Annotated in this window: 55 protein-coding genes, 1 pseudogene and 1 riboswitch (2 of these 57 cut by a window edge); of the genes and pseudogenes, 33 read left to right on the forward strand and 23 right to left on the reverse strand. The window is 62.9% G+C overall.

The window, feature by feature from the left end:
• Positions 1-955, reverse strand: partial view of a glycerol-3-phosphate dehydrogenase/oxidase gene (locus V2B23_RS19670; protein WP_430951876.1) — the 5' portion only. The gene continues 788 nt to the left of window position 1, outside the view; only the first 955 of its 1,743 coding nucleotides appear in the window; it begins with the start codon at positions 953-955; the stop codon falls past the left edge of the window.
• Positions 956-1,044: 89 nt separating this feature from the next.
• On the opposite strand from V2B23_RS19670, the gene glpK reads away from it, so the two are divergent.
• The 6 genes from glpK to V2B23_RS19700 all read left to right on the forward strand — a co-directional run bounded on the left by glpK (position 1,045) and on the right by V2B23_RS19700 (position 6,580).
• Positions 1,045-2,535 carry a glycerol kinase GlpK gene (gene glpK, locus V2B23_RS19675; protein ID WP_430951877.1) on the forward strand — a complete coding sequence of 497 codons (1,491 nt, stop codon included), beginning with the start codon at positions 1,045-1,047 and terminating at the stop codon, positions 2,533-2,535.
• Between the two features lie 153 nt (positions 2,536-2,688).
• Positions 2,689-3,576, forward strand: coding sequence for a phosphate/phosphite/phosphonate ABC transporter substrate-binding protein (gene phnD / locus V2B23_RS19680; protein ID WP_430951878.1), 888 nt, complete (start codon positions 2,689-2,691; stop codon positions 3,574-3,576).
• Positions 3,573-4,373, forward strand: coding sequence for a phosphonate ABC transporter ATP-binding protein (gene phnC, locus V2B23_RS19685; protein ID WP_430951879.1), 801 nt, complete (start codon positions 3,573-3,575; stop codon positions 4,371-4,373). The genes phnD and phnC overlap by 4 nt, the downstream gene beginning before the upstream one ends.
• Positions 4,351-5,184, forward strand: coding sequence for a phosphonate ABC transporter, permease protein PhnE (gene phnE, locus V2B23_RS19690; RefSeq protein WP_430951880.1), 834 nt, complete (start codon positions 4,351-4,353; stop codon positions 5,182-5,184). The genes phnC and phnE overlap by 23 nt, the downstream gene beginning before the upstream one ends.
• 8 nt (positions 5,185-5,192) lie before the next feature.
• Entirely contained in the window at positions 5,193-5,963 is a 771-nt protein-coding gene (locus tag V2B23_RS19695; protein ID WP_430951881.1) for a tyrosine-protein phosphatase, read from the forward strand.
• Positions 5,964-5,974: 11 nt separating this feature from the next.
• A complete protein-coding gene (locus tag V2B23_RS19700; RefSeq protein WP_430951882.1) occupies positions 5,975-6,580 on the forward strand; it encodes a TetR/AcrR family transcriptional regulator in 606 nt (201 codons plus the stop codon).
• On the opposite strand, the gene V2B23_RS19705 is transcribed toward V2B23_RS19700, so the two are convergent.
• Entirely contained in the window at positions 6,565-7,758 is a 1,194-nt protein-coding gene (locus V2B23_RS19705) for a PLP-dependent aminotransferase family protein (RefSeq protein WP_430951883.1), read from the reverse strand. The genes V2B23_RS19700 and V2B23_RS19705 overlap by 16 nt on opposite strands.
• Positions 7,759-7,942: 184 nt before the next feature.
• On the reverse strand, positions 7,943-9,346 hold the full coding sequence (locus V2B23_RS19710) for an NAD(P)H-quinone dehydrogenase (RefSeq protein ID WP_430951884.1): 1,404 nt from the start codon (positions 9,344-9,346) through the stop codon (positions 7,943-7,945).
• Between the two features lie 178 nt (positions 9,347-9,524).
• On the opposite strand from V2B23_RS19710, the gene V2B23_RS19715 reads away from it, so the two are divergent.
• Positions 9,525-9,995 (forward strand): gamma-glutamylcyclotransferase, encoded by a 471-nt coding sequence (locus V2B23_RS19715; protein WP_033231261.1) that lies wholly within the window; start codon positions 9,525-9,527, stop codon positions 9,993-9,995.
• A gap of 28 nt (positions 9,996-10,023) precedes the next feature.
• Here V2B23_RS19715 and V2B23_RS19720 read toward each other — a convergent pair whose 3' ends face one another.
• From V2B23_RS19720 to V2B23_RS19735, 4 genes are read right to left on the reverse strand one after another with little or no spacing between them, the layout of a single operon-like run.
• Complete coding sequence (locus V2B23_RS19720; RefSeq protein ID WP_430951885.1) at positions 10,024-11,100, reverse strand: hypothetical protein; 1,077 nt, start codon at positions 11,098-11,100, stop codon at positions 10,024-10,026.
• Between the two features lie 54 nt (positions 11,101-11,154).
• Complete coding sequence (locus V2B23_RS19725) at positions 11,155-12,303, reverse strand: M20 family metallopeptidase (RefSeq protein WP_430951886.1); 1,149 nt, start codon at positions 12,301-12,303, stop codon at positions 11,155-11,157.
• Entirely contained in the window at positions 12,300-13,460 is a 1,161-nt protein-coding gene (locus V2B23_RS19730) for a M20 family metallopeptidase (protein ID WP_430951887.1), read from the reverse strand. Before V2B23_RS19730 ends, V2B23_RS19725 begins: the two co-directional genes overlap by 4 nt.
• A gap of 12 nt (positions 13,461-13,472) precedes the next feature.
• Complete coding sequence (locus V2B23_RS19735) at positions 13,473-14,171, reverse strand: enoyl-CoA hydratase-related protein (RefSeq protein WP_430951888.1); 699 nt, start codon at positions 14,169-14,171, stop codon at positions 13,473-13,475.
• A gap of 67 nt (positions 14,172-14,238) precedes the next feature.
• Here V2B23_RS19735 and V2B23_RS19740 point away from each other — a divergent pair, with 67 nt between their 5' ends.
• On the forward strand, positions 14,239-15,024 hold the full coding sequence (locus V2B23_RS19740) for a purine-nucleoside phosphorylase (protein ID WP_430951889.1): 786 nt from the start codon (positions 14,239-14,241) through the stop codon (positions 15,022-15,024).
• Positions 15,021-16,610: a phospho-sugar mutase gene (locus V2B23_RS19745; RefSeq protein ID WP_430951890.1), complete on the forward strand. Its 1,590-nt coding sequence runs from the start codon at positions 15,021-15,023 to the stop codon at positions 16,608-16,610. The genes V2B23_RS19740 and V2B23_RS19745 overlap by 4 nt, the downstream gene beginning before the upstream one ends.
• 1 nt (position 16,611) lies before the next feature.
• Here the strand turns inward: V2B23_RS19745 and upp are convergent, their stop codons facing one another.
• Positions 16,612-17,235 carry a uracil phosphoribosyltransferase gene (upp, locus tag V2B23_RS19750; protein WP_033231521.1) on the reverse strand — a complete coding sequence of 208 codons (624 nt, stop codon included), beginning with the start codon at positions 17,233-17,235 and terminating at the stop codon, positions 16,612-16,614.
• Positions 17,236-17,317: 82 nt separating this feature from the next.
• Between upp and V2B23_RS19755 the strand changes: the two genes are divergently transcribed.
• Genes V2B23_RS19755 through V2B23_RS19775 form a run of 5 tightly spaced genes read left to right on the forward strand, consistent with a single transcriptional unit; the run spans position 17,318 to position 20,540 of the window.
• On the forward strand, positions 17,318-17,632 hold the full coding sequence (locus V2B23_RS19755) for a type VII secretion target (RefSeq protein WP_430951891.1): 315 nt from the start codon (positions 17,318-17,320) through the stop codon (positions 17,630-17,632).
• A complete protein-coding gene (locus V2B23_RS19760) occupies positions 17,629-18,600 on the forward strand; it encodes a C40 family peptidase (RefSeq protein WP_430951892.1) in 972 nt (323 codons plus the stop codon). Before V2B23_RS19755 ends, V2B23_RS19760 begins: the two co-directional genes overlap by 4 nt.
• Positions 18,601-18,613: 13 nt before the next feature.
• A complete protein-coding gene (locus V2B23_RS19765; RefSeq protein WP_430951893.1) occupies positions 18,614-18,958 on the forward strand; it encodes a hypothetical protein in 345 nt (114 codons plus the stop codon).
• Positions 18,955-19,254 (forward strand): YbaB/EbfC family nucleoid-associated protein, encoded by a 300-nt coding sequence (locus tag V2B23_RS19770; protein ID WP_033231269.1) that lies wholly within the window; start codon positions 18,955-18,957, stop codon positions 19,252-19,254. Before V2B23_RS19765 ends, V2B23_RS19770 begins: the two co-directional genes overlap by 4 nt.
• Before the next feature lie 47 nt (positions 19,255-19,301).
• On the forward strand, positions 19,302-20,540 hold the full coding sequence (locus V2B23_RS19775) for a primosomal protein (protein WP_092801410.1): 1,239 nt from the start codon (positions 19,302-19,304) through the stop codon (positions 20,538-20,540).
• Between the two features lie 13 nt (positions 20,541-20,553).
• On the opposite strand, the gene V2B23_RS19780 is transcribed toward V2B23_RS19775, so the two are convergent.
• From V2B23_RS19780 to V2B23_RS19790, 3 genes are read right to left on the reverse strand one after another with little or no spacing between them, the layout of a single operon-like run.
• The gene (locus tag V2B23_RS19780; RefSeq protein ID WP_430951894.1) at positions 20,554-21,636 is read right to left on the reverse strand and encodes an adenosine deaminase; all 1,083 of its coding nucleotides are present in this window, start codon (positions 21,634-21,636) and stop codon (positions 20,554-20,556) included.
• Between the two features lie 10 nt (positions 21,637-21,646).
• On the reverse strand, positions 21,647-22,942 hold the full coding sequence (locus V2B23_RS19785) for a thymidine phosphorylase (protein WP_430951895.1): 1,296 nt from the start codon (positions 22,940-22,942) through the stop codon (positions 21,647-21,649).
• The gene (locus V2B23_RS19790; RefSeq protein ID WP_430951896.1) at positions 22,935-23,339 is read right to left on the reverse strand and encodes a cytidine deaminase; all 405 of its coding nucleotides are present in this window, start codon (positions 23,337-23,339) and stop codon (positions 22,935-22,937) included. Before V2B23_RS19790 ends, V2B23_RS19785 begins: the two co-directional genes overlap by 8 nt.
• Positions 23,340-23,591: 252 nt before the next feature.
• Here V2B23_RS19790 and sdhC point away from each other — a divergent pair, with 252 nt between their 5' ends.
• The 4 genes from sdhC to V2B23_RS19810 are packed head-to-tail and all read left to right on the forward strand — an operon-like array spanning position 23,592 to position 26,987.
• On the forward strand, positions 23,592-23,996 hold the full coding sequence (gene sdhC, locus V2B23_RS19795; RefSeq protein WP_169637068.1) for a succinate dehydrogenase, cytochrome b556 subunit: 405 nt from the start codon (positions 23,592-23,594) through the stop codon (positions 23,994-23,996).
• Position 23,997: 1 nt separating this feature from the next.
• Positions 23,998-24,453, forward strand: a complete 456-nt coding sequence (locus tag V2B23_RS19800) for a succinate dehydrogenase hydrophobic membrane anchor subunit (RefSeq protein ID WP_033231274.1) — start codon at positions 23,998-24,000, stop codon at positions 24,451-24,453.
• Positions 24,454-24,468: 15 nt separating this feature from the next.
• The gene (sdhA, locus tag V2B23_RS19805) at positions 24,469-26,220 is read left to right on the forward strand and encodes a succinate dehydrogenase flavoprotein subunit (protein ID WP_033231275.1); all 1,752 of its coding nucleotides are present in this window, start codon (positions 24,469-24,471) and stop codon (positions 26,218-26,220) included.
• Positions 26,220-26,987: a succinate dehydrogenase iron-sulfur subunit gene (locus V2B23_RS19810; protein WP_033231276.1), complete on the forward strand. Its 768-nt coding sequence runs from the start codon at positions 26,220-26,222 to the stop codon at positions 26,985-26,987. Before sdhA ends, V2B23_RS19810 begins: the two co-directional genes overlap by 1 nt.
• 216 nt (positions 26,988-27,203) lie before the next feature.
• Here the strand turns inward: V2B23_RS19810 and V2B23_RS19815 are convergent.
• Positions 27,204-27,294, reverse strand: a pseudogene (locus V2B23_RS19815) (winged helix-turn-helix transcriptional regulator); the annotation flags it as partial.
• A 92-nt stretch (positions 27,295-27,386) separates the two neighbouring features.
• Between V2B23_RS19815 and iolC the strand changes: the two are divergent.
• From iolC to V2B23_RS19845, 6 genes are read left to right on the forward strand one after another with little or no spacing between them, the layout of a single operon-like run.
• On the forward strand, positions 27,387-28,391 hold the full coding sequence (gene iolC / locus V2B23_RS19820; RefSeq protein WP_430951897.1) for a 5-dehydro-2-deoxygluconokinase: 1,005 nt from the start codon (positions 27,387-27,389) through the stop codon (positions 28,389-28,391).
• Positions 28,384-29,283, forward strand: a complete 900-nt coding sequence (locus tag V2B23_RS19825; protein WP_430951898.1) for a Cgl0159 family (beta/alpha)8-fold protein — start codon at positions 28,384-28,386, stop codon at positions 29,281-29,283. Before iolC ends, V2B23_RS19825 begins: the two co-directional genes overlap by 8 nt.
• Before the next feature lie 21 nt (positions 29,284-29,304).
• Positions 29,305-30,177, forward strand: coding sequence for a 5-deoxy-glucuronate isomerase (gene iolB / locus V2B23_RS19830; protein WP_430951899.1), 873 nt, complete (start codon positions 29,305-29,307; stop codon positions 30,175-30,177).
• Positions 30,178-30,191: 14 nt separating this feature from the next.
• Entirely contained in the window at positions 30,192-32,147 is a 1,956-nt protein-coding gene (gene iolD, locus V2B23_RS19835) for a 3D-(3,5/4)-trihydroxycyclohexane-1,2-dione acylhydrolase (decyclizing) (RefSeq protein WP_430951900.1), read from the forward strand.
• Positions 32,148-32,184: 37 nt separating this feature from the next.
• Positions 32,185-33,090 carry a sugar phosphate isomerase/epimerase family protein gene (locus V2B23_RS19840; protein WP_430951901.1) on the forward strand — a complete coding sequence of 302 codons (906 nt, stop codon included), beginning with the start codon at positions 32,185-32,187 and terminating at the stop codon, positions 33,088-33,090.
• A 26-nt stretch (positions 33,091-33,116) separates the two neighbouring features.
• Positions 33,117-34,157 (forward strand): Gfo/Idh/MocA family protein, encoded by a 1,041-nt coding sequence (locus V2B23_RS19845; protein WP_430951902.1) that lies wholly within the window; start codon positions 33,117-33,119, stop codon positions 34,155-34,157.
• 101 nt (positions 34,158-34,258) lie between these two features.
• Here the strand turns inward: V2B23_RS19845 and V2B23_RS19850 are convergent, their stop codons facing one another.
• The gene (locus tag V2B23_RS19850; RefSeq protein WP_430951903.1) at positions 34,259-34,882 is read right to left on the reverse strand and encodes a dihydrofolate reductase family protein; all 624 of its coding nucleotides are present in this window, start codon (positions 34,880-34,882) and stop codon (positions 34,259-34,261) included.
• Positions 34,883-34,941: 59 nt separating this feature from the next.
• Here V2B23_RS19850 and V2B23_RS19855 point away from each other — a divergent pair, with 59 nt between their 5' ends.
• A complete protein-coding gene (locus V2B23_RS19855; protein ID WP_430951904.1) occupies positions 34,942-36,237 on the forward strand; it encodes a serine hydrolase in 1,296 nt (431 codons plus the stop codon).
• 33 nt (positions 36,238-36,270) lie between these two features.
• On the opposite strand, the gene V2B23_RS19860 is transcribed toward V2B23_RS19855, so the two are convergent.
• Complete coding sequence (locus V2B23_RS19860) at positions 36,271-38,166, reverse strand: alkyl/aryl-sulfatase (protein ID WP_430951905.1); 1,896 nt, start codon at positions 38,164-38,166, stop codon at positions 36,271-36,273.
• Between the two features lie 204 nt (positions 38,167-38,370).
• On the opposite strand from V2B23_RS19860, the gene V2B23_RS19865 reads away from it, so the two are divergent.
• From V2B23_RS19865 to V2B23_RS19880, 4 genes are read left to right on the forward strand one after another with little or no spacing between them, the layout of a single operon-like run.
• Positions 38,371-38,808 (forward strand): DUF6069 family protein, encoded by a 438-nt coding sequence (locus V2B23_RS19865; RefSeq protein WP_430951906.1) that lies wholly within the window; start codon positions 38,371-38,373, stop codon positions 38,806-38,808.
• Positions 38,809-38,861: 53 nt separating this feature from the next.
• Positions 38,862-40,058 carry an NAD-dependent epimerase/dehydratase family protein gene (locus V2B23_RS19870; RefSeq protein ID WP_430951907.1) on the forward strand — a complete coding sequence of 399 codons (1,197 nt, stop codon included), beginning with the start codon at positions 38,862-38,864 and terminating at the stop codon, positions 40,056-40,058.
• A complete protein-coding gene (locus V2B23_RS19875; protein ID WP_430951908.1) occupies positions 40,001-41,980 on the forward strand; it encodes a hypothetical protein in 1,980 nt (659 codons plus the stop codon). The genes V2B23_RS19870 and V2B23_RS19875 overlap by 58 nt, the downstream gene beginning before the upstream one ends.
• On the forward strand, positions 41,977-43,809 hold the full coding sequence (locus V2B23_RS19880) for a glycosyltransferase (protein ID WP_430951909.1): 1,833 nt from the start codon (positions 41,977-41,979) through the stop codon (positions 43,807-43,809). Before V2B23_RS19875 ends, V2B23_RS19880 begins: the two co-directional genes overlap by 4 nt.
• Here the strand turns inward: V2B23_RS19880 and yhjD are convergent.
• The 7 genes from yhjD to V2B23_RS19915 all read right to left on the reverse strand — a co-directional run bounded on the left by yhjD (position 43,806) and on the right by V2B23_RS19915 (position 50,449).
• Positions 43,806-44,843 carry an inner membrane protein YhjD gene (gene yhjD / locus V2B23_RS19885; protein WP_430951910.1) on the reverse strand — a complete coding sequence of 346 codons (1,038 nt, stop codon included), beginning with the start codon at positions 44,841-44,843 and terminating at the stop codon, positions 43,806-43,808. The two genes, V2B23_RS19880 and yhjD, sit on opposite strands and share 4 nt — an antisense overlap.
• A 60-nt stretch (positions 44,844-44,903) precedes the next feature.
• Complete coding sequence (gene trpS, locus V2B23_RS19890) at positions 44,904-45,938, reverse strand: tryptophan--tRNA ligase (RefSeq protein ID WP_045070708.1); 1,035 nt, start codon at positions 45,936-45,938, stop codon at positions 44,904-44,906.
• A gap of 26 nt (positions 45,939-45,964) precedes the next feature.
• Complete coding sequence (locus V2B23_RS19895; RefSeq protein ID WP_430951911.1) at positions 45,965-46,459, reverse strand: barstar family protein; 495 nt, start codon at positions 46,457-46,459, stop codon at positions 45,965-45,967.
• Entirely contained in the window at positions 46,459-46,974 is a 516-nt protein-coding gene (locus V2B23_RS19900) for a ribonuclease domain-containing protein (RefSeq protein ID WP_430951912.1), read from the reverse strand. Before V2B23_RS19900 ends, V2B23_RS19895 begins: the two co-directional genes overlap by 1 nt.
• A 27-nt stretch (positions 46,975-47,001) precedes the next feature.
• Complete coding sequence (locus V2B23_RS19905) at positions 47,002-47,847, reverse strand: exodeoxyribonuclease III (protein ID WP_430951913.1); 846 nt, start codon at positions 47,845-47,847, stop codon at positions 47,002-47,004.
• Positions 47,848-47,872: 25 nt separating this feature from the next.
• Complete coding sequence (locus V2B23_RS19910) at positions 47,873-49,012, reverse strand: MFS transporter (RefSeq protein ID WP_430951971.1); 1,140 nt, start codon at positions 49,010-49,012, stop codon at positions 47,873-47,875.
• 213 nt (positions 49,013-49,225) lie between these two features.
• Positions 49,226-50,449 (reverse strand): NADP-dependent isocitrate dehydrogenase, encoded by a 1,224-nt coding sequence (locus tag V2B23_RS19915; RefSeq protein ID WP_092801454.1) that lies wholly within the window; start codon positions 50,447-50,449, stop codon positions 49,226-49,228.
• A gap of 306 nt (positions 50,450-50,755) precedes the next feature.
• Positions 50,756-50,900: riboswitch (SAM riboswitch) on the forward strand.
• Between the two features lie 143 nt (positions 50,901-51,043).
• Here V2B23_RS19915 and V2B23_RS19920 point away from each other — a divergent pair.
• On the forward strand, positions 51,044-52,339 hold the full coding sequence (locus tag V2B23_RS19920; protein WP_430951914.1) for a bifunctional o-acetylhomoserine/o-acetylserine sulfhydrylase: 1,296 nt from the start codon (positions 51,044-51,046) through the stop codon (positions 52,337-52,339).
• A complete protein-coding gene (gene metX, locus V2B23_RS19925; protein ID WP_430951915.1) occupies positions 52,336-53,475 on the forward strand; it encodes a homoserine O-acetyltransferase MetX in 1,140 nt (379 codons plus the stop codon). Before V2B23_RS19920 ends, metX begins: the two co-directional genes overlap by 4 nt.
• Before the next feature lie 4 nt (positions 53,476-53,479).
• Here metX and V2B23_RS19930 read toward each other — a convergent pair whose 3' ends face one another.
• Positions 53,480-54,472 (reverse strand): RCC1 domain-containing protein, encoded by a 993-nt coding sequence (locus V2B23_RS19930; protein WP_430951916.1) that lies wholly within the window; start codon positions 54,470-54,472, stop codon positions 53,480-53,482.
• 190 nt (positions 54,473-54,662) lie between these two features.
• Here V2B23_RS19930 and V2B23_RS19935 point away from each other — a divergent pair, with 190 nt between their 5' ends.
• Both V2B23_RS19935 and V2B23_RS19940 read left to right on the forward strand, forming a co-directional pair.
• Positions 54,663-56,495 (forward strand): DEAD/DEAH box helicase, encoded by a 1,833-nt coding sequence (locus tag V2B23_RS19935; RefSeq protein ID WP_430951917.1) that lies wholly within the window; start codon positions 54,663-54,665, stop codon positions 56,493-56,495.
• Positions 56,495-57,067 carry a hypothetical protein gene (locus tag V2B23_RS19940; protein ID WP_430951918.1) on the forward strand — a complete coding sequence of 191 codons (573 nt, stop codon included), beginning with the start codon at positions 56,495-56,497 and terminating at the stop codon, positions 57,065-57,067. Before V2B23_RS19935 ends, V2B23_RS19940 begins: the two co-directional genes overlap by 1 nt.
• A 26-nt stretch (positions 57,068-57,093) precedes the next feature.
• Here V2B23_RS19940 and V2B23_RS19945 read toward each other — a convergent pair whose 3' ends face one another.
• A protein-coding gene (locus V2B23_RS19945) for a DUF3017 domain-containing protein (protein WP_430951919.1) crosses the window boundary here: on the reverse strand, positions 57,094-57,361 show its 3' portion. It continues 17 nt past the right edge of the window; only the last 268 of its 285 coding nucleotides appear in the window; the start codon falls outside the window, past its right edge; its stop codon occupies positions 57,094-57,096.

Here is a 57,361-nt window from a genome sequence, read left to right on the forward strand (position 1 = left end):
AATCGATATCGGCCTTGGTTGCGGCCGGGTGCGCGAGGTCGAGATTCCAGTCCGTGTCCGTGGTTCCGATGATCCAGTGATTTCCCCACGGGATCACGAACAGTACTGATTTTTCGGTGCGCAGAATGATCGCCGCTTCACTGACGATGCGGTCACGGGGAACAACGATGTGCACGCCCTTCGACGCCCGGACCCGGAAGCGGCCACGCTGACGCGACAGTGCCTGGATCTCGTCGGTCCACACGCCCGTCGCGTTGATGACGACGTGTCCCTTGACCTCGGCGGTCCGTCCGTCTTCGCAGTCACGAACACGTACACCCGACACTCGATCTGCTTCGCGCAGGAAGCCGACAACCTGCGTCGACGTCCGGACCACAGCGCCGTAATGCGCCGCCGTCCGCGCAACGGTCATAGTGTGACGGGCGTCGTCGACCACTGTGTCGTAGTACTGGATTCCGCCGGTCAGCGAACTGCGCTTGAGGCTCGGCGACATGCGCAGCGCTCCGGCACGCGTGAGATGCTTCTGCGAGGGCACCGATTTGGCCCCACCCATCCGGTCGTACAGGAAGATTCCCGCCGCCATGTACGGGCGTTCCCAGACGCGGTGAGCCAGCGGGAACAGAAACTTGAGGGGCTTGACCAGGTGCGGTGCCAATGTCGTCAGAGACAGCTCGCGTTCGCGTAATGCCTCACGGACCAGCCCGAATTCAAGCTGTTCCAAGTAGCGCAAACCGCCGTGGAACATCTTCGACGATCGGGACGACGTGCCCGACGCATAGTCACGAGCCTCGATCAACGCGACTTTGAGTCCACGCGTCGCGGCGTCGAGCGCTGTGCCGACACCCACGACGCCGCCACCGACGACGATGACGTCGAACTGCTCGCTCTGAAGCTGCTCCCAGGCAGCTTCTCGCTGCTGTGGGCCGAGAAACTGCACACCCTGCTGCTTACTCAACCCGTATCTCCTGTAAGTCGACGACGAATTCGCATCCAGGCTAGTAGCTTCATGCTCATACTGCGACAGCGCACGAACCAAGGAGACATGTGAACCAGTACATCGCCGCCATCGACCAAGGCACCACGTCGAGCCGATGCATGATCTTCGACCACGACGGCGCTGTTGTCAGCGTTGCCCAGAAGGAACACGAACAGATCTTCCCGCAATCCGGCTGGGTCGAACACGACCCGGTGGCGCTGTGGATGAACACTCGCGAAGTGGTGGCAGGCGCACTCGCCAAAGCCGACCTCACCCGGGCGGACATCGCGGCCGTCGGAATCACGAATCAACGTGAGACAACGGTGGTCTGGGAGCGAAAGACCGGAAAACCCGTCTACAACGCCATTGTCTGGCAGGACACGCGCACTGATCAGCTGTGCCAGGAACTCGGCGGTGACGCCGGGCCGGAAAAGTACCGCGCACAGACCGGGTTGCCGTTGTCGACGTATTTCTCGGGCCCGAAAATCCGATGGATTCTCGACAATGTCGACGGGGCACGCGCCAAGGCCGAAGCCGGCGAATTGTGCTTCGGCACCATCGACACGTGGATTTTGTGGCACCTCACCGAGGGGCAGCACGTGACAGATGTCACCAATGCGTCACGCACAATGCTGATGGATCTGGAGACATTGCAGTGGGACGAGTCCATCTGCGCGGATTTCGGGATTCCGATGTCGATGCTTCCGGAAATCCGCAGCTCATCCGAGATCTACGGTAAGGGTCGCCCGCGGGGCAACCTGGCCGGTGTTCCGGTCGCGGGCATTCTCGGAGACCAGCAGGCAGCCACCTTCGGTCAGGCCTGCCTGTCGGTGGGAGAAGCAAAAAACACCTACGGCACCGGCAACTTCCTTCTCCTCAACACCGGCACTACTCCGGTCCACAGCAAGCACGGCCTCCTGACTACGCTCTGCTACAAACTGGGCGACGCCCCGGCGGTTTATGCCCTGGAAGGTTCTGTTGCCGTATCGGGATCACTGGTCCAGTGGCTCCGCGACAACCTCGGGATCATTCAGAACGCCAAGGACATCGAGGCCCTCGCGGCAACCGTCGACGACAACGGCGGCGCCTACATCGTTCCCGCCTTCTCCGGTCTCTTCGCACCGCGCTGGCGTCCCGATGCTCGCGGAGTCATCGTGGGACTCACGCGCTTCGTGAACAAGGGCCATCTGGCCCGGGCTGCGCTCGAAGCTACCGCGTATCAAACCCGTGAGGTCATCGACGCCATGCGCGCCGATTCCGGCGTCGAACTCTCCGCCCTCAAAGTGGACGGCGGCATGGTTGTCAACGAGACCCTGATGCAGTTCCAGTCCGACATTCTCGGAGTGCCGGTGATCCGTCCCGTTGTCAACGAGACAACCGCGTTGGGCGCTGCCTACGCTGCCGGTTTGGCCGTCGGCTATTGGTCCGATACCGACGACATTCGCCGCAACTGGGCCGTCGGCAAGACGTGGGAACCCGACATGGAAGAGTCCGAGCGCGCCCGCCTGTACGCGGAATGGAACAAGGCCGTCGAACGGACATACAACTGGTCCGATTAGTAGGTTTCGGTGGGGTGCCGTGCACCCCACCGAAAGCCGCTCCAACTGTTCACCTGCGCGCAATTACGAGTACAGCGTTCTCGTAATTCCGATACAGACACCGATGGTTTCGTAACAGGCGTCAAACTCCCCCGCCTTTTCGGAAGGTCCATCATGCGTGCTCGAGTCGGTATCGCCGTCGCGTTGACTGCCGTCGCTTCTCTCGCCCTGTCCTCGTGCTCCACCGAATCCGAAGCCTCGTCTGCGGATTCGAATCAGATCATTTTCGCCACGCCTCCCGGCACCGATGACGTCAAAGAGCTCGCCATCATGAACGATGTCGCCGACATGGTGGGAACCGCGACCGGCAAAACCGTCAAACACGAGTCACCGGCGGACTACCTCGGCGTCGTCGAGGCGGTTCGGAACGGATTTGTCGACGTCGCCGTCCTCAGCCCTTTCTCGGCCGCCCTCGCATTCAAGACAGGAAGCGTCGAACCCATCCTCGCCTGGAACGGGGCACCAGATCCGGCGTCGTACTGTATAACCAAGTCCGACAGCACAATTCAATCCGTTGCCGACATCAAGGGACATCAGGTCGCCTTTGTCGATCCGGGATCGACCACTGGCTACTTCATGCCGAAGGCAATGATGGCCGAGGCCGGGCTCACCGACGGAACCGACTACAAGAGCACCTTTGCCGGCGGACACGACTCTGCAGTTCTCGCACTGATGAACGGGAACGTCGACGTTGCCTGCACCGCCCGCCAGCTCTACACGTCGTTCATCGCCGGTGGCATGTTCACAGCCGACGACGTCCGAATCGTCGGCCAAACCGCACCCATCCCGGTTGGCGTATCCATCGTCGCCCGCACCGGCCTCGATTCCGAGACTCGTGACGCAATCAAGGACAAGCTCCCAGCGATGCTCGCCGCAAATCCCGAAGCATCGAAGATCCTCGGCGTTGGCGGCACGTACACCGCCGATCCCGACTTCTCGGTGTACGAACCGTTGGTCACGATCGCGGAAGCTGCCGGAGTCGATCTGGACAACATCCGATGACAGCGCCGGCAATTCGCCCGCCGCGCTCGTCCCTGGTTCTGCCGCCGGTGGTCACCGGACGCAACATTCGAGTCACGTTCGGCGACAACATCGCCCTCGACGGCGTCGACCTCACTGTTCGCCCCGGTGAAGTGGTCGGTTTGCTCGGACACTCGGGATCCGGCAAATCGACATTGATGAAGACACTGACCCGCCTCACCGACTTCACCGCAGACGAATTGAGCGTTGCCGGCCGAGATGTCGCGAGGCAGAGCGGTTCCGACTTGCGTTCTCTGCGTTCGGATGTCGGCTACGTCTTTCAGCACTTCAATCTGGTACCGCGACTGAGCGCCCTGACCAACGTCTTGACCGGCGGTCTGTACGACGCCGGTGCGGTCAACCTTATCGGTGGATTCGGACGCACCCAACGCATCGAAGCTCTCGAACTGTTGCGCCGAGTCGGACTGGAAGGCAAAGCATCTCAGCAGAGTCGGACGCTCAGCGGCGGTGAGCAGCAACGGGTAGCGATCGCGCGAACCCTGATGCAGCACCCGAAACTGATCCTCGCCGACGAACCCGTCGCATCCCTCGATCCACGCCTCGCCGGAACCATCCTCACCTTACTGAGGGAGATTGCCCGCGAACGTCAGGTTCCGGTGATCGTGAGCCTTCACGTTGTCGGCCTGGCCAGAAAGTACACCGATCGTGTCATCGGCCTGCGGGACGGACGCATCGTATTCAACAGCCGTGCAGAAGAACTCAATGAAGAGGCGGTGAGCACGATCTATGGTGAACATGCAGACATCGTCGAACAGTAAGCGCGAACAGACGCACGCTCTATCGAAGGAAGCCGAGCGTCTCGCCAAACCGTGGCGTCTGCCTTCCCCACGCAGCGGGGTCGGCCTGATCGTCATCGCCGTGGTCCTCGCGTGGTCGTTTGCCGGTGCAGACGCCGACCCTGCGCGCCTGGTTTCCGGCGTACCCAACATGGTCGATTTTGTCTCGCGACTGTTCCCGCCGACTTTCGACAAGTTCGACGTCATCGTCACCCTGCTGATCGAAACGCTCCAGATGGCAATTGTCGGAACGCTGGTGGGCGCGGTGCTGTCGCTCATCCTCAGTTTCGGCGCGGCGTCGAACATCGCCCCGAAGTGGCTCTACGGCATCTCCCGGGCGATCCTGAACGTCTTGCGCTCGATCCCCGAACTCATCTACGCCCTGATGTTCGTATCCGCTGTGGGTCTCGGCCCGTTTGCCGGTGTGCTTGCCATCGTGGTGGGTTCCCTCGGCTCGATCAGCAAGATCTACGCCGAAGCAATGGAATCGGTCGATCAAGGTCCACTCGATGCCCTGAGTTCCGCAGGAGCCGACAAACGCCAGATCATCACCTACGGAGTTCTGCCGCAGGCAGCACCCCTACTGGTCAGCTACACCCTGCTCCTCTTCGAGGGAAATGTCCGCGGTGCAACCATTCTCGGTCTCGTCGGTGCCGGCGGTATCGGTTTGGAACTCACCACGGCCATGCGCATGTACGACTACGGGCACCTGAGCACTATCATCCTGAGCATCATCGTGCTCGTCACCGTCATCGACCGAATCAGCGCGATGATCCGCGCTCGACTGAGCTGAGAATAACCATGACCGACGTACTCTCGTCCCCCGAACTGCTCGACCCAGTGAACCTGCGCGATCTTGCCGCGGTGGCAGTGGCAAGCGGACACATTCGCGAATCTGTCGCCTTCCGCAGCGATGACGTCTCACACCTGTCGGTGGAATACGCCGATTCACTGTGGAACAAGGGAATCCGCACAGTGATCGATCTACGGTCCCCTGGCGAGGCGGCCTACACCGGGCGTGGCCCACTCGCTGCCCACGCTATCGCCTATCACCACATTCCACTCGTGGCCGAGGTCGCCACTCCCGCCGCTATGAGTCAGGCACTACCGCAGGTAACCACTCCAGATCACGTCGGCCAGTGGTATGCGGACCTTCTGGAATCCGCGGCACCTCAACTCGCGACAGGTCTGACCGTCCTCGCTCTGAGCCCCGGCGGAACCATATTCCACTGCGCCGCAGGCAAGGACCGCACGGGTGTGTTTGCCGCCGCACTGCTCAGTGCAGTCGGCGCGGAAGCCGGCGCCATCGCCGACGACTACGCTCGCACCTCGGCTGAGCTACCCCGCCTACATGCGAGGGTCCAGATGATCATGGGCGGCTTCCTGCCGTTCGACTTCGATGCGAACAGCATGCCCAGTGGCGCCATGATGGGCGCCGAGCGTGCCTCAATGACCGTCATGCAGCAGACGCTCGTGCGGCACCACGGCGACGTTCTGGCGCCGCTGCGTGCGGCCGGACTCAGCCAGGAAACGGTCGAGCTCTTGCGTACGAAAATGCTTGCAGCACGGTGACACTCGAGAACGTGACTGCGCCGGAAACGCCGCGCGGGCCCGGCCGCCCCCGCGACACCGCCGTCGAAGAAGCAGTCCTTACCGCCACCATCGAATTGTTGACGGAATGCCCCAGCGCAGACGACGTGACGATCGCTGCCATCACCACTCGGTCCGGCATTTCGCGCGCTGCGATCTATCGACGATGGTCGAGCCGCGAGGAACTCCTGGCGGCAGCGCTCGACAGCGTCCGATCCGAGGTGAAGACAACCTTCACCGGCGATCTCCGCGCCGACCTTGCCGAATCCTTTGCCGTCGGCATGGTCGACGTGACCGGCGCGTCCGGTGACCTGGTTCGTAAACGCATCGTTCTCGGATTGCAGAACGACAAGGTCCGCGAAGCCAGCTGGCAGCAACACGTCTCGCGGCGCCGTGTCCACCTGGCGGAAGCAGTGTCCGCGGCACAGGCAGCTGGCACCCTGGATCCCTCGGTGGACACCGATGTCCTGATCGACCTGATCGTGGGAATGTCCTACTACCAGTTTGTCGTCCGCGGACCGTCCACCGCCGACGGGGCCGACGATCGAGTCCGTGCCGCAATCGAATTGCTGTGGCGCGGAGTTCAACCCCGAGACTGAGCGGAAGCATCACGGAAGGCGTCGCACAGTTTCTGTGCGGCGTCCTCCAATACCGTTTCCGGATACGTCGCAAAACACAGTCGGGCCGAGCGGCTCAGATCTGCGTCGACGCCGAATGCGGCACCGGGCACAAAGGCAACACCGTGCTCGACGGCAACGTCGAGAACCGCGGCGGTGTCTACGGGTTCAAGGCTCTCCATCCAACAGAACATGCCGCCGCGCACGGGCGAGAATCGAGCGCTGTCGCCGAAGCCGACCTGCAATGCACTGACCAGCGCCTTCGCGCGGCTGCCGTAGGACGCCCGGAGCATGTTCAGATGAGCGTCGAACCACGCGGTGTCCGAGAACAAGTCGGCCGCAATCTGTTGAGTGAGAGACGACCCACACAGATCCGCACCCTGTTTGATCAACTCGACGGCTTCGCACACCCGCCGGTCACCGTGCAGCCAGCCGACACGCAGGGCAGGTGCCAGCACCTTGGAGGCGCTGGACAGCCGAATCACCCTGTCCGACAATGCTGCAACCGGAAGCGGCGGCGGCCCGTCGAAGTACAGTTCACCGTACGGATCGTCCTCGAGAATCCAGAAGCCGTACGCATCGGCAAGTTTCGCCAGATGCGCGCGGCGTTCGAGTGAGAGAACGGACCCGCGCGGATTGTGAAAGTTGCTCACGGTATGAACAACTTTCGGACGCAGTCCACCCGCAAGCTTCTCTTCGAGCGCCCTGGTATCCATGCCGTCCGCGTCGACGGGCACGGGAACCAGGTTTGCCTGCGCAGTCCGAAAGACCTGCAGCGCACCGGTATACGCCGGATCTTCCACAACAACGATGTCACCGGCGTCGAGCAACGCCTGAGCCAGCAAACTCAGGCCCTGTTGGGAACCGTGCGTGATCACCACGTCGGACGATTCGAGGATGCGGCCGATCTTGACGGATTCGCGGGCCGCAATTACCTCACGAAGGTGTCGCAACCCCGAGGTCTCACCGTATTGAACGGACGACGCCTCACCGAGAGCAGAAGCAGCTGCCTGCGAAATACGCTCTCGCGGAATGAAATTCGGATCCGGCAGGCCACCGGCCAAACTGATCACGTCAGGGCGAGCAGTCAAGGTGAGCAGGTCACGGATTGCAGAACTACGGAGCCCACCCATACGGGCAGACAGCGCGGCGTGTTTCATAGAAACTCCCAGGCACGCAAAAGAAGGATCAGAGGGAAAACACCCTGAGCCGCCGAGGGGTCTACGGGGGCGGGGAGAGCGCCGTGGTACCGGTCCATGATTCGACCGGTACCACGACTATCCCACCATCACGCCAATATGTGAAATCAAGTTCTCAGATTTCGGGAAACCACATGACGGAAAATCAGTCGAGGTCGTCGTGACGCATGAGCTGACGCGCCGCCTCGGTGATCGAACCGGTCAGCGACGGGTAGACGGAGAAGGTCTGGGCGAGGTCATTGACGCTCAGGTTGTTCTGCACGGCCATCGCGAGCGGCAGGATCAACTCGGACCCGTTGGGCGCGACCACAACTCCGCCGATCACCACACCGGTTGCGGGACGGCAGAAGATCTTCACGAAGCCACGACGCAGTCCGGACATCTTGGCGCGCGGGTTGGTGTTGAGCGGCAACATAACGGTGCGGGCCGGAACTTCACCGTTGTCGATTGCAGCCTGCGTCACACCCACCGTCGCGATCTCAGGACGTGTGAACACCGCCGACGCCACCGTCTTCAACTTGATGGGGCTCACGCCTTCACCGAGTGCGTGGTACATCGCGATACGGCCCTGCATGGCGGCCACGGATGCGAGCGGGAGCAGGCCGGTGCAGTCGCCGGCGGCGTAGATACCCGACACCGGGGTGCGGGAGACGCGGTCGACGCGCAGGTAGCCGCCCTTATCGAGCTCGATGCCCACCCTCTCGAGTCCGAGTCCGTCGGTGTTGGGAACCGAGCCGACGGTCATGAGGGCATGGCTGCCCTCGACCGTGCGGCCGTCGGAAAGCTTGACGATGATTCCGTCCTCCGTGCGCTCGACGGCGTCGGCGCGCGCATGCTTGACCAGGATCACGCCGCGCTCGGCCAGCGCGTCTTCGAGTACGAGTGCCGCGTCGGCATCCTCGCCCGGGAGCACACGGTCACGGCTGGACACCAGCGTCACCTTGACGCCCATCTCGGTGTACGCGGACACGAACTCGGCACCGGTCACACCGGAACCGACAACAACGAGGTGCGAGGGCAGCTCTTCCAAGTCGTAGAGCTGACGCCACGTCATGATGCGCTCACCGTCCGGCTCGGCGCCCGGGATGATGCGGGGGCTGGCGCCGGTAGCGATGAGGACGACGTCGGCAGCGATGGTGCGCTGTTCACCGTCTGCGAGGGTCGCCCGCACCTGGTGAGTTGCCAATCCGAGTTCCTGGTCGGTCAGTTCTGCGGTACCGGAGAGGACCTCGACGCCAACCGTCTGCAGCCGAGCGCGAATGTCCGAGGACTGGGACAGTGCGAGTGCCTTCACACGGGCGTGAATCTTGGGGAGCGATACCGACGCCTGCTCGGGGTCGAGCGTGATTCCCAGATCGGACGCGCGACGCATGTCGGTGCGGATGCCGGTCGAGGCGATGAACGTCTTCGACGGCACACAGTCGAACAGGACACACGCGCCGCCGACGCCGTCCGAATCGACCAGGGTGACGGTTGCGCCGTGCTGGGCAGCAACCAGCGCTGCCTCATATCCGGCAGGTCCGCCGCCGATGATCACGATCCGGGTCATGTGTCCTCCAAGTCCTCAGGCGACCGGCAGGGGTCTCCCGCCAGTCCATACACCTCATGTACAGCACGCGTTGGTCACGCTATTGCAGCGATCGAGGTCGCGCAGTGCTTGTACCAGATTACTAGCGTCCGGTGGTCCGCTTCGCGTCACCCTCACACCACCGTTTAGGCTTGCGCCCGTGTCGATTTATGCTGCGTACGGTTCCAACATGCACCCCGAGCAGATGCTGTTGCGCTGCCCACACTCCCCCATGTCGGGAACTGGATGGTTGCGTGGCTGGCGCCTGACCTTCAGTGGCGAAGACCTCGGCTGGGAAGGCGCTCTCGCCACCGTGGTGGAGGACCCGGATTCCAGCGTTTTCGTAGTCCTCTACGACGTACCGGAAGAGGACGAGGTGAGCCTCGACCGCTGGGAAGGTGCCGAACTCGGACTGCACCGCAAGATCCGGGTACGTGTCGACACCACCGACGGCGCCGTTCTGGCCTGGCTGTATGTCATGGACGCCTACGAGGGCGGCCTTCCGTCCGCTCGCTACATCGGTGTGATGGCCGACGCAGCCGAGATCGCTGGCGCTCCGGCGGACTACGTCCGGGAACTGCGGACGCGGAACAGCCGGAACGTCGGACCCGGAAACGGTTTGACCGACTAGGTTTCACCGACTAGAGCAGTGTGACCGACTACAGCAGCAGGAAATAGGCCAGCACCGCGAGCGCGATGATCGCCGCTACGGTGACAACTGCGATCACGATCCGCTTGGAGCCGGACTTGCCGGCCTCGGTCTCCACCGCTGCCGCACCTTCTGCCTCCGCAGTGGCCACCTGCGACGCTTCGGCCGACCCGGCAGCCCGCGGGACGTTCTCGAATACCTCGGTGACGTCATGTGACGGCGGCAGCCCGATCGGCACGATCTTGTGCGACGTCGAGGTGAAACCGGCAGCAAGAATTGCCGCACCGAGCGCTGCCGACTGTTCCGGCCCCGGTCCGAGTTCACAACGGACATTAAGCTTTTCGGCGACGCCAACGGCAATGGCCGTCATTGCGGCCTTGTCGCCCGCCATGTCACCGTCTCCGGTCACGACAACGGCGTCGAGGTTTTCCGGCATCCATCCGAAGGCACCGAGCGCCGTTGCGATTCGTGAACTCGGCGAGCTGCCGTCCCCGGCAAATCCGAACGCGCGGCCCGCGGCAACACCCGAACGCACCAGAGTGACAGCGGCTCCGGTGTCGTCGACGTGATAGATCCCGATGAGCGTTCCGGCCAGCGCAGCGATTTCCGATTCGAACCACGCCGACACCGCTTCGGCGTCCGATACCAAGGTGACCCGTTCGAGGCCGGCGTAGACCAGTGAATCGCGCAGGATCGCTGCCGTCGAGGAATCCCAACGTGACGGATACGTCGCCACGATGTCGGGCGCTCCACCGTCCTTGCCCCCACGATCGGGCAGCGGCTCGCATTCCTGTAGCAGGCAGCGGATAGACGTTGCCACCAAATCTTCAGCGCGATAACGGGTATCAGCTGTTCCGGCAACACCGCTCGGATCGCCGACGCGGGCGACAAAACCCGTCCAGCTTTCCGTGAACTCGCGGCCGCCACCCATCGCCGACTCGCCGCCGAGCACGGTGGTGCCGTCCTTGCGTTGATTGAGAACCGTATCCCGAACGATCACCACCGGATCGGCCGAACCTGGATCGTTCGACGCCACCACTGCCGTCGACACCACTGTGCCGATTCGCACTCCCACACCTATGGACATGCCCGTACCTTCACTCGAACTTACGAAAAACGGTGCCCCCGACGGGAACCGGCACTAACCGAGAACGAGGCTTGTGAGAACCTTCACGCCCACACCGAGCGCGCGCTCGTCGAGATCGAATGTGGGTTGATGGATATCGAGTTGTTCGCCTTCGCCGGACCACACGCCCAACCTGGCCATTGCGCCAGGGACGGTCTCGAGGTACCACGAAAAGTCTTCTCCACCACCGGATTGTGGCGTGTCTGCCAATGCGTCCTGTCCCAGGCTGGCAATGGCGTCCTCGAACATACGCGTCGAGACCTCGTCATTGACGACGGGCGGGACACCGCGGCGATAGTTCAGTTGATAGCGGACACCTGTCGGTGCGAGCAGTCCGTGCACGATCTCCTCCACAAGAGGTTCGAGCAGTTCCCACGTTTCGTGATCGCCCGTTCGGACGGTGCCCGTCATCATGCCGGTCTGCGGGATCGCGTTGGGCGCCTGGCCGGCACTGACCGCGCCCCACACCATGACGGTGCCGGTGCGCGGATCGATACGGCGGCTGAGCATTCCGGGCAAACCGGTGACAACAGTTCCGAGCGCATAGATGAGATCAGTTGTCAGGTGCGGCCGTGACGTATGGCCCCCCGGCGAATCCAGTACCACTTCGACGGTGTCGGCCGCAGACGTGATCGCACCGAGTCTCACACCGACCTGACCCGCCTCCAGACGCGGATCACAATGCAGAGCAAAGATTCTCGAAACACCGTCGAGCGCACCGGCCGCGATGACGTCGAGCGCACCGCCCGGCATCACTTCTTCGGCAGGCTGGAAGATCAACCGAACTCCGACCGGAAGTTCCGGCAACGACGCCAAGGCCACACCCACGCCCAACAGGATCGTGGTGTGCGCGTCGTGCCCACAAGCGTGGGAAACACCAGGGACCGTAGACGAGTACGTCGCACCCGTCGCCTCCTGCATCGGCAGTGCATCCATGTCGGCGCGCAGGGCAATGCGGGGTCCGTCCGGCCCGATGTCGCACGTCAACCCTGTGCCGCCGGGAAGCACCTTCGGTGAAAGTCCAGCCTCGATGAGCCGCGTCGCGACAAATTCCGTTGTCGCGTACTCATGACGCGCCAGTTCGGGGTTGGCGTGGATGTGCCGTCGCCACGCGACCAGATCGTCGGCATGCGCGTGAATCCAAGTATCGATTGCCGCGTTCACCGGCGATCTACTCCTTCCAACAGACGGGCGCGTTCCGAAGGATCGGACGCTACCCGGACAGCAGTGCGAGCCAAGGCTATTGCGCCGTCGACAACGGCACGATCAGCGGATTCCGTGACACACGCCGCAGCGAACTCCGGCTGATGTGTCACTGCCCCAGCTGAATCCAAACCGATCACAGGATGAATTCCAGGAATCACGTTGGTGACATTACCCATGTCTGTACTGCCCAGCGGACGAGAACGCTCCCATTCGGGTGCCAACGGCACCCGGCCCAGATCCAGGATCTGTTCGCGGTACACGTCAGCGAGCCACGGATCAGGCGTCAGTTCCGTGTAGGTCGGCGACACGGTGCGGATCTCGTGAGTGCAGCCGGTGCCCAGAGCGCCGGCCGCAAAACAGGCATTTGCCCGTTCCGACAGATTGGCCAACGACGAGGCGGTCTCCGCCCGCAAGTAATACAACAGCTCCGAACGCGCCGGGACGATGTTCGGGGCGGTTCCACCGTCACTGACGATGCCGTGAATCTGCTGACCGGGGAGCAGGTGCTGGCGCAACAATCCCACTGCCACCTGAGCCAGGGTTGCCGCGTCGGCCGCATTGAGTCCGAACTCCGGTGCGGCGGACGCGTGAGCCTCTCGGCCGTGATAACTGACGGCGATATCGGCCAAGGCCAGCGATGTCGCACCGATGATGTCGATCGGGCCGGGGTGAACCATCATCGCAGCGCCGACGCCGTCGAACGCGCCGCGCTCGAGCATCAGCACTTTGCCACCACCGGTTTCCTCGGCCGGAGTTCCGATGACCCGAACAGTAATTCCGAGTTGATCCGCCACCGACGCCAAGGCGATACCGGCGCCCACCGCCGCCGCGGCGATGATGTTGTGTCCGCAGGCGTGGCCGATGTCCGGAAGGGCGTCGTACTCGGCGCAGATCGCGATGACCAGTTCTCCACTGCCGTACGTCGCATCGAATGCCGTAGGCAGATCGACCACACCGCGAGTGATCGCGAATCCGTGCTGCTCCAACAGTTCGGACACCTTGGCGCTGCTGCGAAATTCCTCGAATGCAAGCTCCGGATCACCGTGAATCGAATGCGACAGCGCAATCAGATCGGTCTCTACAGACCTGACTACGCCGTCGACTTCATGATTCACCGAATCATTGTCTCACCCGAACGAGAAGTTGCTCTTGTCAGTCACCCGTCCAAGATCAACCAACAGGTCTCGATGAATCCCGGCCTTGATTCCGGCCAGGTTCGGTCCGTGTGTCGCGGTGAGCGCAGCGGCCTTGGCCACGGCGGTCGCGAGCACCGAATCACCCTCGACAGTTTCCTGGACAATTCCGGCAGACAGTGCGTCGGCACCGCCGAATCGGCGCCCGGTGGTCATTGCCTCCACGGCCGTCTGCTTGGGAAGTCTGCTGTTCAGCAGGGCCGACATGCCAACGGTGAACGGCATGTTCAGGCTCACCTCGGGCAAGCAGTAGAAGCCGCGGTCGGCGCGCATGATCTGGAAGTCGTGCGACGTCGCGAGCATGGCGCCCGCTCCGAAGGCGTGGCCACCGATCGCGGCAACCGTCGCCATCGGGAAGGTCAGCAAGCGGGTGTAGAGCGTGTGTACTTTGTCGAGGTACCCGGGAAGACCGTCGATGTTGGCGAAGATCCACGTCGTGTCCAGGCCGTTCGTATAGAACTTGCCCGTCGCCGTGGTGACCAAGGCAGCCGGACCCTCGTGGGCTTCGACCTCGTCGAGTGCGCTGTGCACCGAGTCGATCCAATCAGGGGTGAAACGGTTCTCGTTGTCCGTCTCACCCTCGTTTCCGAGGTACAGAATGAATACGTCGCCGTCGCGTTCGAGATAAGGCATGAAGGGCAGCGTAATGCCCGGTAGGTCATCCGACGAAGCGACCCGACTCGTCAGTAAGGTAACGCACATGGGAACGATCGCCGAAGCCGCCGCTGCCGCTCTGTCCGCCATGACCGGAAGCGCGCCGCCGTCCGTCGCCGTGGTCCTCGGTTCGGGCTGGACCGACGCTGCCGACCAGTTCGGCGAGCCCACTGCCGAGGTGTCGATGGCCGACCTTCCTGGCTTCGCTCCGCCGTCGGCTCTCGGCCACGCCGGAACGATCCGAACCGTCACCGTCGGCGGTACCCAGGTTCTGTTGCTTCTCGGACGCACCCACGCGTACGAAGGTCATGAACTCAGCTCAGTGGTCCATCCCGTTCGCACCGCCATCGCAGCGGGCGCGGACACCGTCATCCTCACCAACGCCGCCGGCGGTATCCGCGAGGACTACACAGTCGGTCAACCGGTCCTGATCAGTGACCACCTCAACCTGACGGCCCGCTCGCCGTTGGTAGGCGCGGAATTTGTCGACCTCGTCGACGCCTACTCCCCCGAACTCCGAGCACTTGCCCGCTCCATCGACCCCGAACTCACCGAAGGCGTGTACGCCGGACTACCCGGCCCCCACTACGAAACGCCTGCCGAAATCCGGATGCTGCGCACCCTCGGCGCCGACCTCGTGGGTATGTCGACGGTCCACGAAACCATCGCGGCTCGCGCTCTGGGCGCACGGGTATTGGGTATCTCGATGGTCACCAATCTTGCTGCGGGCATCACCGGCGCGCCACTCGATCATCAGGAAGTACTCGCGGCAGGCAAGGCGTCCGCGACCCGAGTGGGAACGCTACTGCGCCAACTGGTCCGCGAACTGTGAACCGTGCGGCGCAGGAATGGATCAACTCCGATCCCGACCCGGCCACCAGGCGAGAACTCGAATCCCTCTCGGAACATGAACTGGCCGAACGTTTTTCCGCACCACTGACATTCGGCACAGCGGGGTTGCGCGGACCCGTGCGTGGCGGCCCCAACGGGATGAACGTGGCTGTTGTCATTCGCACTACCGCCGGACTCGCAGCGTGGCTGAACACGCACGGTCACAGCGGTACTCGCATCGTTGTCGGCCGCGACGCCCGCCACGGTTCCGAAGCATTTGCCACAGCCGGCGCCGAGGTCCTGGCCGCCGCCGGTTTCGCGGTGACTTTTCTCCCCCGCCCCCTGCCGACACCGGTGCTGGCATTTGCCGTTCGGGCACTCGGCGCCAGTGCCGGTATCCAGATCACCGCATCGCACAACCCCGCCGCGGACAACGGCTACAAGGTGTACCTCGATGGTGGATCCCAACTGGTCTCACCGGCTGATCGCGAGATAGAAAGTGCGATCGCGAAGCTCGGCGGCGCGTCGAGCATCGCCAGAACTCCGGTGACGGCGGTGGGCAACTCCGTGATCGAAAACTACGTACGACGCGCCGCGACGCTTCCGCACGGTCGAGCCCGCAACATTCGCATCGCACTGACACCGCTGCACGGCGTCGGCGGGGACACCGCACTGGCAGCGTTGGACGCTGCCGGGTTCACCGATGTCCACGTTGTCGCCGAGCAATTCGATCCCGATCCCGATTTCCCGACTGTCGCATTCCCCAATCCGGAAGAACCGGGTGCCACCGACGCACTTCTCGAGCTGGCCGACACGGTCAACGCTGATCTCGCGATCGCTCTCGATCCGGATGCCGACCGCTGCGCCGTCGGCATCCGCGACGGCGACGAGTGGCGGATGCTCCGCGGAGACGAGACCGGCGTGTTGCTCGCCGACCACGTACTCACCACGGCTCCGCCGAATTCCCTCGTAGCGACCACGATCGTGTCGTCTACTCTGCTCTCGAAACTGGCTCCCACTCGCAGCGCCCGATTCGCCTGCACTCTCACCGGATTCAAGTGGCTGACCCGCGCCGGCGACGGTCTTGCCTACGCCTACGAAGAGGCGATCGGCCACTGCGTCGACCCCGGCGCCGTCCGAGACAAAGACGGAATCTCCGCCGCCGTTCTGGTGGCCGATCTGGTTGCCACTCTTGCCGAGACCGGCCGAACAGTGCTGGATGTGCTCGACGATTACGCCCTCGAATTCGGCTACCACCACGGGGACCAAGTTTCTCGCAGGCTCGACGACGTTGCCGATATCAACACGATCATGGACCGCGTGCGGAGCAATCCACCGAGCGAAATTTGCGGCGAGGCAGTTGTCTTCGAAGATCTGGCCACAGCCGATTCGCCCCTGCGCACCGACGCCGTGGTGTTCACCGGCGCGACGACGCGCATCGTCGTCCGCCCGTCCGGCACCGAGCCCAAACTCAAGTGCTATCTCGAGGTCGTGATTCCGGTAGCGAACCGCAGCGAACTCGCCGGAGCCCAGGCAGCAGCGAAGGCCCGGACAACACAACTCCGGGCCTTCGCAGAAGATTTGTAGGCTAGCGCGGTCCGAACTGCCGATCGCCCGCGTCGCCGAGGCCAGGCACGATGAAAGCGTTCTCGTCCAAGCCGTCGTCGATGCTCGCCAGAACCAGGCGTACCGGGTGCCCGGACTCCGCAAGCGCGTCGACGCCACGCGGCGCCGCGACAACACACACCGCTGTCACGTCTGTTGCGCCGCGCGCAACGAGCAGGTCGATCGTGTGAACCATCGATCCGCCGGTTGCCAGCATCGGATCGAGTACGAATACGGGGATTCCGGAGAGATCTGCCGGCAGCGATTCCAGGTACGGAACGGGCGCGTGGGTCTTCTCGTCGCGCGCCATTCCCACAAAGCCGACGCCGGCCGACGGGATCAATGCACTGGCCTGCTCGACCATGCCCAGACCGGCGCGCAGCACCGGGACAAGCAACGGAGGCTTGGCCAGACGAATACCCGTTGTGGCTGCGACCGGCGTGTCGACGGGGAACTCTTCGATCTCGGCGTCGCGCATTGCCTCGTACACGAGCATGTGCGTGAGCCGACGCAGAGCTGACCGGAATGTCGCATTGTCGCTGCGTGCATCACGCATTGTCGTCAGGAGTGCCGCTGCCAGCGGATGGTCGACTACGTGCGTTTGCATGACCATGAGGATAGTTCCTCGGGAACCGAGCGGCCCCGGGCGGCGTCCAAGAAAGGAGTAAGCGCAACGGGGGGAAGAGAAGTTGGACAATTTTCTAGCTCACACAGAAGACATCACGGACTTCGGTTCACGTCTGGCCGTCGTCGCCGACACCGTCGCCCGCGCCCAGGCCGACGCGGCCCGTCACGATCACACCGCGCTCGGCGCAGTCCTGGGATTGATTGCCGAGGACTTCGTCCGCGCCACCGGCGAAGCCCAACAGACTCATATCGACGATCTCGGCCGTCTTGCCACCGTTGTGTCCAGTGCCGCAGCCGCTACACACAGCGCCCGCGACCTGTACGCGGGCACCGACGAGTTCGTTCGCAGCACGATCGTCGATGCGGCGCGGACATGATCCCCGTCGAGGCCCTTGCCCGGCCGATCATCGATCTGGTGGCAACCCTGGGGAGCGGAGTCACCGACTCGAACGGACCCGAGGTCGGACTCCGCATCGCGTCGGACGTACTGGAGATCGCCTACCAACTGGGTACCGCCGCACTGGGGGAACTGTCCGGAGGCGGAACATCCACCGCAGGGATGAGCGCTGCGGCAACAATGACCGAGCAGACCCAAGCGGCAACTCGCACACTCACCGATCGAGGCACCGACATCGCCGGAATCGTCGACGAGGCAACCACGACGGTGTCCGCCGGGATCAACGAGCTGAACGGCATCCTGCAGTCGTTTCTCGGTATTGCCGCCAAGGCCGGTCCGGCGCTCCTGACACCACCGGGCCAATTGATGCTCGTTGCAGCGGCATTCGACCACCTGGGGCAGGCAATATCGGTCGTCGAGAGAATGCGCGGTGATCTCTCCGGCTCCACCGACAAGATGTCCGCACTGGTGCCGCCGGTCCCGCTACCGGATCCCGCACCCGGAGCCACCAACCCCGAATTGTCAAATGGTTCTGTTGCGAGCACCGGCAGCGCGGACTTGCAGATCGATCTTCCCGACGGTTCAGTTGCTACCGCTCCCAACGCCGAGGCCGCCGCCGCGGTGCGCAATGCACTCACCCAGCAAGGAGTGCCGTACGAGTGGGGCGGCACCTCACCCGGAGTCGGTCTCGACTGCAGTGGTTTGACGCAATGGGCCTACGGACAAGCGGGCGTCGACATTCCGCGCCTTGCCCAGGAACAAGGCATCGGCAGCCCCGTCGATCAGGCCGATCTCCTGCCAGGCGACCTCGCAGTCTGGGACGGCCACGTCGCCATGGTGATCGGGAACGGCCAGATGGTCGAAGCCGGAGATCCGGTGAGCGTCAGCCCCGTCCGAACATCCAACATCGGCATGGGATTTCACGGCTTCTACCGACCCACAGAGTGAAATGAGCACGAATATGCAGGACACACCGCGCCCACCGGGCGTCATCACCGCCGTAGCGGCAAATCGCCGCGGAACCATCGCCCTACGGGCCACCGAACAGGGCATTCCCATCGACATCCGTATCCATCACAGCGAATTACGCTATGGCGGTGCTCGCCTCGCCACCGAGATCATGGCCCTCTCTGCCCGGGCCGCCATGGAGGCCGGCGTCCGCCACCGCCTCGAATTGGAAGCCGATGGCGTTCCGGCCGACATCGTGAACGCCCTCGGACTCGCAACACGTGAGCAATTGGCCGACGCTCACGCTGCCGAAGATCACACCGACACAGCCCCCACTACCTGGATGCGATCGATATGAACGAAATGGACCGAATCATGGAGCGCGCCAAGAGTCAGTGCGGATTCATGCAGGATGCTGTCGGAGACGTCGACGCTATCCGGGCCACCGCGGCGAGCGCCGACGGCACGGTTGTCGCCTGTGTCGACGGGATGGGCGCGCTGGTCGAACTGACCATCACCGACGCCGTAACCACTATGGAACCGAAGGCCGTCGCGGCACTGACTATCGCCACCATCCACCAGGCAGTTCACCGCAGCAACGTCGAACGTGAACGTCTGATGAATCAACTGGGCCGCTCACTCGGCGAGGTGTGAGTAACCCGCGCTATGCGCAGGGCGCTCGGGTCGATAGGCTTCCGCCCATGGCTGGAGATATCGTCCCGATCGAAATCGGTCTCACAAGTGGAGACCTCGTCACGTTGTGGGCGCCCCGGTGGCGTGAGGGCGACGACGAATGGGAGGCCTTCCTCGGTCACGAGGAAGATCTGTACGGGTTTGCCTCGGTCGCGGAACTCGCCGCGTTCATCCGCACCGATACCGACAACGATTTGGTCGATCACCCCGCTTGGAGTGTTGTGGCCGGTCTCTCCGCCGCGGAACTCGAACCGGAGGAGAACTTCACGTTCGACTTCGTCGGAGTGCCGGAACTTGCTGCCGGAGATCCGGAGCCGCTGGTTGTCTCCGAACTCGAAGACACCCTGAACATGGCCCGCAATATCGGTGAGGTCTGCGAACTGGATTCTGTGATCCGGTTCTTCAGCGGCCACCCCATCCTGGGTGCGCTCGCCACCGGCGCGAGCGCGTTCGAGGGTCGTGAAGGACTCGAGATCTGGGACCAGGTCGGCGCAGCCATCGCCAAGGACTGGGACAAGGTTCTCGACGCGATCGACACCGTCGTGACGTCGCCCAAGGTTGACGCCGCTGCCGTGGCAGTTGCCGAAGCCGAACTCCTCGCTGCCGCCGAGAACACCGTCGATGCGGACGACGTCGCCGAAGAGGGCGAGGACGAGGAATTCGACGAAGACGAACTCGACGAGGACGAAGACGAGATCGAGACGTTCTGGGGCGAGGTCGGCGTCGATCCGGTCCGCATCATCACCTCGGCCGACACCTACTACACCCTGCGCTGCTACATGGGTGACCAGGCAATCTTCCTCGGAAAGGACGGGTTGATCACGGTCTTCCGGTCCGAGCGCGCGCTCGCTCGCTACCTTGCCGACAATCACGAGCACGATCTGTCACAGGTCAGCACGTACGGCGTGATCCAGAATGCAGCCGTCGACGGTTCACTCGACATCGAAGTCACCGACGAGAATGTCTACGTTCTCCCCGGCATTGCCGACGACCTTGCCCAGGGCCCGGACGCCGTCGACGTCGAACAACTCGAACTTGCTGTCGAATTGTTCACCGATGCAGCCGATTTCGCCGACGACGACTCCACGGAGGAAGCGCTGTCCGCGTCGAACGAGCTCGGGTGGTACGTCTCGTACCTTCTCAATCCCGATCCGTCCCGGATGGCTCCCAGTGCGCCGTTCACCAAGGAATCGGAGGGGTGGCGCGAACTCGAGCGTGAGTTCGAGACACGCCTGCGTCCCGAGTAAACGGCGCCGCCTGCTACCCGACCAATACGGCGTACCCGGGCTTGATGACGTCGTCGATGTACGCGAGACGCTGGTCGAACGGGATGAACGCAGACTTCATGGCGTTGATCGTGAATCGTTCGAGGTCGGTCCAGCCGTAACCGAATGTGTCGACCAGCGCCGCCATTTCGCGACTCATGCTCGTATCACCCATGAGTCGATTGTCGGTGTTGACGGTGACCCGGAACCGCAGGTCTGCCAACAGTCCGAACGGGTGATCGGCCAACGCAGCCACTGCGCCGGTCTGGACATTCGAGCTCGGGCACAATTCGAGCGGGATGCGCATGTCTCGAACGAAGTTCGCGAGCCTGCCCAGCTCGTGGCTACCGTCGACGGCAGTGACGTCGTCCACGATGCGCACACCATGCCCCAACCTGTCGGCTCCACAAAATGCGATGGCTTCGTGAATCGACGGCAACCCGAACGCCTCACCGGCATGGATGGTGAAGTGCGCGTTCGCATCCCGCATGTACTCGAAGGCGTCCAGATGACGACTCGGCGGATTCCCGGCCTCGGCACCCGCGATGTCGAACCCGACCACACCGCGGTCACGGAATCGCACGGCAAGTTCGGCGATTTCGCGGGACCTGGCGGCATGACGCATGGCGGTCAGCAAGCAGCCGATCTGAATCTTGCGCCCCTGCGCCTGGGCCGCGGACTCCCCTGCCCGGAATCCTTCGAGTACGTGCTCGACTACCTCGTCGAGCGTCAGCCCCTGTTCGAGGTGCTGTTCAGGTGCAAACCGCACCTCCGCGTAGACCACGTTGTCGTCGGCCAGGTCCTCGGCACATTCCTGAGCCACGCGCGAGAGTCCCTCGGCAGTCTGCATGACGGCCACGGTGTGCGCGAAGGTCTCGAGGTACAGCTCGAGCGACCCGCTGTCTGCAGCGGTTCGAAACCACTGCGCGAGTTCGGCAGCCGTCTGTGCCGGCAGTTCCGTATATCCGCAATTCTCTGCCAGTTCCAGAATTGTCTGCGGACGCAGACCACCGTCGAGGTGGTCGTGCAGTAGAACTTTGGGCGCGCTACGAATCGAGTTCAACACCGGTGCGTTCATGCAACATAAGCTAACGCGATTCACCCACAATTCGCTCGATGAGCAGCGGTCGCGACACTGTGTCGGATTCGGACCCGATCGACCAGCTGCCGTCGAGACTTCGGAGTGCGGCGTCGAATCGCTCGGGTGTGTCGGTGTGCAGTGTCAGTAGCCTCTGCCCCGCCCGGACCACGTCACCAGGCTTTGCATGCATCTGCACACCCGCACCGGCTTGCACTGCGTCGCCTTGGCGCTCGCGCCCCGCTCCGAGTTTCCACGCTGCGATACCGACGCCCATGGCGTCCAGTCGCGTGAGGACACCGTCGCGGTCGGCGGTGATGACCTCGGTGTGTCGAGCTATTGGCAAGTCCGCATCCGGATCGCCGCCCTGCGCGTCGATCATGGCGCGCCACCGATCCATCGCACTACCGTCGGCCAGCTTCTGTGCGGGATCGACATCGTCGATCCCGGCCGCCGACAACATTTCCCGAGCCAGGAGGAGGGTGAGCTCTACGACGTCGGCGGGTCCGCCGCCGGCCAGCACCTCGACGGATTCGCGCACTTCGAGAGCATTACCGGCGGTCAAGCCGAGTGGCGTACCCATCTCGGTGATGAATGCCGTTGTGCGCATACCGGCGTCGTTTCCCAGTTCGACCATGGTGCGCGCCAACTCCCGCGCGTCACCGAGTTCCTTCATGTATGCACCCGAACCGACCTTCACGTCCAGCACCAGTGCGCCGGTTCCCTCGGCGATCTTCTTGCTCATGATCGAACTCGCGATCAGGGGAATGGATTCCACCGATCCCGTCACGTCGCGAAGGGCATAGAGCTTCTTGTCCGCCGGCGCGAGATTCGCTCCGGCAGCACAGATGACCGCACCGATCTTCGGGTTCGCGAGGATCTCCACCATCTCGGCCGCGGTGAGGTCGGCACGCCAACCCGGGATCGCCTCGAGCTTGTCGAGAGTTCCACCGGCATGGCCGAGTCCACGCCCCGACAGCTGCGGAACAGCAAGACCACACGCGGCAACCAGAGGCACCAGCGGAAGTGTGATCTTGTCTCCCACACCACCGGTCGAATGCTTGTCCACCGTCGCCGTCGGCAGGTCCGAAAAGTCCATGGTGCCGCCGGATTCGATCATCGCCCGCGTCCAGCGGCCGATCTCCGAGCGCGTCATCCCGCGGAAGTAGATCGCCATGGCCAGGGCCGCCATCTGCTCGTCCGGCACAACTCCCGCGGTGAACGCCTGCACGATCCAATCGATCTCGGTGCCCGAGAGCTCCCGACCGTCACGTTTTGCTCTGATGATCGACACGGCGTCAAACATGGCGAAGTCCTTCCGCTTGTTCCGGTCCGAAAGCGTCCGGGAGTAACTCCGCGAGTGGGCGCGGTCCGCGAACGGTATCAATCAGAAGTTCTGGGCCACCGTGCTCGAGCAGGAGCTGTCGGCACCGGCCACACGGCATCAGTATTGCGCCGTCCGCGTCGACGCATGAGAAGGCGATCAAGCGTCCGCCGCCGCTGGCCGCTAAGTTACTCACCAGTCCACATTCGGCGCACAGGCTCAAACCGTATGAGACATTTTCCACATTGCATCCTGAGACGATTCGACCATCGTCCACCAGCGCGGCGGCACCTACCGCATATCCGGAGTACGGGGCATAGGCCCGACGCATTACCACTTGCGCGTTGTGGCGCAACAACTTCCAGTCGATTTCACCCATGGTTCACAATCCAATCACGCCAACTGAATGCATGCAGAAACGACACGATACTGCCGTTATGAAGATTGGAAAGGCAAACCTTACAAAGAGTTTGGTAGGTGTACGAATCCCGCATCTGATTAGTTCCCGGATTCACCAGGGTTTAGAGTCTGAGTCAAGTCGGTTCAGGATCCCGTCGAGCCCGGGCTGAGTACCTCGAAGCTCTCTGCAGGCTCGGCGCGTCCACCAATGACGTTGGAGGCACAGCACTCGATGAGTACTACGACTGAAGCCGCTCCTCAGAAGGAGCGCACGAGGTCGCTTTACCGGGGCGACCCCGGAATGTGGTCCTGGGTTCTACACCGGATCACAGGCGTCGCTACTTTCTTCTTCCTATTCGTACACGTTCTCGATACGGCCCTCGTGCGGGTTAACCCCGACACGTATGACGCCGTCATCGACACGTACAAGAACCCCCTCGTCGGTCTCATGGAGATCGGCCTCGTCGGTGTGGTCCTTTACCACGCTCTCAACGGCGTGCGCGTGATGCTCGTGGACTTCTGGTCGAAGGGCCCGAAGTACCAGCGCGTCATGCTCTGGACCATTCTGGCGATCTGGTTCCTGGTGATGATCCCGGGCGCCGGGCGCATCCTCATCAACATGTTTGCGGAGCACTGACATGGCGACTACTCACGGACCCGAAGCCAAGAGCCTCGGTACCTCATACGACCGTCCTGCCAGCCTGGACAACCCGCGTTCGCCGCGGGCCAAGGCGCGGAACAACTTCGAGCTGTACGCGTGGCTGTTCATGCGTTTCTCCGGCGTTGCCCTGATCGTCCTGGTCCTGGGCCACATGTTCATCATGCTGATGCTCGACGGTGGCGTTCACCGTCTGAACTTCGCATTCGTAGCAGGCCGCTGGTCCAGCCCGTTCTGGCAGATCTGGGATCTGACGATGCTCTGGCTGGCACAGCTTCACGGCGGCAACGGTCTGCGCACGGTCATCGCGGACTACTCCCGCAAGGACTCCACACGCTTCTGGCTAACCACGATCCTCGTACTCTCGATGATCCTGATCATGGCCCTGGGCACGTACGTCATCTTCACCTTCGACCCCAATATCTCGGCGAGCTAGGGGAGCACAGACTTCATGCAGGAACATCGTTATGACGTGGTCATCGTCGGTGCCGGCGGCGCCGGCATGCGTGCGGCAATCGAGGCTGGCCCCCGCGCCCGCACGGCCGTACTGACCAAGCTCTACCCCACCCGCAGCCATACCGGCGCGGCCCAGGGCGGCATGTGCGCCGCACTGGCGAACGTGGAGGAAGACAACTGGGAGTGGCACACCTTCGACACCGTCAAGGGTGGCGACTACCTCGCCGACCAGGACGCCGTCGAGATCATGGCAAAAGAAGCCATCGATGCCGTGCTCGACCTCGAGAAGATGGGCCTGCCGTTCAACCGCACGCCCGAAGGCAAGATCGACCAGCGTCGCTTCGGTGGCCACACCCGCGATCACGGCAAGGCCCCGGTTCGCCGCGCGTGCTACGCCGCCGACCGCACCGGTCACATGATCCTGCAGACGCTCTACCAGAACTGCGTCAAGCACGACGTCGAGTTCTACAACGAGTTCTACGCACTCGACATCGCCATCACCGAGACCGAGGACGGCCCGGTTGCCACCGGCGTCATCGCCTACGAACTCTCGACCGGCGAACTGCACATCTTCCACGCCAAGTCGATCATCTTCGCGACCGGCGGCTCGGGACGTATGTACAAGACGACGTCCAACGCACACACCCTCACCGGTGACGGCATGGGCATCATCTTCCGCAAGGGACTTCCCCTCGAGGACATGGAGTTCCACCAGTTCCACCCGACAGGACTCGCCGGCCTCGGCATCCTGATCTCGGAAGCTGTTCGTGGTGAAGGCGGCATTCTCCGTAATGCCGACGGTGAGCGCTTCATGGAGCGCTACGCCCCCACCATCAAGGACCTCGCGCCGCGTGACATCGTCGCCCGCTCGATGGTTCTCGAAGTCCTCGAAGGCCGCGGCGCCGGCCCCAACAAGGACTACGTCTACATCGACGTGACGCACATCCCCGAGGAAGTTCTCGACGAGAAGCTCCCCGACATCATGGAGTTCTCGCGCACCTACCTCGGCGTGGATCCCGTCAAGGAGCCCGTGCCCGTCTACCCGACGTGCCACTACGTCATGGGCGGTATCCCCACCAAGATCAACGGTGAGGTTCTGCGCAACAACGACGAGGTCGTCAAGGGCCTGTACGCCGCCGGCGAATGCGCCTGCGTCTCCGTGCACGGCGCAAACCGTCTCGGCACCAACTCGCTCCTCGACATCAACGTGTTCGGCCGTCGCGCCGGCATCGCTGCCGCCGAGTACGCGAACTCCACCGAGTTCGTCGACATGCCCGAAGCCCCGGCCACCATGGTCGAGGACTGGGTCGGCGTCATCCTGTCCGATCACGGCCACGAGCGCGTTGCGGACATCCGCTCCGAACTCCAGCAGTCGATGGACAACAACGCATCCGTGTTCCGTACCGAAGAGCGCCTCACCCAGGCACTCAAGGACGTGCGTGCTCTCAAGGAGCGCTACAACCACATCACGGTTCAGGACAAGGGCAAGCGCTACAACAGCGACCTGCTCGAGGCCATCGAACTGGGCTTCCTGCTCGAAATGGCAGAGGTCACGGTCGTCGGTGCGCTCAACCGCAAGGAATCACGCGGCGGCCACGCTCGTGAGGACTTCCCGGATCGCAACGATGCCGAGTACATGAAGCACACGATGGCATACAAGGAGGGCGACGGCCTGCTCTCCGACATCCGTCTGGACTACAAGCCGGTGGTACAGACCCGCTACGAGCCGATGGAGCGTAAGTACTGATGTCTGCGCCTGCTGTAGAAGCACCAGCCCTCCCCCCGGTCCCCGAAGGCGCCGTCATGGTGACCCTCAAGATCGCGCGGATGAACCCGGAATCGGGCGACGGCCAGCACTGGGACAGCTTCCAGGTCCCAGCTCTGCCCACCGACCGCATGCTCAACCTGCTGCTGTACGTGAAGGGCTACCTCGACGGCACCCTCACGTTCCGTCGTAGCTGCGCACACGGTGTCTGTGGATCGGACGCCATGCGCATCAACGGCGTCAACCGCCTGGCGTGCAAGATCCTGATGAAGGACATGCTCCCCAAGGACGGCAAGCCGGTCACCATCACCATCGAGCCCATTCGCGGCTTGCCGGTGGAGAAGGACCTCGTTGTCGACATGGAACCCTTCTTCGACGCATTCCGCGCCGTGAAGCCGTTCCTCATCACCAGTGGCAACGAGCCCACCCGTGAGCGCATCCAGAGCCAGCACGACCGTGCTCGTTTCGACGACACCACCAAGTGCATCCTCTGCGCATGCTGCACCACGTCGTGCCCCGTGTACTGGAGCGACGGCAGCTACTTCGGTCCCGCTGCCATCGTGAACGCACACCGGTTCATCTTCGACAGCCGTGACGAGGCCGCATCCGAGCGTCTCGACATCCTGAACGACAAGGACGGTGTGTGGCGCTGCCGCACCACGTTCAACTGCACCGACGCGTGCCCTCGCGGCATCCAGGTGACAAAGGCAATTCAGGAAGTCAAGCGCGCACTGCTGTTCGCACGCTAGACCTTCAACCCTTGGCGCGGTCAAGGAGTCTCCGGACTCCTTGACCGCGCTTTGCTTGTTTCGGGGGGCATGTTGAATTTCCGCCGCGACCAGGCGCTCGACGGCGCAACCTTGATCGTCAAATGCAGTGCGGCTCATGGCCAAGAGGGCAGCGCCCACCTTCTCGTCGAACTCCCACCGAGAACTCGAGCAGCTTGGTCGTCGGCGCCTGGCCTGCCGTTTGCGGACAAGCAGGCCTTTGTCCCAATTCCTGGATCGCACGTCGCGTGGTCGGACGCGAGAGATTCAGGCGTTTCGCCAACCCAAGGTTCGTGACAATCGCCGTGTTGCGGTGCACAGTTTCAGTCATACCTCGGTGCCCTGTGTGGGCAACCAACCACGCACTCTCGGGAGTCAGCCTTGACAAGCATCAACACTCACCAGAGCGGGTCACACATCCCTGATGCACCATTCGACGTGCTTGCCATCGGCCGGTCCGGGGTGGACATCTACCCACTACAGACCGGTGTCGGACTCGAGGATGTCGAGACGTTCGGCAAGTTTCTCGGCGGCAGCGCAGCCAACGTCTCGGTGGCGGCAGCATGCCTCGGCCGGCGAGCAGCACTGATCTCCGGTGTCGGCAGCGATCCCTTCGGAAAGTTCGTCACACGCGAGTTGGCACGTCTCGGTGTCGACAATCGGTTTGTCGTCACCAATTCCGAGTACCCGACGCCGGTGACGTTCTGTGAGATCTTCCCCCCTGACGATTTCCCGCTGTACTTCTACCGCAAGCCACATGCGCCTGATCTTCGGATCACCCCGGAAGACATCAACCTCGACGCGGTTCGAACGGCGTTGCTGTACTGGTCGACGGTAACCGGCCTGTCCGAAGAACCGAGCCGCAGCGCACACTTCGCGGCGTGGGAAGCCCGCGAACGCCGTCCGCTGACCGTTCTCGATCTGGATTACCGACCGATGTTCTGGTCGACGCCCCAGGAAGCGACCATTCAGGTTCAGCGCGCCCTCGCACAGGTGACGGTGGCCGTGGGAAACCGCGAAGAGTGCGAGATCGCGGTCGGTGAGACCAACCCGAACACGGCCGCGGACGCGCTCCTCGACCTCGGAGTCGAACTGGCCATCGTGAAGCAGGGACCGAAAGGTGTACTCGGTAAGACACGAAAGCAGTCGATCACCGTGCCGCCCAATTCCGTCGACGTGGTTAACGGACTGGGCGCAGGCGACAGCTTCGGCGGATCACTGTGCCACGGACTGCTGGCCGGGTGGCCGCTGGAGAAGGTACTGCGCTACGCCAACGCGGCCGGCGCGATAGTCGCATCTCGGCTCGAATGCTCCACTGCGATGCCGACCGCCGAAGAAGTCCACGATCTCGCCGAAGCCACAGCTACGGAGGCAGTCAATGTCTGACGAGCTCGCCGCCCGCCCCCTCGCTACCACGTACGCCGAAGTAACGGAACTGCGTGCGAGCGATCCGCAGATCATCGAAAAGGCCTGGGCAGCACGAACTCCTCGAGCCGCTGTTCGAGGCAACGGCCGACTGATGATCGTCGCTGCCGATCACCCGGCGCGTGGGGCGCTGTCTGTCGGCGGTAAGCCGACAGCGATGAACAGTCGTACCGATCTGCTGGACAGATTGCGCACTGCACTCGACAATCCGGGAGTCGACGGTGTCCTGGGCACTGCGGACATTCTCGAAGATCTGCTCCTCCTCGGCGCCTTCGACGACAAGGTCGTCTTCTCGTCGATGAACCGCGGCGGCCTGGCGGGCGCGAGCTTCGAACTCGACGACCGCATGACCGGATATACCGCGGCGGGCACCGCGAAGTTCGGCATGAACGGCGGAAAGATGCTGCTGCGCATCGCCCTCGACGACGCGGGCACCCTGCCCACCATGACGGCATGTGCCGAAGCCGTGGACGAACTGGCCGCGGCCGGACTGATCGCGATGCTCGAGCCCTTTCTCTCCAGCCGCGTGAACGGCAAGGTCGTCAACGATCTCAGCCCCGACGCCGTCATCAAGTCGATCCATATTTCGCAGGGCCTAGGCTCCACCTCCGCGTACACGTGGATGAAGCTGCCGGTTGTCGACGACATGGAACGCGTCATGGACGCGACCACCCTGCCGACGCTTCTCCTGGGCGGCGATCCGCAGATCGCTCCCGAAGAGACTTTCGCGAAGTGGGAGTCCGCCCTTCAGTTGCCGTCCGTGCGCGGATTGATCGTCGGGCGCGCGCTGCTTTACCCACCCGACGGTGACGTGGCCTCGGCCGTCGACACCGCAGTCGAGCTGGTCCACTAGAACCGACCTGGAAGGAGCGAAATGTTCAGCAAGTACTACGTCCCCGCCAGCTCCTCCGCCGAGGGCGATTTCACGACAGTGGTCACCCCGGAGTCCGCTGGATGGACCGAATCCAGCTTGTGGACACTAGAACTCGCTCCTGGCGCGAACATACGCCTGCAGTCCGGCGAGAACGAGATAGTCGTCGTTCCACTGTCGGGTTCGGCCGTGATCGTTGCCGAGGGGACGGAGATCGCCCTGACCGGCCGCGCGTCGGTCTTCGACGGACCGAGCGACTTCGCCTACATAGGACGCGATTCCGACTACACAGTGGCCAGCGCAGGTGGAGGCCGCTTCGCCCTGTGCGGAGCGCACGCCGGCGCAAAGCTCCCCCATCGCTACGGTCCCGCATCAGGAGTTGCCGTCGAACTCCGCGGTGCCGGTAACTGCAGCCGACAGGTTCACAACTTCGCCACCGCAGACACTTTCGAGGCAGACTCCATCATCGCGTGTGAGGTCATCACCCCCGGCGGGAACTGGTCGTCGTATCCCAGCCACAAGCACGACGAGAACAGCGACGTCGAATCGGCCCTGGAAGAGATCTACTACTTCGAGATCGACAGAAGCCCCACCGGGACCGAAGGTTTCGGCTACCACCGCGTGTACGGAACCGCCGAGAGACCTATCGAGGTGCTCGAGGAAGTCCGCTCGGGCGACGTCGTCCTCGTGCCGCACGGCTATCACGGCCCGTCCATCGCAGCGCCGGGCCACCACATGTACTACCTCAATGTCATGGCAGGTTCGGGCGAGATCCGGGCGTGGAACATCTGTGACGATCCGCAACACACCTGGCTACGTGGAAGCTGGGATCACCAGGACATCGACCCTCGACTGCCGTTGCAGTCCCACAACTGACGGAAGTGAAAGCTGTGGCACCCACCAACAACGCAACCGGCAATCGTCCACCTCGCGACGAGCCGACCGTATACCTCACCGTTTCTCAAGCTGTCGTCCGCTTCCTCGCCAACCAGTACACCGAACGCGACGGCCGGCGCACCAAGCTGTTCGCCGGCTGCTTCGGAATCTTCGGGCACGGCAACATCGCCGGACTGGGGCAGGCACTCTTGCAGGCCGAGATCCAGGATCTCGACGCCGGCCGTCAGCCGACACTCCCCTACGTGCTCGGCCGCAACGAGCAGGCGATGGTGCACTCGGCAGTCGCCCACGCACGCATGAAGGATCGCCTGCAGACATGGGCAGTCTCGTCCAGCGTCGGCCCCGGCGCCACCAATATGATCACCGGCGCAGCACTGGCCACCATCAACCGCCTACCTGTATTACTGCTGCCCGCAGACACTTTCGCGACCCGAGCCAGTGCCCCGGTCTTGCAGGAACTCGAGCTCCCGTCGAGCGGCGACGTCACAGTCAATGACGCTTTCAAACCGGTATCACGGTACTTCGATCGGGTATGGCGACCGGAGCAGTTGCCGAGCGCTCTGCTGGCCGGTATGCGCGTCCTCACCGATCCCGTCGAGACGGGCGCAGTCACCATCGCCATCCCGCAGGACGTGCAGACGGAGGCTTTCGACTGGCCCGAGTCCTTCTTCGCCGAAAGGGTGTGGCACGTGGCCCGCCCGCTCCCCGAACGGTCAGTGCTCGAACGCGCAGCCGCGATCATTCGCTCGGCTCGTAAGCCGCTGATCGTCGCGGGCGGCGGCGTGATCTACAGCCAGGCCACCGACTCTCTGGCAGCGTTCTGCGCACAGACCGGAATCCCCGTGGGGCAGAGCCAGGCCGGCAAGGGTTCCTTGGTCTACGACCACCCACAATCTGTCGGTGCAGTGGGGTCCACCGGCACTACGGCTGCAAACGCACTGGCCACCGAGGCGGACGTGGTCATCGGAATCGGAACGCGATACAGCGATTTCACCAGCGCGTCGCGCACCGCCTTCACCAAGCCCGACGTTCGCTTCGTCAACATCAACGTCGCTTCACTCGATTCCGTGAAGCAGGGCGGTGTCAGTATCGTGGCCGACGCACGTGAGGCGCTCGATGCGCTGGCGCTCGCACTGACCGACTACCGAGTCGACGACGAGTACGCGTCCAGGATCGGTGAGCTCGCTCGAGACTGGGATGCGATCGTCGAATCCGTCTACAACCCAGCCGAACCCGCGGCCGACGGGTCACTGAATCAGAATCAGGTGATCGGCCTGGTCAACACTCTGTCCGATCCACGTGACGTCGTGGTGTGCGCTGCCGGGTCCATGCCCGGTGACCTCCACAAGCTGTGGCGAACCCGTGATTCCAAGGGGTATCACGTCGAATACGGCTACTCCTGCATGGGATACGAGGTTGCCGGCGGTCTGGGCGTCCGGATGGCCTGCCCTGATCGCGACGTGTTCGTGATGGTCGGCGACGGTTCCTATCTCATGATGGCCACCGAATTGGTCACCGCTGTGCAGGAACGCCTCAAGGTCATCGTGATCCTGGTCCAGAATCACGGATTTGCCTCCATCGGTTCACTGTCCGAGTCGCTGGGTTCCCAGCGCTTCGGCACGCAGTACCGCTACCGCTCGAATGACGGACGCCTCGACGGCGGGGTTCTCCCGGTCGATTTGGCCGCGAACGCCGCCAGCCTCGGTGTCGACGTCATCCGCGCGAACAGCGCTGCCGAGTTCGCGGACGCAATCAAGGTCGCCAAAGCAAGCGAGACCACTACGGTCATCCACGTCGAAACCGATCCGCTGATCGGCGCCCCGGACAGCGAATCCTGGTGGGACGTACCAGTATCAGCTACCTCCGAACTGGAATCGACCAAGAACGCCAGGACAACCTACGAGTCCTGGAAGAAGATCCAGCGCCCATATCTACGTCCATCCGACTGACCACACCCCAGACTTTGCCCGCGAAAGGAATCTAGACATGAGCGCGATTCGCGTCGGATCAGCCCCCGACTCCTGGGGCGTGTGGTTTCCGGAGGACCCTCAGCAGACCCCGTACACCCGATTCCTCGACGAGGTCTCCGCGTCGGGATACGAATGGATCGAACTCGGCCCGTTCGGATACCTTCCGACTGATCCAGCCGAGCTGGCTGACGAACTCGACGCCCGCGGCCTGAAACTCTCCGCCGGTACGGTTTTCGAACGCCTGCACCAGAACGATTCCTGGGATGCCGTCTGGCACCAGATCGAGGACGTAGCCAAGTTGACCGCTGCCGTCGGCGGCAGGCACGTCGTTGTCATCCCCGAGATGTGGCGTGATCCTTCCACCGGTGAGGTACTCGAAGATCGCACTCTGACGCGAGAGCAGTGGCGCAAGAAGACCGACGGCATGAACGCTCTCGGAAAAGCGATGCTCGAGGAATACGGCGTCATGGCGCAGTACCACCCGCATGCCGACAGTCATGTGGATATCGAGGACAACGTCTACAAGTTCCTCGAAGGGACCGACGAGCGTTTCGTGAACCTGTGCCTCGACACCGGCCACATCAGCTACTGCGGCGGCGACAACCTCGCAATCATCAACAAGTATCCGGAGCGCATCGGGTACCTGCATCTCAAGCAGGTTGATCCGGCAATCGTCGCCAAGGTGGAGGCGGAGGATCTGCCGTTCGGTGAGGCCGTCAAACTCGGCGCGATGATCGAGCCACCGCACGGAATCCCGGACATGCCACCGCTTCTGGAGGCCGTCGAAAAGCTCGGCATCGACGTGTTCGCGATGGTCGAGCAGGACATGTATCCCTGCGATCCCGACACACCGCTGCCCATCGCGCAGCGCACCCGAAAGTACCTGTCCACCTGCGGCGTCCCCGCCGTCCGTTTCAGCTGAGCAACACCAGCGAGGAGTACCACCGCATGTCTGACAACCAGGATCTCCGGATCGCAGTGCTCGGCGTCGGCATCATGGGGGCCCATCATGTCGACCGCATCACCAACAAGATCGGCGGTGCCCGCGTCACCGTCGTCAACGACTACGCACTGGCCCGCGCCGAGGAAATCGCAGCGCTGACGCCAAGGTCACGTGTTGTGGTCGATCCTTTCGACGCCATCGCAGCCGACGACGTCGACGCCGTCGTACTCGCAACTCCCGGCCCCACGCATGAAGAGCAGGTACTCGCCTGCCTCGAAGTAGGCAAGCCGGTTCTCTGCGAAAAGCCGCTGACCACCGACGCGGACAGTTCACTGGCGATCGTCAAAGCCGAAGCAGCGCTGGGCAAGAAACTGATCCAGGTCGGTTTCATGCGTCGGTTCGACCACGAATACACCCAGCTCAAGGATTTGATCGACAGCGGCGATCTCGGTCGACCGCTCGTGGTGCACTGCACTCACCGCAACCCCGCGGTTCCGAACGGTTTCGACAGCGCGATGATCGTCAAGGACTCACTCGTCCACGAGGTCGACGTGACCCGATTCCTGCTCGACGAAGAGATCACCTCGGTACAGATCATTCGGCCGTCCGCGAATTCGCTCGCTCCCGAAGGTATTCAGGATCCGCAGATCGCAATCTTCGAGACCGCGTCAGGCAGGCACGTCGACGCCGAGGTTTTTGTCACCACCGGAGTTGCCTACGAGGTGCGCACCGAGGTTGTGGGCGAACTCGGCAGTGCGATGATCGGACTGGACGTGGGATTGATCCGAAAGACCAAGCCCGGCAACTGGGGTGGTCAGATCACCCCCGGATTCCGCGAGCGCTTCGGGCAAGCCTACGACACCGAGTTCGCCCGCTGGATCAAGGCCGTGAAGAGCGGCGCCGATACCGGCAACTACATCGACGGCCCAGGCTCCTGGGACGGTTACGCCGCTGCTGCCGTCTGCGCTGCCGGCGTGAAGTCTCTCGAGTCTGGCCAACGCGTCGTGGTCGACATGGTTCCGCGAGCCTCGGTAGCCGGAGCGTAATCGATGAAGATCGTACGGCACCGGCACCGCCATCTTCACGAACGACGGCGGTGCGGCCCGACGCTTCCACAACGAGGTGGAGGTCGGCATTGTCGATCGGTTTACTTGACCGCCGGATGGTAGGTCAGAACCTGAACACCCGAGTTGTATCGACGATCCTCGACCAACTCCAGCACGATCTTGTCCTCCGATTCCGGGAACACCTTCCCACCGGACCCGAGGATCACCGGGAAAACCATCAGACGCAGCTCGTCAACCAGGCCGGCCAACAGCAATGCGTGAACAAGAGTCCGGCTGCCCGCCACCAGAATTTCGCCGTCGATCTGTTCCTTGAGCTTCGGCACGGACTCCTCGATGGGACCCTCGAGTGCCGTCGAGTTGTTCCACTCGAGCGGCTCTGAGCTGCTCGTGACAACGTACTTCGGCATCTCGTTCATCTTGTCTGCGAAGCCTTGGTCGTCTTCGCGCTCAGGCCAGGCACCGGCAAAACTCTCGTAGGTCCGGCGACCGAGCAGGAGCACGTCCGCGGCGAGGGTTTCGTCGAGTTTGAACTTCATCTGGTCGCCCTCCTGATACGGAAAGACCCATCCTGTGTGCGCATAGCCCGGTTCACCTCCCGGCGCCTCCATGACCATGTCCAGAGACACGAATTCCGTCACCACAATCTTGCCCATACCGATCCCCTGCCCTGACGTGTGCATCGATCGAACGACTGACCTATTCACTGTCTCAGACTGCGCGCCGATTCGGCGGTTACGCGCAATGCGCCTACCCTCGGATAACGATGATGTGGCGTCGAGCGTGTGCAGTGGTTGTTGCCGGAACAGTGATCTCCGGAATCGGAGGAATGTCTGGAGTTGCAGGTACTGCACTCGCCCAACCGGTACCACCGCCGACAACGTCGGCACCGTTCACCACGCCAAATACCGATAGTTGCCCGTTCACGAGCCTCCCGGCTCCCGCTGTGGACCTCTCGGAGGTTCCCGCGCCCGGAACAACCGTGCCCGCGCCCGTGCCGGTACCAGGCGATCCGGTCGGCGGGGACCGACTCGGCGGTTGCGGTGTCGTCCTACCGGCCGGCGCGCCGCCACTGCCCGCCGACATCGCCGCCTCCGGCTGGGTAGTCGCAGACGCGGAAACCGGTGATGTGCTCGCCGCCAAAGATCCGCACGGCCGGTACCGTCCCGCCAGCACCATCAAGATGCTTCTGGCGCTCGTCGCGCTCGACACGTTGAATCTCGATACCGTCGTCACCGCCACCGCGGAGGACGCAAATGCCGAAGGCAGCGCCGTCGGACTCGGCAAAGGCGGCACCTACACCAACCGGCAGCTCATGCAGGGGCTGGTCATGGCGTCGGGCAACGACGCCGCCCATGCCCTGGCCCGTCAGCTCGGGGGTGACGACGCCACCGTGAAGAAGATGAACGCCCTGGCCCTAGAGCTCGGTGCACTCGACACCCGCACCGCAACACCCTCCGGACTGGACGGCCCGGGAATGAGCAGTTCACCCTACGACCTTGCGGTGATATTCCATACGGCACTGCAGAATACGACGTTCGCCGAGTTGATCCACACCGAGACGGTTCAATTTCCGGGCTTCCCCAAGGACCCCACGATCCCCGACGACCAGGACCGGCCCGGATTCACCCTCGCGAACGACAACCAACTGCTCTACAACTACGACGGTGCACTGGGCGGCAAGACCGGCTTCACCGACGACGCCCGTCATACCTACGTCGGCGCGGCCGAGCGGAACGGCCGAACCCTGCTGGTCACATTGATGGGCGGCGAAGCACAGCCGATCCGTCCGTGGGAGCAGGCAGCCCGCCTTCTCGACTACGGATTCGGTCTGTCCCCCACGATGACCGTCGGAACGCTGACCGATACCTCGACCGACCGCAGCCAACCGAAGGCCGCCACCGCCACGACGCCGGGGGCACCCGCCGCAGTGTCCGCAGCCGGCACGTCCCCGGACGCCGGATTCAGCTCGACGGCGCGCACTGCCGTCGCCGTCGGCGGCACCGTCGTAATCCTCGGTCTGATTCTAGGGGCGATCGTGATGAACCGTCGACGCCGTTAGCGATCGGTGCCGTGACTGCAACTGGGGCCGTAACTACGGTGTGACGATCGCGAAATCGGGGTCAGGGCTGTCGAGGTAGCTGATCAATTCGGTGACGCTCTGCGCATTTCCGCCTGTTTGGACGGTGCCGTCGGCGATCATCGCGTCCAGACCTTTGCCTCCCAGTAGCGCGGCGAGAAGATCGGGTCGCGTCAGGGTGAAGGCCGCGTCGGGGTCGGGCACAGGCCCGTCGACGTCGAAATGCACCAGAACGCCGTTGCGCAACTGACTGCGGTGCACGACACCCTCGTCGCTGATGTGCCAGTCGATCGTGATGTCGGCAGACCACGCACTGGGTCCGTCCACTCGGAGAGCGATCGCATCAAAGGCCTGCTCGACGGTGAGCGCAGCCGAAATATCCGGCGAAGCGGTGACGATCGGTGTCCCGACCGACCCGTTGCGGAGCTCGTACGCACCCATGAGGAAGAAGTTGCGCCACGTGCCGTTTTCGGATCCGTACCCGAGCTGTTCGAGGGTGTCGGCCTGGAGCGCCTTGGCGTCGGCGTTGTCAGGCTCGGCGAAGATCAGGTAGTTCAATACCTGTGCAACCCAACGGAAATCACCGCCGGCGTAGGATTCGCGCGCCTTACTCAGCGTTTCGTCGGCGCCGCCCATGAATTCGACATGCCGTTTCGCGGATTCGACTGGAGTGTGTTCCCACAGTGTGGCCGGGTTTCCGTCGAACCAGCCCATGTAGCGCTGGTAGATCGCCTTGACGTTGTGACTGACCGAACCGTAGTAGCCGTGGGTGTGCCAGGCCTGGGCCACTGCTGGCGGGAGTTCGATCTCCTCGGCGATCTCGATTCCGTTGGAGCCCTTGTTGATCGCCCGCAGTGTCTGATCGTGCAGATACCCGTACAGGTCACGCTGGATCGACAGGAACTCGGTGAGCCGCTCGGTTCCCCACGTCGGCCAATGGTGCGAGGCGAACAGAACATCGGTGCTAGCGGCGTATCGGTTGATCGATTCGGTCAGGTACTTCGCCCAGATGTGCGGGTCGCGGACGAGCGCACCTCGCAGGGTCAGCAGGTTGTGCAAGGTATGAGTGGCATTTTCGGCCATGCACAACGCTCGACGGTCAGGAAAGAAGAAGTTCATCTCCGAGGGCGCCTCGGTACCTGGAGTGAGCTGGAACTCGATCCGAACCCCGTCCACCGTCGCGGTCTGACCGGTGTGGTCGATATCGACGGTGGGCGTGATGAGGGTCGGAGTTCCGGTCGAGGTGGTGGGACCGAGCCCGGCCCCTACTGCGCCCCGATCCCCCCGGGGCAGTGCTGCGCCGTACATATATGCGGACCGGCGGGCCATGGCAGCTCCCGCGTACACGTTCTCGGCGACGGCATGCTCGACAAACCCCTTCGGTGCCAGGATGGGGCAACGGCCCGCGGCAACGTCCTCTTCGGTGGTGACACCTTTGACACCGCCGAAGTGATCGATATGGCAGTGGGAGTAAATCACTCCGGTCACCGGCCGATCGCCACGGTGCTCGCGGTACAACTTCAGCCCAGCGGCTGCGGTTTCGGCAGAAATCAACGGATCGATGACGATCACTCCGGTATCGCCTTCGACGAGGGTCATGTTCGACAGGTCGAGGCCACGGATCTGGTAGATGCCGTCGGTGACTTCGAATAAGCCCTGACGTGCGCACAACTTCGACTGACGCCACAGGCTGGGGTGGACCGTGGGTGGGCAGTCCTGCTCGAGGAACCCGAATGCGTCGCTGTCCCAGACCGCTTCCCCATCCGCATCCGTCACAACCCCGGGGGTCAAGGACACGATGAAGCCCCGCTCCACATCAGCAACATCCTGGCCGTCTCCGAACGGAAGTGTCCGCAATGCTTCCTTGTGCGCAGACTGCACACTCGCGCTCGCATCTGCCTGAATGCTCATGAAAATCCCTTCCACCGTGACATGTTCGGATCGGACTCTCTGCGCAGCCTCTCATCCGTGAGCGCCGCGCGACCTCACCCAAGACGGGTGAATCCCCCTGGCGATGCACATGCAGTTCACCCTTTGAGGATGAAAGTGGGACTGCCCGTACGGCATACAGTGTGGGCAGATCACCTACGTCCCCACCGGCGAAGGAGCAGCACGATGAGCCAGGTTCCAGCTGGAAGACCAACGGCCCCAACGGTCGATGCCTCGCGGCTATGGGCAGGCGGCGCTGCAACGGCACTGGTCGCGGCCCTGACCGCAGTTGTGGGTCTGCTGATCGTACGAGGACTTCTCGACATTCCGGTCATCACACCCGCGACAACGCCGGGGAACTCCCAAACAGGTTCCCTCGCCATCGGTGCCGCCGTCGCAGCTCTCGTCGCCACCGCGCTTTTGCATGTTCTCATCGTCTCGACGCCACGCGCATCGAACTTCTTCGGGTGGATCGGAATGCTCGCGACGATCGCCGCCGCACTGTGGCCGTTCAGCGCAGCGGCCACAACAGCCTCGAAAATCGGCAGTGCAGCAATCTATTTCATGGTCGGGATCGCTATTGTCTCGTTACTCACCGGTGTCGCAGCATCCGCACGGACATGACGGCCGATCCTGCTCCCGCGCATGAAGGGTGAATCGCGTATGAAGGGTGAACAATGCGAGTACTGATTCTCGGTGGTGACGGATTCTGCGGTTGGCCGAGCGCGCTTCATCTTTCGGCGCACGGACATGAGGTCACGATCGCCGACAGCCTCGTTCGACGACGAATCGACGACGAACTCGGAGTGCAGTCACTCACTCCCATTTCTCCTCTGTCAGAGCGAGTTCAGGCCTGGTCCGACGTGACGGGACACCGCATCGACGCCGTCGAATTCGATCTCGCCCGCGATTACGAGGCGTTGACGGAGTTGCTGACTACGTTTCGCCCGGAGGTGATCGTGCACTTCGCCGAGCAGCGTGCGGCACCGTATTCGATGAAATCACCGGACCTCAAGCGCTACACGATCGACAACAATCTCAATGCGACTCACAATCTGCTGGCCGCGCTCGTGCACACGGGCATCGACGCTCATGTGGTTCATCTCGGAACGATGGGTGTGTACGGATACGAGTCGGTACCGATGGATCTACCCGAGGGGTATCTCACCGTGACCTACCCCGACCGGAACGGGCGCTCCCATACCCGCGAAATCCTCTACCCCACCGCACCCGGGAGCGTGTATCACCTGACCAAGTCGTTGGACCAGTTGGTGTTTCAGTTCTACGCGCGCAACGACGGCGTACGCATCACCGATCTGCATCAGGGGATCGTGTGGGGCACTCAAACCGACGAGACGAATCTCGATCCTCGACTGATCAACCGCTTCGACTACGACGGTGACTTCGGGACGGTGCTCAACCGGTTTCTGGTGCAGGCTGCGGTCGGCCATCCTCTCACCGTGCACGGGACGGGAGGGCAAACGCGAGCCTTCATCAACATCCGAGATACGGTGCGCTGCATACGATTGGCCGCCGAAACCGAGGCCGCCGTCGACGGCCGGGTGCGCGTGATGAACCAGGTGACCGAAACCCATAAGGTGGCTGACCTGGCTCGCATGGTTGCGCAGACGGTCGGCGCAGACATCACCGAGGTGCCCAATCCGCGGGCCGAAGCCGACGAAAACCAGCTCAGCGCTCGCAACGACACCTTGATCGGACTGGGTCTCGAACCGACCAGATTGGCCACCGGACTACTGAAGGAGTCGGTCGAGATCGCACAAAAATACACCGATCGCGTCGACGTGAGCCGAATTCCATGCACGTCCTACTGGAACAGGAACCGGAGTTCGGTGGCTACGGAGCAGGTCAAGTGACCGGCGGAGGCGCGCCCGTAGATCCCGGGAACTCGCACGACGACGAGGGGCGTACTCAACCTGCTGCTCCGGAATCCGGATACTTCCGGGGTGAGCGCGGCCGGACCGTCCCACGTTCCGCGTGGTGGATCCTGGGGGCGGCATTGGCACTTCTGCTGGTCTTCGTGCTGGTGCGGCCGTTGTGGTTCACCCGCGACGTGGACGATACGAGCCTGGACGTCCCGGCAGATCGTCACTTCACAAAATCGTTGTCGGGCGCCGGCTACGAGGACGGCGTCTGGCTCACCGACGATTCCCCGTCGACTAGTTTTGCCGTCACCTTCCCCGCAGACTCGGCGCGCCGCGAGACTCGTCTCCGCTTGACCGGAACGACGCAGGTGGCCGAGGACAGCGTTGTCTTCTTGATCGTGAGAATGGATGGGCAGCAGGTTTACAAGAGTGAGGTGGCACGGGGAAACAACGGACTCGACGTGATTGTCGATGTCCCGGAAGGACTGTCGAGCGACGGTCAGGTCCGTGTTCAGGTCCAGATCGAGGGAACCCTGGACAACCGGACGTGTACCCCCGACCATGCGGCCGGTATGCAGGTCCACCTCGATCCTGCGAGTGTGGTGGAGGCAGCGCTCATCGAGCGTGTACACACCGTGCGGGATGCGGTCGTGTCGTGGGATCGTCGCCTCACCATCGTGCTTGCCGATCAGAACGACGAGTGGCGCACTACGGCGGCACAGATGGGAATCGGGTTGACCCGAGCCGGGTACGAGGTGACCTATTCGGATGAAGTTCCGAGTTCCGACGCGGAGAATGCGTTGCTCATCGGCCCTGCCGAAAAGGTAGCCGACCTCGGTTGGTCCACCTCCGGTGAGACCGACGCCGGCGACGGTATCGTGCTCGGAACAGTAGACGACTCCCCTGTCATCGGAGTCCTTGCGCCTGACGGAGACCTGATCTCGAGATTCCTCACCCTCCCCGCGGTAGCCACCGCCGATTCGGATCGGAGCGATCCACGGGCGCTCGACACGTCACCGGTCGTCGGCACCGAGGTGGGCTTGAATGCGCTTGGCGCAGACACCTCCGCCACGAACATTGCCGACGATCACCGATGGCGGATCGGCTACTCACTTGCCGACTTGCCCGGTGGTCTTCTGCCGCAATCGATTCGGGTGGTCATGGCGCTTCCGGCCTCACCCGACGATCTCACGTGGATTCTCAACGTCCAACTCAACGGGCAGCTGGTCGACAGTCGCAGGCTCGACGGGCAGTCGACGCAGGTCGTTGTCCCCTTGCCCGCGGCGGCGCAACTGCTGGAGAACTCACTGACTCTGACCGTCCAACGCGACCGCGACCGCGGTGGCTGCGACGTGCGTGTGACTACCTACCCGATACAACTCGAGCCCACATCGGCTCTCCTGCTCGGCGACGATCTCGGGGCCGGCTTCACGGCGCTACCGAAGGCGTTGGCCCCGGGGTTTGCCGTCTACTCGCCGGATGCCGCGCAAGCAAGTGCGGTCGACGAACTCAACGCCACCATTGCAACGCTGACGAAATTCATTCCGGCTCAATATAATCCGGAGTTCTTCTGGAACACTCCACCGGCGCCGGGCAGACCGTTCGTACTGATCGGAGAAAGCCCGGCGGTGAACCCGCCCGTACGGATCGATGACGGTCGCATCCTGGCAGGATCCGCCGACCCCACCCTCGACATCACCTCGTTCGATGACGGAATGATCGTCGAAACTGCAACCAGCACAACAGGTGCCGGCGGCCTGGTCATCGAGTACGTCGGGAAGCCCGGGACCATACCCGTGCCGGACTTCGGCAGCGAATCCGCTCGAGTAGTCACGTCGCAGGGCAGTTTTGTGGTCGATACCGACGGCCCCATTGCTCCCAACTCCCCCGCACGGGTAATCGCACCGAGATGACCGACGTCAAGCACGATCCAATTGAGGCCGGAGGGGTCATCGACCACTTTCGGTCGGTCGACAGCGCGCCGGCGGACTATGCCGTCGATCGTCCGCCGAGCGGAACCAACGGATTCCTGGTCACGTTCGCAGGACTGTCGATCATCGCCATGTGCATTCGAACATTTCTGGTGCATTCCGGTCTCGTCGACCTGCCACGAGACCTGGTCATCCTGTCCGACGGGCGAGGAACCGTCGTCTTCCCCCTGAGACTGTTTCTCGTGATGTTCTTCCTGACATACGCCATCCATGCCTACTCGAACATCTGGCGCAGAGCCTTCATCGCAGTATCCCTACTGGGCAAGTACGCACTGTTCTGCGTCGTCATCGACACTCTCGCATGGCTACTCCACGGGGCCGGGATCATCTCGATCTCGGCCTTCGGAGCCCAGATGATCTCGGGGCTGATCGCACTGGGCATCTTCCCGCACACCATCCTGCGGCAAGCTCAACTGCCACCCCAAGGCCCACTGCCCCTCGACCCGCGAATACCCCTGAGCGCCTTCCTCAAGCTGGCGGGTTGCCTGGCATTCGCGATCGCGGGTGCAGCGATCGCACTCAACGTCCTCTACGACCTCGTCGAAGTCCTGAAAAGCTGGGCGATACTCGGCGGTATCGGCGCGGGGGTGTTCCTGATGCAACAACTCCTGGCAGTCTCGACGGCAGCACTGGGCATGCGAGCACTGAAAAAGTCACGTCGCCAAGAGTTCTCACCGCCCGCAGCAATTCTCGTTCCCGCACACAACGAGGCCCACGACATCGAGGACACCATCGTCGCAGTCGACAAGGCCGCCCAGACTTATCCCGGACAAATCCATCTCTACGTCGTCGACAATGCATCCACCGACTCCACACACGATGTCGCCGAACGGATCATCCGCGAGTGCACCAACATCACCGGCACCGTGCTCGACTGCCCGACCCCGGGGAAAGCCATCGCACTGAACATGGGAATCGAGCACATCACGGAAGAGTTCGTCGTACGCATCGACGCCGACACGGTCATCGGGCCACGCTGCCTCGAGACCGCGATGCGCCACTTCGCCAACCCGCACGTCGGCTGCGTCGGCGGGATACCGATGCCCCGCGAGGAAAGAACCTGGATCGACAAATGCCGATTGATCGAGGTGTACATGCGCCACGGCTTCTTCCAGGTGTCCCTCGACGGATACCAAGGCGTCATGGGCATTCCCGGCATGTTCGCCATCTACCGCCGGAGCCAACTGCTCGAAGTCGGCGGCATCGTGCAAGGAATGAACGGCGAAGACACCGACATCTGCATGCGCCTTGCCGCTGCCGGCTATCACAGTGTGGCGGATCCGAGCGCCGTGTACTACAGCGAAACCCCCGCGTCCTACGCCCATCTACGTGAACAGCGAACACGATGGTTCCGCAGCATCTACCACCTCAGCGCACGCAATCGCGCGATTCTGTTCGACCGACAAACGATGATCGGCACCTTCGTGCTTCCGTTCAACCTGGTCAACGCGGCCCGACGCGCGATGCTCGCGCCACTGCTCCTCTTCGCCACAATTGCCGGATTGGCGTTCCAATCGACGTTCACGACCCTGCAATGGCAACCCATCGTGGCCACCCTGTTGGGGATGTCGATGGTCATGACCGTTGTCGTCTGCTTGATCTGGCGGCCGAGTTCGGTGAAGTACATTCCCGCGTACCTCTGTTTCCGACTACTACGCAGCTACTTCACCCTGGCATCGACGCTCAGCCTGATCTATCCACCGATGCACCCACATCTACCCCGAACACTGCTACGCCAGAAGCGTGCCTAGCGATTCTTTTTTCGAACGAGCCCCGACAGTCCGAGACCGGCCAAAGCGCCCGTTCCGATCAATGCGACGGCGCGCGAGGCAGACATTCCGTCGGCGACGACAACGCGCGGCGCGATGATCGCCGGATCGGGCGGCGGGATGTAGGCCAGTGCCATGCTTTCCGTGGTCGTCGCAGCCCAGGCGGTGCAGAACAACAGCATGCGCGAAGCGGTGAACACGAACACGAGCAAACCGATGATCGGCCCGAATGCAACGCCGGCCGGGCCGCTACTGACCGCCGAAAGATAGATCGCACCAACTTGTTTGAACACTTCGAATACCAGAGCTGCCATCAGCGCCGCACGGGCGGCGCTGCGTAGAGTCACCGGTTCACGGGGCAAACGTGCGATCACCCACAGGAACACCGCCCAGGTTGCCAGGATCGACAGCACAGTCGACAACACTCGCAGTCCGACGCCGACACCGGTGATGTTCTCGAGATTGAGCCACACGACAACCTGGCGCGCTACCGGCCCACTGCTGAGCGCCGACATGCCGAGTGAAATGACCAAGGCCGCGCCCAGACCGAGCAGTGCACCGATGTCACCGACTTTGGTTCTGACAAACCCTTTGGAGTCACGCTTGCTCTCCCACATCGCAGTGAGCGCGTCGCGGACATTGGCCATCCAGCCCAGGCCCGCGTACGACGCGACAAGAAGGCCGACAACACCAACACTGGCACGAGAGGCGATTGCCGAGTCGATCAAGCTGTTGATGGTGTCACCGAGGCTGCCGGGGATGGATTTGGTGATCTCTTCCTGAATCGAAGTCAGGTATTCGGGGTGGCCGGCCAACACAAAACCGGCCACCGCGAACCCAACCATCATGATCGGAATCAACGCGAGGACGCTGAAGTACGTGATTCCGGCGGCGTAGTAGTCGCCCTTCTGGTTCTGAAATCGCATACCCGCCCGAACGATGTGATCGAGCCACGGCCGCGCTGCCCGCTGCTTGTCGAGAAAGCTCGGCTCCTCGACGACAACTGATTCAGCCACAGATGCTCCCCCTATTTCTGTATCGACCTGTTTCGTGTCATCCGGTCGCGATCCCCGCGATCAACCCTTGGGTGGCAAGAACCCGACCTTCTCGTACACGGTCGCAAGCGTGCGGGACGAGACCTCACGCGCCCGGTGCGCGCCGGCGGCAATGATGCGATCCAGTTCGGCCTCATCGGCAAGATAGCCGTCGACCTTGGCCTTGAGCGGAGTCACGAACTGCGCCAACACGTCCGCGGTATCAGTCTTGAGATCGCCGTATCCCTTACCTTCGTAGCCCGCGACCAAAGTCTCGATCGGAACACCGGACAGAGCCGACTGAATGGTGAGCAAGTTGCTGACGCCAGGCTTGGCCTGCGGGTCGAAGCGGATCTCACGCTCGTTGTCGGTGACTGCCGACTTGATCTTCTTGGCCGACACCTTGGGATCGTCGAGCAAATTGATCAGACCGGCATCGCTCGCGGCCGACTTGCTCATCTTCGACGTCGGGTCCTGCAGGTCGTAGATCTTGGCGGTGCCCTTGATGATCTGAGGTTCAGGAACCACAAACGACTTGCCGTAGCGCGAGTTGAAGCGGTTCGCGAGGTCGCGGGCAAGCTCGAGGTGCTGACGCTGATCCTCACCGACCGGAACGCGCTGCGGGCGGTACAGCAAGATATCGGCGGCCATCAGAACCGGGTAGGTGAACAGCCCGACACTGGCGTTGTCACTGCCCTGCTTGGACGACTTGTCCTTGAACTGCGTCATGCGACTGGCCTCGCCGAAACCGGTGATGCAATTCAGAACCCACGCAAGCTGAGCATGCTCGGGAACCTGACTCTGGACGAAGATCGTTGCGCGGTCGGGGTCGATTCCGATTGCCAGTAGCTGCGCCACGGCAACCTTGGTGCGTCGACGCAGTTCCTTGGGGTCCTGCGTCACGGTGATGGCATGCAAGTCCGGAACGAAGTAGAAAGCGTCGAATTCATCCTGCAACCCCACCCACTGCTGCAATGCGCCCAGGTAGTTACCGAGGTGGAAGGAATCCGACGTCGGCTGGATACCGGAAAGCACGCGAGGCTTTGCCGTGGGCTTCTGTTCTGCAGGGGTCGACATGCTTCCGATCTTTCCACGAGGGCGATTCACTGAGTGTGTGTGGTCTCCGGGTAGCGGAGCACCGTGAGTTCCGAAGCAAAAGATTCTTCGGAGTCCGAGCCGAACTGGTAGGCGGTACCGAACGTGGTGGGCGCCCATTCCCCGGCGTAGAAATCCATCGACTCGCGGAACCACGGCAACTGATCAGGTTCGCCGCGCAGCAGCAGCTCAGCCTCCCGAACCAGAACGATAAACCCGGCGCCAAGGCCGAGCACGTCGTCGAGGTCACGCATGACGTCGTCGAAGGCGTCCTTGTTGCGACCGAAGTGTGACGGAAATTGAAATGCTGCCGCAAACTCGTCGAAGACCTGCGCGGTGGTCTGCATGTGCGATCCGCGAACTGTGCGCACAACAAGATCGCGCATACGGAGATCACGCGCCAACTCGTCCAGAAGCGCCGGCTCTCCTGACACTGCCACCGACGAGACGCCGGATTCCGGGTCGAGCCACCGATCCACACCGACAGTTCCGTGATCATCCATCAGCGAATCCTTGTGAAGGTCTCGTAGTGATCGAGGGTGTACCACGCGGAACCGTCGTTTCCGGTGACGATCCGCTCGGCATCACGCCCCTGACCACTCTTCTTCGGATTGACGTCCCACTCCTGATAGACAACCCGGCCACCGCCGGCACCGACTGCTGGCAACCTGCCCTCGCTGTTGCGGAAGGTGACGCCGCCCTTGGTTCCCACCGCATTCGCGGAGTCCGGCCACCGTCCGGCGTCGATCTCCACCAACGTGGCGAGTACCCGCGCAGGGGCATCGCTGCTCGCTTTCTGGGTCGACTTCTGGGCTGACGACGTCGATTGCGCCGCCTTGGTAGTCGCCCCGGGCTTGACCTGAGTTGATGTCACCGCCGAACTCGACGTGGTCGAGGTAGCCGAGCCGGCCGTTGCCGAACTGCCGGAATCCTGCGACGACAGCACAATCGCCAGCACAACAGCGACAACTGCAACGACGACGGTGCCTACGGCCTTCAGTGTTTTGGCGCTCGGCATCTTCGAACCTTCGGGCATTGGAGTGCCTTACCGGTAGGAAACGGTGACGGGAGCGTGATCGGACCAACGCAGATCGTAGGATTCCGCACGTTCGATCAACCCGGCCTTGGCGCGCTCGGCAAATGCTCGGGTTGCCACCTGGTAGTCGATGCGCCAGCCGGAGTCGTTGTCGAACGCCTTACCGCGGTACGACCACCACGAGTACGGTCCCTCGACGCCCGGATGCAGTGCCCGGAACACGTCGACCCACTGGGACTCGTCTGCAAACAGAACGTCCATCCACTCACGCTCGCTGGGCAGGAAGCCCGAGGACTTCTTGTTGCCCTTCCAGTTCTTCAAGTCGGCTTCGTTGTGCGCGATATTCCAGTCACCACTGACCACAACGTGTCGCCCGGCCGTCTCGGCCGCTGCGGCGGTGACCGCGAGGTGAGCCGCGAACGAACTCATGAACCGTTCTTTCGCCTCTTGCTTCGGGGTCAGGGCTTCCCCTGTCGGCAGGTAGAGACTTGCCACCGTGAGGTCGGCAAAATCCGCTTCGATGTAGCGTCCGGCGTCCTGAAATTCGTCGTCACCGAAACCGATGCGGACGGCGTCGGCTTCGATCCGGGACAGGACTGCCACGCCGTTGCGGCCCTTCGCCGACGGCTCGGCCGAAACGAGGAACCAGCCGTTCGACAGAGCGGGTTCGAGAGTCTCGTGCAACTGCTTGTCGGATGCTCGGGTTTCCTGAAGACAGATGAAATCCGCGTCGGTCTTCTCGAGCCATTCGGTCATTCCCTTGCGGGCTGCGGCACGAATGCCGTTGACGTTCACCGATGTGATCGTGTGAGGCGCGAGAATATGAGAGTCAGCTGTTTGTGGCACGGCAAGCACCGTAGCCGATGGAGCCGACGTGTTCTCAGTTCGCGGCTCTACGCTGCAGGATCACTGCAACCGCCAGGACACCGACGCCGGCGAGCGCAAGAAGAGAACCGACGGCCGCTGGCGCGGTGTAACCGAAACCTGCGGCGATCACTACCCCACCGATCCAGGCGCCGAATGCGTTCGCGATGTTGAGGGCGGCGTGGTTGAGCGATGCTGCCAAGGTCTGGGCGTCCTCGGCAACGTCCATCAACCGGGTCTGAAGCCCCGGAACCATGGACGCACCAGCCAGCCCGATGAGAAAGACGAAGAGCAACGCCGTGTACGGATTGCGAACGGCGAGAACAAAGACCGCGAGAATGATCGCCAGCGACGCCATCGATACGAACAGGCCCTTCATGAGCGCCCGGTCAGCGAGGTAGCCACCGACGAAGTTGCCGGCCACCATGCCCAGCCCGTAGAGCATGAGCGCCAGCGGAACAAACGACGCACCCAGCCCGGAGACGTCGGTCAACGTCGTGCTGATGTACGTGTACACGGCAAACATGCCGCCGAATCCGACCATGCCGACGATCAGAGTCATCCACACCTGGATCCGGCCAAGAGCCTTGAGTTCGGTGATCGGGTTGGTGATCGGCATAGCGTCGAGGCGCGGGATCCAGACGAGCAGCGACGCCACAGTGACGACACCGATGACTGCGACCAATGCGAATGCACTCCGCCATCCCAAGGTCTGCCCGAGCCATGCGGCAGCCGGCACACCGACGACGTTGGCGACGGAGAGACCCATCATCACCATGGCAACGGCTTTGGCACGTTTACCCGGTTCAGCCAGGTGCGCCGCAACGAGGGCGGCAACACCGAAGTAGGCACCGTGCGGCAACCCGGCGACAAACCGGGCGAGCATCAGCGTGGTGTACGACGGCGCGAACACCGACGCGGCATTGCCCACCGTGAACGCGATCATGAGCGCGATCAGCAATGTGCGTCGCGGGATCCGAGCAGTCAGCGCCGCGATGAGCGGCGCGCCGACCACAACACCGAGCGCATACGCGGAAATGACATGACCGGCGGTGGGCTCGGACACCCCCAACCCGGTTGCCATCTCCGGCAGGAGACCCATTGCCACGAACTCGGTGGTGCCGATTCCGAATCCGCCGAGTGCCAACGCGAGCATCGCCGGACCCCTGGCAGACCGAGCCCCGGATGTCGGGGCATCAGGGCGGGAGAGGGTAGACGAAGTCACTGGTCAATTGTGGTCGCACCCTTGGTTGAACTTCCAAGTGAGAGCGGGTGAGTTCGCTCACGTGAGACTGCAGACACAGAGCAGACACAGATGGGACGCCCGGAGTCCGGGCGTCCCATCTGGAAAGTGCAGCTGTGGAACTTACTACTTGGCTGCCATCGACTTCTGCAGGTTCACATCGAGCGCACCGAGGAATTCTTCGGTGGTCAGGTAACCCTGGTCGCCGCCGACCAGCATCGAGAGGTCCTTGGTCATCTGGCCGCTTTCGACGGTCTTGATGACAACGTCTTCGAGCTGCTGCGCGAAGCCGATGACCTCAGGGGTGTTGTCGAGCTTGCCGCGGTGCTCGAGCCCACGGGTCCACGCGAAGATGGACGCGATCGGGTTGGTCGAGGTGGGCTTGCCCTGCTGGTGCTGACGGTAGTGACGCGTGACGGTGCCGTGAGCAGCCTCTGCCTCACAGGTCTTTCCGTCCGGTGTCAGCAGAACCGACGTCATGAGGCCGAGCGAGCCGAAGCCCTGAGCCACTGTGTCGGACTGGACGTCGCCGTCGTAGTTCTTGCATGCCCAGACGTAGCCGCCCTCCCACTTGAGTGCGGAAGCGACCATGTCGTCGATGAGGCGGTGTTCGTAGGTCAGACCAGCGGCATCGAACTCAGCCTTGAACTCGGTCTCGTAGACGTGCTGGAAGATGTCCTTGAAGGCACCGTCGTACGCCTTGAGAATGGTGTTCTTGGTGGACAGATACACCGGGTAGTTCTGCTGCAGACCATAGGTGAGCGACGCACGAGCGAAGTCACGGATGGAATCGTTGAAGTTGTACTGCCCCTGGACGATGCCGCCATTCTCGGGGAAGTTGACCAGTTCGTGCTCGATCGGTGCGCTTCCGTCCTCAGGCGTGTAGGTGATCATCACCTTGCCGGGGCCGGGGACCTTGAAGTCTGTGGCGCGGTACTGGTCACCGAATGCGTGACGGCCGATGATGATCGGCTTGGTCCAGCCCGGGACGAGTCGCGGAACGTTCGAGATGATGATCGGTGCGCGGAAGATCGTGCCGCCGAGAATGTTGCGGATCGTTCCGTTCGGGGAACGCCACATCTTCTTGAGACCGAATTCCTCGACACGAGCCTCGTCCGGCGTGATGGTGGCGCACTTGACGCCCACGCCGTGCTTCTGGATCGCGTGTGCGGCGTCGATGGTGACCTGGTCATCCGTCTCGTCGCGGTATTCGATACCGAGGTCGTAGTACTCGAGGTTCACATCGAGGTACGGGTGGATCAACTTGTCTTTGATGAACTGCCAGATAATGCGTGTCATCTCGTCGCCGTCGAGTTCGACGACGGTGCCCTCAACCTTTATTTTGGACATGGGTGCTTCGCGTCCTCCTAGGAAGTTTCCCCTGGTTACACGGTTGCGGTCACACTTTGTGAGTGAGTCCGCGAACGGTTCGATTATCAAACCTAGACTGTGTGGACTGATCCCGGGAGATGAGTCCCAAACAAGACAAGCGTACTGCTAACCCTGGGAGCCGCAACCGGCAGCCCCTCCTCCAAGTCACTACTCGTCGGTAACTTTTGCCTGCTAGCGGGCACCCTCACGTCGAATGGCGACTGGTGACACCGCACACTTCGACCCGCGTCATCCTTCGGCTTCACTCCCGGTAGAATTCAGCTCGGTCATGAGTACCAGCGTCAAGCCCCGGCTCGCTGGACGGCAACCCTCCAACCGCGGTGGGGTGCCCCGGGTGATGACCAGGTCGCCTCGAGGCGAAACTGCGCAATTGCAGTTTCACCGGATTTCCAGGCGACAAGCGCGGGTCCGACAGGGACGGACCCCAGACCGGGCCGAGCCCCACGGAGGTTTTTCAGTATGTGTCGCACTTGTAGATAGACCCCAGCACGGGGCGGCGATCATTCGCCCCCGTCCGACAGCTATCCGTCAGACCACTGGAGTACACAAATCATGACCGACATCTCAGCTAACTGGTCCTTCGAGACCAAGCAGGTCCACGCCGGACAAACCGCAGACACCGCCACCAACGCGCGCGCACTGCCGATCTACCAGACCACCAGCTACGTCTTCGACAGCACCGACCACGCCGCCGCGTTGTTCGGTCTGGCTGAGCCGGGCAACATCTACACGCGCATCATGAACCCGACGCAGGACGCCGTCGAGCAGCGCATCGCTGCACTCGAAGGTGGTGTCGCGGCACTCCTCCTGTCCTCGGGTCAGGCTGCCGAAACCCTCGCAATCCTCAACCTCGCAGAGGCCGGAGACCATATCGTTGCCAGCCCCTACCTGTACGGCGGCACCTACAACCTCCTGCACTACACGCTTCGCAAGCTCGGCATCGAAGTCACGTTCGTCGAGGATCCCGACAACCTCGACCACTGGCGCGAAGCCATCCGCCCGAACACCAAGGCATTTTTCGGCGAAACGATCGCAAATCCCAAGAACCACATCCTCGACATCCCCGGGATCTCAGCGGTGGCTCATGAGAACGGCCTCCCCCTGATCGTCGACAACACCGTCGCGACGCCCTACTTGCTTCGCCCCCTCGAACACGGCGCCGACATCGTCCTGCACTCCGCCACCAAATACCTCGGCGGACACGGCACGGCTATCGCCGGCGTCATCGTCGACGGCGGTACTTTCGACTGGACGCAAGGCCGGCACACCAACTTCACCACCCCCGACCCGAGCTACCACGGCGTCACCTTCGCCGACCTCGGCGCACCCGCCTACGTTCTCAAGGCGCGTGTACAACTGCTGCGCGACCTCGGCTCCGCCGTCGCACCGTTCAACGCGTTCCTCATCGCCCAGGGCATCGAAACGTTGAGCCTGCGCATCGAGCGCCATGTCTCCAACGCTCAGCAGGTGGCCGAATTCCTCGAAGGCCACCAGGCCGTCGCGTCCGTCTCCTACGCCGGACTCCCCTCCTCGCCGTGGTACGAACGCGGAAAGCAGCTGACCCCCAAGGGAACCGGCGCCATCGTCACGTTCGAACTACCCGGCGGCGTCGACGCCGGCAAGAAGTTCGTCAACGCCCTGACGCTGCACAGCCACGTCGCCAACATCGGTGACGTCCGCTCCCTCGTCATCCACCCCGCCTCCACCACTCACGCCCAACTCACCCCCGAGGAACAACTCGCCGCCGGCGTCACCCCCGGTCTCGTCCGCCTCGCCGTCGGAATCGAAGGCATCGCCGACATCCTCGCCGATCTCGAAACCGGCCTCACCGCGGCGGCAGCGTCTTGACCGTCAACGAGGCTCAGACACCGGTCGCGGATGTCCTGCCGCCCCCGGACGGCCGAGTCGGAACCGTCGACATCGGCTCGCTGCAACTCGAGAACGGCGCGGTGCTGCCGTCGGTATCGCTTGCGGTTCAACGGTGGGGCGAACTGTCCCCGAACCGCGACAACGTCGTGCTCGTGGAACATGCATTGACCGGCGACTCACACGTCACCGGTCCGTCGTCCGAGAATCAGCCGTCACCCGGTTGGTGGAACGGAATGGTTGGCCCGGGCGAACCTGTCGACACAGGCGAATGGTGTGTCATCGCCACCAATGTTCTGGGCGGTTGTCGCGGCACCACCGGTCCGAGTTCCCTTGCCGAGGACGGCAAACCGTGGGGTAGCCGGTTTCCCGGCATCTCCATTCGGGATCAGGTCGCAGCCGAGAAGAAGCTGATCGACCTGCTCGGCATCGATCGACTGGCTTCGGTAGTCGGCGGTTCCATGGGCGGAATGCGCACCCTCGAATGGGCTGTGTCGTACCCCGAGAATCTGAACTCCGCATTGGTACTGGCTACGGGTTCACGCGCGACAGCCGATCAAATCGGTACCCAGACAACACAAATCGCCGCCATCATGTCCGACCCCGATTGGCAGGGCGGCAATTACCACGGAACCGGGCGTACGCCCCGGGCCGGACTCGGTATCGCGAGGCGCATCGCGCACCTCACCTACCGCGCGGAATCGGAACTCGACACACGTTTCGAAAACACCGCCCAGGGACATGAAAACCCCTGGAACGGCGGGCGATACGCGGTTCAGAGCTATCTGGAACATCAGGCCGACAAGCTCGTGTCGCGTTTCGATCCCAGCACCTACGTGTTGTTGACCGAGGCGATGAACCGTCACGACATCGGCCGCGGACGCGGTGGTGTCGCAGCGGCTTTGGCGTCCATTACCGTGCCGGTCGTCGTTGGCGGAGTCGATTCCGATCGCCTCTACCCGCTGCGCCTGCAGGAAGAGATCGCCGCCGGAATCCCGACGTGCACCGGTCTCGAAATCCTCAATTCCAAGGACGGGCACGACGGCTTCCTCACCGAAGCCGACGCCGTAGCAAAACTGTTGCGCCGCACAATGGAATTGGCGCGCACGACGCGCTGAGCATTCAGCTTCCGGTCAGACTTCCGAGCGATCCGGTCGACGCCGTCTGCCCGCCGAGGGCTATCGAGTGGTAGGCCCCGGCCGCGACGGCGGTATATCCGTCTCCGGTCGGGGCACCGCCCAGTTGCCCGTTCTCGTTGTTGCCCCAGGCCGTGACCGTGCCGTCGGCAGACAGCGCCACCGAGTGCCGGAAGCCGCCCGCGATCGCGGTGAAACCGCCGCCGGTCGGGGTACCGGTGCGCTGCCCGTACTCGTTGCTGCCCCAGATCACGATGTGACCGTCGGCGGTCAACGCGAGGGAATGGTCCTCGCCAGCGGCGACCGCGATGAACCCACCCTCGGTCGGTAGCCCGTCACGCTGCCCTTCCGCACTACCGCCCCACATGGTGATGTGACCGTCGGTAGTGAGCGCCACGGAATGGAAGTTACCGGCGGCGATTGCGGTGAAGCCACCCTCGGTCGGAATATCGGTCCGCTGCCCGTACTCCTTGCTGCCCCAGTCGACGATCGTTCCTTCGGGAGTCAACGCCAGCCCGTGGTAGGTACCGGCAGCAATCCTGGTGAACCCACCACGTGCCGGGAGATCGTCTTGTTGCCCGAATTCGGAGCTTCCCCACGCGGCAATGTGCCCGTCGGCCGTCAGCGCCACCGCGTGATCCTCACCCGCAGCGATCGCGGTGAAGCCGCCACCGGTCGGAACGCCGTCGCGCTCTCCCCACGCGCTGTGTCCCCACGCGGCGATGTGGCCATCGGTGGTCAGTGCCACCGAATGATGGTCGCCGGCAGCAAGCGCGGCGACGCCGCCCCGAAGCGGGACGCCGTCGCGCTGATTGTCGTCGGTCCCGCCCCACATGGTGACGGCGCCAGGACTCGAAACGGGAACACCTACCGGCACAGCGGCGGCGCCCGTTGCGGTGGCAAGCGCAAGCACTCCCACACCGACAGCAGCAACGAGCAGTCGAAAGTGCCTACCTGAGAGATTTATTCGTCGCTTCATGCGGTTCCTTGTTCGCCGGTGATGTGGCTCTACGGACAATGACTATCACGTTCGAGGTAGGAAATGTCCCGTTCTCCGACAGAGCTGACTCCTCCCCTTCCGTCAATGTCAGAAGAACCACAGCTGATCTGCGGTTTTGAGGCCATATCCGGTGGCATGCGGTCACTGATCACGGCTACCATCGGCGCTCGTGACTCAACCGTGCCCGGATCAGCTGCAGGCGACCTACCTTCCCGAGAATATGGCGTTCGGGTTCTGGGGTGTGCCGGATACAGCCGGGCATCTTGCGAAGTTGGGGCTCCCTACCGGCAGTGCCGCCGTCGCCCGAATGGCAGTACCCGTCGACGGTGTTATCACGCCCGTCGACGTCGATATTCGGACGGTCGAATTCGCCGACGCGGTAACGGCATTGCAGGCTGTGAACGCAGATCAACCCGGTATCGGAGAGTCGGTGCACGGATGGAAACGGGTGATCGAGAGTGGCGAACCCGGCAGCATGCCACCAGCCGGGCATGCCGCTCTCTATCGCGACGACACTGTCATCAGAAGTACTGCCTCGGCGGTTCAGCGCTTCATCCACGCGCAGACTCTGGTGGACACACTCGATCGTGCGCAGGTTCAGGCAACTTTGCGCCCCTACCAAGTTCTGGGAGTGGAATGGTTGACGTCGCTGACCGAGACCGGCGGCGGCATACTTGCCGACGAAATGGGTCTCGGTAAAACACTGCAAGCCATTTCGATGATCGCGATCAGAGCCGCAGACGGCCCGCATCTTGTTGTCTGCCCGACCTCGGTGATCGGAAACTGGCGACGCGAGATCGAGCGGTTTGCGCCGCATCTGAGCCTTCACATCCATCACGGGTCCGGCCGCACACTGCCTGCCGAACCAGGTGCGGGCACCGTGGTGCTCACCAGCTACAGCGTCTTACGTTCGGACACAGCCGAACTGGAGAGGGCACCGTGGGCGTCGGCAATCTTCGACGAGGCGCAACAGATCAAGAATCCGTCGTCGCTGGCCGCCAAGGCAGCCAGGCAACTCAATGCCACCGTCAAGGTTGCGATGACCGGCACGCCGGTGGAGAACCGTCTCGAAGAGTTGTGGAGTTTGTTCCACGTCGCCAATCCGGCGGTATTGGGAACGCGGGCACGGTTCCGGCAGCGTTTTGCCGTCCCGATCGAATCCGGCCGCTCAGCTTCCGCCGCAACGAGGTTGGCAACGATCATCGAGCCCTACGTGTTGCGTCGAACCAAAGACGCTGTTGCCAAGGATCTCCCACCGAAGCAGTTCTCGACCGTTGCCTGCACCCTCACGTCGGAACAGGCGCGTATCTACCGGGCAGCGGTCGCGGACGCGTTCGATTCCGGACTTGGCACCGGAATTGCCCGACGCGGCAACGTCCTTGCTCTGCTCACCACTCTCAAGCAGGTATGCAATCACCCTGCTCAGGTCACCGGCGACAGCGAGGATCTGCGTGGCCGTTCCGGAAAGTTCGATCGCGCAACCGAAATGCTTGCCGAGATCGTCGACGACGGTGATCGGGCCCTGGTGTTCACGCAATACCGCACGATGGGCGAACTACTGTCGAAACACCTGGCGGCCGAACTGGGCATCGCAGATGTTCCGTTCCTGCACGGCGGCCTGAACGTTGCCAGTCGCGACGCCATGGTCGACGCCTTCCAAACCGACGACACGTCCTCACCCGTTCTCATTCTGAGCCTGCGCGCGGCAGGGTTCGGGCTCAATCTCACCCGCGCCAGTCACGTCGTTCACTACGACCGGTGGTGGAACCCCGCCGTCGAAGATCAGGCCACCGACCGAGCCCACCGAATCGGCCAGCAGCGCACCGTCAACGTCCACACCCTGGTCACCGGAGGAACCGTCGAAGATCACATCGCCGCCATGCACGAATCCAAAAGAGCTGTAGCCGAATCGATTTCCGGAAACTCCGAAGGAGCTCTCGCAGATCTTCCCGACACCGAACTACGTGAACTGCTCGAACTCGACGGCGCGGTGATCATCTGATGGCTACCGAATTCGGAGTGACCGCATGGGGCCGTGTGTGGTTGCGGACGGTCGAGCAAACATCGACGTCCGGACGAAACCCCGCCTTGCCCACCGCACGCACACTCGCCCGCAACGGCGGTGTCACCTTCACCGAAATTTCTGCGGGTACGGTTGCCGCGCAGGTCACCGCCAAGGGTAAGACCTCGACTGTTGTTGTCACCGTACCGCTCTGGGACAAGACACAATCCGACACCGCTGCCCGCACGATTCGGGCGCTAGGCACCAAGAACCGGTCCGTATCGACCGGAGAGCTACCGGACAGCGTCGTCGCGGATCTACAGGCGCGCGATATCACTGTGGCGGTGGGCCTTTCCGAATGCTCGGCCACCTGTGACTGTTCGAGTCGGCGCACGCCGTGCGTCCACCATCTTGCAGCGATCTACGCCCTGGCGGGCCGGATCGACGAAGAACCTGCACTTGCCGTCACACTTCGAACCAAGCAGACGAAAAGACGGAACTCCGCCGCAAAGAAAGAACAGGGAGAGTGGATTCCGTTGCGCGAGATAGACGTCGGGTCGTTCTACAACTGACTCAGTCGGTGTCAACTGCGACTGACTCAGTCGGTACCGAGTGGATCAATAGTCAGAGCAAGCGAGACGATCAACGCACCCATGACGCCCATGGCCGCAGTGTCGAACTTCTTACCGCGCACCGCGAGCAGTCCCACGCGATCCTGTGGGAAACACCAGCGCGCAGCCGCACCGATAATGACCGCCACCCCCAAGACCAGCGAACCGCGACGCCACCGGTCGGCCAGGACAAGAACAACCGCGGCTGCAATCACGGCAAGAACCGTGATCGTCGGCAAATTCTTCTTCACGAGG

The sequence above is a fragment of the Rhodococcus sp. 24CO genome, from assembly GCF_050586165.1.
In the GTDB taxonomy this organism is placed as follows: Bacteria; Actinomycetota; Actinomycetes; order Mycobacteriales; family Mycobacteriaceae; genus Rhodococcus_F.

Excerpts from the sequence above, each read along its gene's own strand:
- V2B23_RS19915 (WP_092801454.1), bottom strand. The coding sequence starts at position 50,449 with ATGTCCAAAATAAAGGTTGAGGGCACCGTCGTCGAACTCGACGGCGAC.
- V2B23_RS19855 (WP_430951904.1), top strand. The coding sequence starts at position 34,942 with ATGATGTGGCGTCGAGCGTGTGCAGTGGTTGTTGCCGGAACAGTGATC.
- V2B23_RS19810 (WP_033231276.1), top strand. The coding sequence starts at position 26,220 with ATGTCTGCGCCTGCTGTAGAAGCACCAGCCCTCCCCCCGGTCCCCGAA.
- V2B23_RS19735 (WP_430951888.1), bottom strand. The coding sequence starts at position 14,171 with ATGCCTTATCTCGAACGCGACGGCGACGTATTCATTCTGTACCTCGGA.
- V2B23_RS19720 (WP_430951885.1), bottom strand. The coding sequence starts at position 11,100 with ATGTCCATAGGTGTGGGAGTGCGAATCGGCACAGTGGTGTCGACGGCA.
- V2B23_RS19695 (WP_430951881.1), top strand. The coding sequence starts at position 5,193 with ATGACCGACGTACTCTCGTCCCCCGAACTGCTCGACCCAGTGAACCTG.
- V2B23_RS19900 (WP_430951912.1), bottom strand. The coding sequence starts at position 46,974 with ATGCCGAGCGCCAAAACACTGAAGGCCGTAGGCACCGTCGTCGTTGCA.
- V2B23_RS19880 (WP_430951909.1), top strand. The coding sequence starts at position 41,977 with ATGACCGACGTCAAGCACGATCCAATTGAGGCCGGAGGGGTCATCGAC.
- V2B23_RS19865 (WP_430951906.1), top strand. The coding sequence starts at position 38,371 with ATGAGCCAGGTTCCAGCTGGAAGACCAACGGCCCCAACGGTCGATGCC.
- sdhC (WP_169637068.1), top strand. The coding sequence starts at position 23,592 with ATGAGTACTACGACTGAAGCCGCTCCTCAGAAGGAGCGCACGAGGTCG.
- V2B23_RS19790 (WP_430951896.1), bottom strand. The coding sequence starts at position 23,339 with ATGGGTGAAATCGACTGGAAGTTGTTGCGCCACAACGCGCAAGTGGTA.
- V2B23_RS19870 (WP_430951907.1), top strand. The coding sequence starts at position 38,862 with ATGCGAGTACTGATTCTCGGTGGTGACGGATTCTGCGGTTGGCCGAGC.
- V2B23_RS19895 (WP_430951911.1), bottom strand. The coding sequence starts at position 46,459 with ATGGATGATCACGGAACTGTCGGTGTGGATCGGTGGCTCGACCCGGAA.
- V2B23_RS19930 (WP_430951916.1), bottom strand. The coding sequence starts at position 54,472 with ATGAAGCGACGAATAAATCTCTCAGGTAGGCACTTTCGACTGCTCGTT.
- V2B23_RS19910 (WP_430951971.1), bottom strand. The coding sequence starts at position 49,012 with ATGCTCGCGTTGGCACTCGGCGGATTCGGAATCGGCACCACCGAGTTC.
- V2B23_RS19825 (WP_430951898.1), top strand. The coding sequence starts at position 28,384 with ATGTCTGACGAGCTCGCCGCCCGCCCCCTCGCTACCACGTACGCCGAA.
- V2B23_RS19740 (WP_430951889.1), top strand. The coding sequence starts at position 14,239 with ATGGGAACGATCGCCGAAGCCGCCGCTGCCGCTCTGTCCGCCATGACC.
- V2B23_RS19845 (WP_430951902.1), top strand. The coding sequence starts at position 33,117 with ATGTCTGACAACCAGGATCTCCGGATCGCAGTGCTCGGCGTCGGCATC.
- V2B23_RS19760 (WP_430951892.1), top strand. The coding sequence starts at position 17,629 with ATGATCCCCGTCGAGGCCCTTGCCCGGCCGATCATCGATCTGGTGGCA.
- V2B23_RS19780 (WP_430951894.1), bottom strand. The coding sequence starts at position 21,636 with ATGAACGCACCGGTGTTGAACTCGATTCGTAGCGCGCCCAAAGTTCTA.
- phnC (WP_430951879.1), top strand. The coding sequence starts at position 3,573 with ATGACAGCGCCGGCAATTCGCCCGCCGCGCTCGTCCCTGGTTCTGCCG.
- V2B23_RS19710 (WP_430951884.1), bottom strand. The coding sequence starts at position 9,346 with ATGACCCGGATCGTGATCATCGGCGGCGGACCTGCCGGATATGAGGCA.
- trpS (WP_045070708.1), bottom strand. The coding sequence starts at position 45,938 with ATGTCGACCCCTGCAGAACAGAAGCCCACGGCAAAGCCTCGCGTGCTT.
- V2B23_RS19705 (WP_430951883.1), bottom strand. The coding sequence starts at position 7,758 with ATGAAACACGCCGCGCTGTCTGCCCGTATGGGTGGGCTCCGTAGTTCT.
- V2B23_RS19800 (WP_033231274.1), top strand. The coding sequence starts at position 23,998 with ATGGCGACTACTCACGGACCCGAAGCCAAGAGCCTCGGTACCTCATAC.
- V2B23_RS19840 (WP_430951901.1), top strand. The coding sequence starts at position 32,185 with ATGAGCGCGATTCGCGTCGGATCAGCCCCCGACTCCTGGGGCGTGTGG.
- V2B23_RS19785 (WP_430951895.1), bottom strand. The coding sequence starts at position 22,942 with ATGTTTGACGCCGTGTCGATCATCAGAGCAAAACGTGACGGTCGGGAG.
- V2B23_RS19860 (WP_430951905.1), bottom strand. The coding sequence starts at position 38,166 with ATGAGCATTCAGGCAGATGCGAGCGCGAGTGTGCAGTCTGCGCACAAG.
- V2B23_RS19940 (WP_430951918.1), top strand. The coding sequence starts at position 56,495 with ATGGCTACCGAATTCGGAGTGACCGCATGGGGCCGTGTGTGGTTGCGG.
- V2B23_RS19920 (WP_430951914.1), top strand. The coding sequence starts at position 51,044 with ATGACCGACATCTCAGCTAACTGGTCCTTCGAGACCAAGCAGGTCCAC.
- V2B23_RS19775 (WP_092801410.1), top strand. The coding sequence starts at position 19,302 with ATGGCTGGAGATATCGTCCCGATCGAAATCGGTCTCACAAGTGGAGAC.
- upp (WP_033231521.1), bottom strand. The coding sequence starts at position 17,235 with ATGCAAACGCACGTAGTCGACCATCCGCTGGCAGCGGCACTCCTGACG.
- V2B23_RS19765 (WP_430951893.1), top strand. The coding sequence starts at position 18,614 with ATGCAGGACACACCGCGCCCACCGGGCGTCATCACCGCCGTAGCGGCA.
- V2B23_RS19875 (WP_430951908.1), top strand. The coding sequence starts at position 40,001 with ATGCACGTCCTACTGGAACAGGAACCGGAGTTCGGTGGCTACGGAGCA.
- sdhA (WP_033231275.1), top strand. The coding sequence starts at position 24,469 with ATGCAGGAACATCGTTATGACGTGGTCATCGTCGGTGCCGGCGGCGCC.
- phnE (WP_430951880.1), top strand. The coding sequence starts at position 4,351 with ATGCAGACATCGTCGAACAGTAAGCGCGAACAGACGCACGCTCTATCG.
- iolB (WP_430951899.1), top strand. The coding sequence starts at position 29,305 with ATGTTCAGCAAGTACTACGTCCCCGCCAGCTCCTCCGCCGAGGGCGAT.
- phnD (WP_430951878.1), top strand. The coding sequence starts at position 2,689 with ATGCGTGCTCGAGTCGGTATCGCCGTCGCGTTGACTGCCGTCGCTTCT.
- V2B23_RS19770 (WP_033231269.1), top strand. The coding sequence starts at position 18,955 with ATGAACGAAATGGACCGAATCATGGAGCGCGCCAAGAGTCAGTGCGGA.